The sequence below is a fragment of the Ruminococcus sp. genome, from assembly GCF_024684275.1.
The window spans coordinates 1-51,388 of record NZ_JAIKXF010000082.1 but is presented as its reverse complement, the minus strand read 5'-3'; the positions used below and the strand labels follow the sequence as shown (position 1 = coordinate 51,388).

The 51,388-nt window shown below is 43.2% G+C and carries 33 protein-coding genes and 1 pseudogene; 16 read left to right on the top strand and 18 right to left on the bottom strand.

All coding sequences use genetic code 11. From position 1 onward, the window contains the following. Positions 1–921 precede the first annotated feature (921 nt). The 3 genes from K5677_RS08690 (at position 922) to K5677_RS08680 (ending at position 8,506) form a co-directional block, all read left to right on the top strand. Entirely contained in the window at positions 922–1,089 is a 168-nt protein-coding gene (locus tag K5677_RS08690; protein WP_296726909.1) for a hypothetical protein, read from the top strand. 111 nt (positions 1,090–1,200) lie between these two features. Then, positions 1,201–5,358, top strand: coding sequence for a Calx-beta domain-containing protein (locus K5677_RS08685; protein WP_296726906.1), 4,158 nt, complete (start codon positions 1,201–1,203; stop codon positions 5,356–5,358). Then, complete coding sequence (locus tag K5677_RS08680; protein ID WP_296726905.1) at positions 5,288–8,506, top strand: hypothetical protein; 3,219 nt, start codon at positions 5,288–5,290, stop codon at positions 8,504–8,506. Before K5677_RS08685 ends, K5677_RS08680 begins: the two co-directional genes overlap by 71 nt. A gap of 841 nt (positions 8,507–9,347) precedes the next feature. On the opposite strand, the gene K5677_RS08675 is transcribed toward K5677_RS08680, so the two are convergent. Together K5677_RS08675 and K5677_RS08670 are read right to left on the bottom strand one after the other, a co-directional pair. Next, positions 9,348–9,725 (bottom strand): hypothetical protein, encoded by a 378-nt coding sequence (locus K5677_RS08675; protein ID WP_296726903.1) that lies wholly within the window; start codon positions 9,723–9,725, stop codon positions 9,348–9,350. A gap of 20 nt (positions 9,726–9,745) precedes the next feature. Continuing rightward, positions 9,746–11,071: a hypothetical protein gene (locus tag K5677_RS08670; RefSeq protein ID WP_296726902.1), complete on the bottom strand. Its 1,326-nt coding sequence runs from the start codon at positions 11,069–11,071 to the stop codon at positions 9,746–9,748. A 446-nt stretch (positions 11,072–11,517) separates the two neighbouring features. Between K5677_RS08670 and K5677_RS08665 the strand changes: the two genes are divergently transcribed. The 3 genes from K5677_RS08665 to K5677_RS08655 all read left to right on the top strand — a co-directional run bounded on the left by K5677_RS08665 (position 11,518) and on the right by K5677_RS08655 (position 19,646). Next, positions 11,518–13,149: an alpha/beta hydrolase-fold protein gene (locus K5677_RS08665; protein ID WP_296726901.1), complete on the top strand. Its 1,632-nt coding sequence runs from the start codon at positions 11,518–11,520 to the stop codon at positions 13,147–13,149. A 298-nt stretch (positions 13,150–13,447) separates the two neighbouring features. Next, positions 13,448–16,540, top strand: coding sequence for a family 43 glycosylhydrolase (locus tag K5677_RS08660; RefSeq protein ID WP_296726899.1), 3,093 nt, complete (start codon positions 13,448–13,450; stop codon positions 16,538–16,540). Between the two features lie 229 nt (positions 16,541–16,769). Beyond that, positions 16,770–19,646: a carbohydrate-binding domain-containing protein gene (locus K5677_RS08655; protein ID WP_296726897.1), complete on the top strand. Its 2,877-nt coding sequence runs from the start codon at positions 16,770–16,772 to the stop codon at positions 19,644–19,646. Positions 19,647–19,749: 103 nt separating this feature from the next. On the opposite strand, the gene K5677_RS08650 is transcribed toward K5677_RS08655, so the two are convergent. From K5677_RS08650 to K5677_RS08620, 7 genes are all read right to left on the bottom strand, one after another. Beyond that, entirely contained in the window at positions 19,750–20,382 is a 633-nt protein-coding gene (locus tag K5677_RS08650) for a sortase (protein WP_296726895.1), read from the bottom strand. Beyond that, positions 20,372–21,382 (bottom strand): Cna B-type domain-containing protein, encoded by a 1,011-nt coding sequence (locus K5677_RS08645; RefSeq protein WP_296726893.1) that lies wholly within the window; start codon positions 21,380–21,382, stop codon positions 20,372–20,374. Before K5677_RS08645 ends, K5677_RS08650 begins: the two co-directional genes overlap by 11 nt. A gap of 27 nt (positions 21,383–21,409) precedes the next feature. After that, positions 21,410–22,243, bottom strand: a complete 834-nt coding sequence (locus tag K5677_RS08640; protein ID WP_296726892.1) for a class C sortase — start codon at positions 22,241–22,243, stop codon at positions 21,410–21,412. 72 nt (positions 22,244–22,315) lie between these two features. Next, entirely contained in the window at positions 22,316–24,049 is a 1,734-nt protein-coding gene (locus tag K5677_RS08635) for an isopeptide-forming domain-containing fimbrial protein (protein WP_296726890.1), read from the bottom strand. Positions 24,050–24,100: 51 nt separating this feature from the next. Then, positions 24,101–26,671 carry an LPXTG cell wall anchor domain-containing protein gene (locus K5677_RS08630; RefSeq protein WP_296726888.1) on the bottom strand — a complete coding sequence of 857 codons (2,571 nt, stop codon included), beginning with the start codon at positions 26,669–26,671 and terminating at the stop codon, positions 24,101–24,103. 38 nt (positions 26,672–26,709) lie between these two features. Continuing rightward, entirely contained in the window at positions 26,710–27,345 is a 636-nt protein-coding gene (gene lepB, locus K5677_RS08625) for a signal peptidase I (protein WP_296726885.1), read from the bottom strand. 353 nt (positions 27,346–27,698) lie between these two features. Beyond that, positions 27,699–29,348, bottom strand: a complete 1,650-nt coding sequence (locus tag K5677_RS08620; RefSeq protein ID WP_296726883.1) for a sugar ABC transporter substrate-binding protein — start codon at positions 29,346–29,348, stop codon at positions 27,699–27,701. A 301-nt stretch (positions 29,349–29,649) separates the two neighbouring features. Between K5677_RS08620 and K5677_RS08615 the strand changes: the two genes are divergently transcribed. Next, entirely contained in the window at positions 29,650–30,180 is a 531-nt protein-coding gene (locus K5677_RS08615) for a 4'-phosphopantetheinyl transferase superfamily protein (protein ID WP_296726880.1), read from the top strand. A gap of 326 nt (positions 30,181–30,506) precedes the next feature. Then, positions 30,507–30,752: an IreB family regulatory phosphoprotein gene (locus tag K5677_RS08610; RefSeq protein WP_024860721.1), complete on the top strand. Its 246-nt coding sequence runs from the start codon at positions 30,507–30,509 to the stop codon at positions 30,750–30,752. Positions 30,753–30,802: 50 nt separating this feature from the next. Here the strand turns inward: K5677_RS08610 and K5677_RS08605 are convergent, their stop codons facing one another. After that, on the bottom strand, positions 30,803–31,786 hold the full coding sequence (locus K5677_RS08605) for a glycoside hydrolase family 25 protein (protein WP_296726875.1): 984 nt from the start codon (positions 31,784–31,786) through the stop codon (positions 30,803–30,805). A 198-nt stretch (positions 31,787–31,984) separates the two neighbouring features. Between K5677_RS08605 and K5677_RS08600 the strand changes: the two genes are divergently transcribed. After that, on the top strand, positions 31,985–32,239 hold the full coding sequence (locus tag K5677_RS08600) for a TIGR03905 family TSCPD domain-containing protein (protein ID WP_296726873.1): 255 nt from the start codon (positions 31,985–31,987) through the stop codon (positions 32,237–32,239). A gap of 119 nt (positions 32,240–32,358) precedes the next feature. Here K5677_RS08600 and K5677_RS08595 read toward each other — a convergent pair whose 3' ends face one another. Then, positions 32,359–33,093 (bottom strand): N-acetylmuramoyl-L-alanine amidase, encoded by a 735-nt coding sequence (locus tag K5677_RS08595; protein WP_296726871.1) that lies wholly within the window; start codon positions 33,091–33,093, stop codon positions 32,359–32,361. Between the two features lie 283 nt (positions 33,094–33,376). Between K5677_RS08595 and K5677_RS08590 the strand changes: the two genes are divergently transcribed. Together K5677_RS08590 and K5677_RS08585 are read left to right on the top strand one after the other, a co-directional pair. Further along, on the top strand, positions 33,377–33,943 hold the full coding sequence (locus K5677_RS08590) for a sigma-70 family RNA polymerase sigma factor (RefSeq protein WP_296726868.1): 567 nt from the start codon (positions 33,377–33,379) through the stop codon (positions 33,941–33,943). Positions 33,944–33,954: 11 nt separating this feature from the next. Continuing rightward, a complete protein-coding gene (locus tag K5677_RS08585) occupies positions 33,955–35,010 on the top strand; it encodes a hypothetical protein (RefSeq protein ID WP_296726867.1) in 1,056 nt (351 codons plus the stop codon). Between the two features lie 78 nt (positions 35,011–35,088). On the opposite strand, the gene K5677_RS08580 is transcribed toward K5677_RS08585, so the two are convergent. The 6 genes from K5677_RS08580 to K5677_RS08555 all read right to left on the bottom strand — a co-directional run bounded on the left by K5677_RS08580 (position 35,089) and on the right by K5677_RS08555 (position 40,678). Continuing rightward, entirely contained in the window at positions 35,089–36,822 is a 1,734-nt protein-coding gene (locus tag K5677_RS08580) for a hypothetical protein (protein ID WP_296726865.1), read from the bottom strand. Next, positions 36,819–37,400: a sigma-70 family RNA polymerase sigma factor gene (locus tag K5677_RS08575; protein WP_296726863.1), complete on the bottom strand. Its 582-nt coding sequence runs from the start codon at positions 37,398–37,400 to the stop codon at positions 36,819–36,821. The genes K5677_RS08580 and K5677_RS08575 overlap by 4 nt, the downstream gene beginning before the upstream one ends. An 858-nt stretch (positions 37,401–38,258) precedes the next feature. Beyond that, positions 38,259–38,489, bottom strand: coding sequence for a DUF1858 domain-containing protein (locus K5677_RS08570; protein WP_296726861.1), 231 nt, complete (start codon positions 38,487–38,489; stop codon positions 38,259–38,261). A gap of 8 nt (positions 38,490–38,497) precedes the next feature. Next, positions 38,498–39,343, bottom strand: coding sequence for a nitrogenase iron protein (gene nifH / locus K5677_RS08565; RefSeq protein ID WP_366849180.1), 846 nt, complete (start codon positions 39,341–39,343; stop codon positions 38,498–38,500). A gap of 118 nt (positions 39,344–39,461) precedes the next feature. Next, positions 39,462–40,337 (bottom strand): radical SAM protein, encoded by an 876-nt coding sequence (locus tag K5677_RS08560; protein WP_296726856.1) that lies wholly within the window; start codon positions 40,335–40,337, stop codon positions 39,462–39,464. Next, a complete protein-coding gene (locus tag K5677_RS08555) occupies positions 40,313–40,678 on the bottom strand; it encodes a NifB/NifX family molybdenum-iron cluster-binding protein (RefSeq protein WP_296726854.1) in 366 nt (121 codons plus the stop codon). Before K5677_RS08555 ends, K5677_RS08560 begins: the two co-directional genes overlap by 25 nt. Before the next feature lie 281 nt (positions 40,679–40,959). On the opposite strand from K5677_RS08555, the gene K5677_RS08550 reads away from it, so the two are divergent. From K5677_RS08550 to K5677_RS08535, 4 genes are read left to right on the top strand one after another with little or no spacing between them, the layout of a single operon-like run. Further along, entirely contained in the window at positions 40,960–42,024 is a 1,065-nt protein-coding gene (locus K5677_RS08550; RefSeq protein WP_296726852.1) for an ABC transporter substrate-binding protein, read from the top strand. Next, positions 42,024–42,944, top strand: coding sequence for an ABC transporter permease subunit (locus tag K5677_RS08545; RefSeq protein WP_296726851.1), 921 nt, complete (start codon positions 42,024–42,026; stop codon positions 42,942–42,944). Before K5677_RS08550 ends, K5677_RS08545 begins: the two co-directional genes overlap by 1 nt. 26 nt (positions 42,945–42,970) lie before the next feature. After that, on the top strand, positions 42,971–44,536 hold the full coding sequence (locus K5677_RS08540) for a nitrogenase component 1 (RefSeq protein ID WP_296726849.1): 1,566 nt from the start codon (positions 42,971–42,973) through the stop codon (positions 44,534–44,536). Next, positions 44,536–45,873 (top strand): nitrogenase component 1, encoded by a 1,338-nt coding sequence (locus K5677_RS08535; RefSeq protein ID WP_296726847.1) that lies wholly within the window; start codon positions 44,536–44,538, stop codon positions 45,871–45,873. Before K5677_RS08540 ends, K5677_RS08535 begins: the two co-directional genes overlap by 1 nt. A 177-nt stretch (positions 45,874–46,050) precedes the next feature. Here the strand turns inward: K5677_RS08535 and K5677_RS08530 are convergent, their stop codons facing one another. After that, positions 46,051–50,448, bottom strand: a complete 4,398-nt coding sequence (locus K5677_RS08530; protein WP_296726845.1) for a leucine-rich repeat protein — start codon at positions 50,446–50,448, stop codon at positions 46,051–46,053. A gap of 548 nt (positions 50,449–50,996) precedes the next feature. Between K5677_RS08530 and K5677_RS08525 the strand changes: the two are divergent. After that, positions 50,997–51,388: pseudogene (locus K5677_RS08525) on the top strand (hypothetical protein); the annotation flags it as partial.

The window sequence follows — 51,388 nt, the reverse complement described above, 5'->3', positions numbered from 1 at the left end:
TGTTAATGGCAAGACTACAAAGATCAACGGAAATAAGCAGTACACATGGGGCGGTCCGGACGCAGAGCTTGGCTATTATCAGGATACAACAGGTGACCTTGATGTTTCTATAAGCGGAAGCGGCAGCTTCACTATATGGGGCATAGGTCTCATCAAGTAAAGCTTATATTAAAAGGCTCCGACCTTGTGTCGGAGCCTCAGATTGTCAAAAAAATATATTATACCCATGAATGGGAATCTAAAGGGACTTTGTTCCTTTTGTCAGGTCAATGGTGACACTCTGTGGTACAGGGAGATGTCAGCAAAGCTGACAGAGGGCGCCGGATCCGATAAGGTCGCCTTGCAACGTAAGATTTCCTTATCAAAGAATAACAAACCTAATAGAAAAAGCCGATATATAATGTATCGGCTTTAATTATATTATTATGGCAAATAAATATTGGTAAAAACAGGATGTTTTTTTTAATCACAGCACGGATCTGTAATTCGTCCTTATCTTTTCCATTTCTATATGACTTATGGATTGCTTCAAATCATGATTTAGCTATTCATTGTATTGTATTCGGGATAATACGGCGGAAGATAGAACAGCGCAATTAGCTGTTCGTGTTCATCAATGGAAGTGAATTACCGTAAGCCCTCAGGAACGCTCTGTATGCGTTTCTGAGGGCTTTTTTCAGCAGGTAAGCTTACACTCTATATTCAAAAAATGCGCGTGTTAAAATGATTAATTTGCAAGTGAAAACTGATGATATAATTAACGTTATTGTAAACTGGAAATATAATTTATGTACATAATATTAATGAATTTAATGTTACGGTATATTATAATAATATATATAAAGGTGAAAATAGTTGAATTAATTTAGCTGTGATTACCAAAATGATATTAACAAGGTGATTTTTAAGGAGGTAAAATGTATGTTGGATAAGAACAATAACAAGAATAAGAATGAGCTCCGCGAATCTAAAGAGGATTCAGTTCTTGATCTGAATGAGCTGGAGAACGTGACAGGTGGTAATATGCAAAGTGAGACAGTAAAAAATGACACAACAAATGTCTCGCCGGATACACTAAATAATATATAACGATTTGTTGTATTAAAAATGCAAGAACTTGAAATAGAGGGACTGCAAAGGCGGTCCCTCTATTTTTTATTTACATGATCATTTTTGATACGACCAAAATGAGGTGATGTTATGGAGAAAAAGATTTGGACTCGATTGCTTTCCGGCGTCGTGACTTCAGCAGTAATGGTACAGACTTTGCCTATTATGTCAATTGGACAGATATATGCGGAGGACAGAGCCGCAGAGGAAGCCCTTCGCAATGAGCTGCTGTCCTACACTGAGGATTATCCCGAGGGAGCAATTGCATTTTATGAGGAAAGCACTACTATTAAAGAGGGCGATTCTGATAAGGAAGTAACTATCGTGCGTCTGGGTGATCCGTCTGAGGCGATGAGCGTTGATGTCAAGGCATATGACGTGACTGCACAGTACGGCGCCGATTACACATTGTACACAAAGATCAAAAGAAAAAAGAACTATGCCGACGATTCGCAGGTCGCAGCACCAAAGGTGCAGGCTGCAATGGAGGACGGCACTTTTAAGGATATGCTGGAACAGGATGGAGAAGCAGCGAACACGGATTCTGTGACCGGTGAGCCTGTAGCTCCTACGGAGGAGCTGCCCCCTGTTGAAACACCTGCTGAAGAAACGGCAGAGGACGATTCTGAGTACGAAATTGTGGAAGCACAAGCCGCAGAGCAGGCAGAGACAGAGCAGAGCTCCGGCGAGAAAGCGGAAGATAGTATGCGCGGTGCTTTCCGTCAGCAGACAGGAAAGGACACAGTCAATACCAACTGGCGAGGCGAATATGAGCAGGAGCAGCTCGAAAGGGCTGCTATGGAAGCCGACAATGAGGTAGTAGATTCATTTGACGGCGCATTCTTAACGCTCGATTTTGAGCCAGGTGAGTATAAGAAAACTGTTTACGTACATATCGAGGACGACGATAAGGGCGAGATAACCGAGAGCACCGCGCTTGTTCTCGGAAACGCAACCTTGGGCGTTATCGGTGTAAATATGCAGTACACCGTCAACATCGAGGACAATGAGCCCGATGAGCCCGTTACCTTTGCGATGAAGGAAGCCGAGATCGTCACCGACAGAAGTGCGTCCTATGCCGAGGTAACGGTTGAGCGCGTCACAGGTATGGATTATTATGCGAGCCTGAACTGGCGCACAGCTTCGGGTACAGCAGAGTCTATGGACGCATATATCCCCGTTGACAACGGAAATGTCAGCTTTGCACCGGGGCAGACCGAGGCGACTGTCAGAGTTGAACTGACAGAGGCTGCACAGGTAGGCACATATTTTACGGTGCTTATCGACGAGGACAAGAACATCACCGAGGAGAAACGTAAAAGTACTAAAGTATGGATCGGCAGCACGAAAGCAAATGAGGCAGATGTGCTGGAGGAGCCAGATATGTTCCCACAGCCGCAGCCGCAGCCGCTTCCGAAGCCGTCGCTGCCGGCAGCAGTTTCGGCACCGATCGTAAATGCGTCATCGGGCAATAATAAAAATGTCGTATATTCCGTACCGTCATCGGTGCTGTCTACTCCGAAGTATACTTCTCAGGGACAAAATTTTAATATTCCCGAGCTCAAGGGTGCACGCTTTGTCAGAGTTGAAGTGAAAGCCAGCTATATAAACCGTACGAGTGCGCTTGATGTGTATGCGGGAAACGAACTTATCGGCTGGAAGGTAGTCGATAAGCCGAGATATTCGTTTGAAGAAGTGAACGTTTCAGGATTGTTTGCACTCAAAAGCACTGACTGTACATCATTGAGACTTACAGCTGACTTTTGGTATGAGGTGACTGCGATACAGATATACTATCCGTCTGAATACACTTTTATTACCTTGAACGAGGATCAGAAGCTGACAGGCAAAAAATACACTTCGCTCGACGAGTCTACTGAAATTAAGGTTCCTGCCATTCCCAACTGGAAGTCGAGCTTTGCCAATGAGCCTGTCACGGTTTCTAAGACCACACCGAAGAAGCAGCTCCAGAATTTCAGTTCGCGACTACAAAACGGAGTAAAGGTAGAATCTGCGGAAGCCTACATTGGAAAACCCGAGGAGCATGAATATATCAAAGACATCAAGATTTTCTATGTTTACCACGTCTCCTGGGAAGATGAAATGAAAATTATGCATGGAGAATATACTTATGAGGGATATTCTATCGTATCAAATTGGGAGATGACATATTATGATGTAATGATCGGTATCAAAACTACTAAAAACCCCTCTGAGGCGATAAAAGATATTCATGTCTTTACCGGTTTAAGGGATTACGGTTATGCTTCATATTCATACGAAAAAGTTATTAGGGCTGGCGATAAGATCACTTATCTGAATCGTAACTATGAGCCTGTTCCGACGAACAAAGATCAACAGAACACGGATACAAGGTTTGGTAAAATCTCAAATCCAATTTCTACTGCAGACGCACTTTTTCTGTATTATACAAGAGAGGATGACGGAAGCGGATATAGTCTCAGTACCCTCAAAAGATGGGAGGAAAAAGATTCCTCATACGTGCCTGTGGCTGAAATAGACGAACGTAATTATATTTTTGATTCACGTGCCCATGAACCATTTAAAGAGCTTTCATTCACAAAGTTCCGTTCTAATTATCTTGGCACTATCACGGGCATCAAGGACGGATATCTCGACTATAATTCAATGAGCATGATCTGTTCCAATGCAGCCCAGATGGATGCGCTGAATGCAAATAATAACACGATCTATCTGATACCAAAGTACACGACTATGGACGCCGAGGTCAGCTTCAAGGCAGAGGATGCAACAGCTGTCTCATTCAACGGCAACAAGGGAGAAAAAGGTTTCAAGAACGGCGATGTCCTTAAATGCAAGATGATAGATCAGGTCACGATGACGGCGGTCGATGTGACTAAGAATCAGAAAATAAATCCCGCCAATATTCGCCGCGAGAGTTATTACGGTGTGAATAACAGGTCAAAGACAACAAAGAACGTATTTGCAGTCAACTCTACCACTTCGTCACGTCTGTCCACAACCGTAGATGTGGACTATCCTAAGGAAGAGTTTACAGCAGTTTACAACAGACCAACACTGACTATACAATACGATGCTGATGAGAATGCTGAATCAAAGCCATCACGCAAATTTGGTGATGTTATGTTGTCGGCATTTAATGAGCCGTCTAAAATTCTCGGACATTCAAACTATCTCGAGCCGTTCACTTACAAAGCACCCGATCTGTCGATGCTGCATTCTTCGTATCTTTTATCGGCACAGATCGATGACAGTAAAATGCACCAGATCCTGTATGATAAAGCTGGACAGGAATACCAGATGTCCACGCGAACGACCTGGACTTTCCGCGATAAGAAAACAGGGGAGGATAAGACCCTGACAGGTAATTCGATGGTTTTTAAGCCTTATTATGGAACCGAAACAGTTGAATACTTTTTCGAGCAGAGGGAAGATAATGCAAAGCCTGTCGGTATCAGCGGCAAGGTATACACATATGAAACACCACTCTTCGCTGTGGAGGGGACTGAGGCAGAGAAGAAAGCAGCAGTCGGTGTAACTCTGAATATCGGCGGATATAATACCTATACCGATGCAAAGGGTCAATACTCTATCGGTCAGTTCTTCAACAAGGGCGACCATGTCGCAGGCTATGCTCAGTATAACAGCATCTCTGAAGTCATGGACATCGGCATCTCTAAGGATACGGTGTATGACTTTGATCTTGACATCAATGGACTGGACGGAATAAGGGTTAAGAGCAGCTCAATGCAGAAAAAGGCTGTGGTCAACAAAGGCTCACTGCCCTTTGGCATAGCATCAGGCGCTAATCAGTACACCTATGCTGTTCAGGATGAAAGCATAATGACGCAGGAGGATGCCGAATACTATCTGCACCTGAGTGTAGAAAGCGATGCGGGAATCGTACCTGATTATGCTGAGTTCCGCGTTTACTCCAAAAACGGTGATCTGCGTCCGGACCTGACTAAGCAGGTGGACTTTGTTGGCGATTCCCTGACATATACGCTTAACCCGATGTCGATGAGCGAATCAAAGAAACTCGAGGTCGGCGATACCTTCACCGTAACACTCTACGACAAAAAAGGCAATAAGTACTATGAGCATCATACCGATATTCTCGTAGCAGAAGCGCTCAACGGTATGTATATGTTTAACTACAAGGGAAAAGAGCACGATGACAATGACACTTTCCTCAATGCAATGGGTAATATCTCTATTGCTTATACTGTTCAACAAAACCTCTGACAGAGAGATAGTGAACTACAATGAAATATACGGAAACAGATCAGGATGGGGCGGCAACAGATTCCTGCAATATGCACCCGGAAATCCCGGTTCTACTGATGAGATCACCGAAAAGATCCTTCAAGACGGTTTCTATAGTGATACGGATATTCATGTCGAGGAGCTCGGCAACGGTAAATATCTGGCGACATTTATTGATATTGTTCCTGGGCGTGAAACACCTGATGCATTTGGTGCTTACTATTCTGTATATAACGGCACGACATGGTCTGTTCCGCAGCTTCTTGAGGACGACGGTACAGCAGACGATGTTCCGACAGTATGTAATGCAGGCAGCAAGGGCTGGCTGATTGTATGGTCAGATTCCTCAAGACTGCTTGATGAAAATGAAAATGTTGGCGATATCCTCAATACATATGACCTTACTGGACGTTTCTTTGATCCTGAGACAAATAAACTTGGTGATGTAATGGAAATCACGAAGACAGGTGGAACTGACTCAGTATGTGACAGTCAACCTGAGATTTCCTATTACGAGGAGAACGGTCAGGAATTCATGAAGCTCTATTTCACCAAGAGCGAGTATGAGGTATCCTCTGAGGAAGAAGGCGAGGTCGTTGGCGACCTGCTTAATCCATATGTTCTCAAGGCAGTTCGCAATTATGACTTTGAAAATGACACTTGGGCAGAAGATTACTATGGCTCTGTTAAGGAAAAGCTCGTGAATACTCTTGGCAATAACTATGACTCTTACGTTAAAAAATGGTACGGTCAGGAATTCCTTGATCTTGCACCTGCACTTGCAGTAACAGAGCAGGTAGATGAGCTTGGATATTGGAAAGCCGACACTACTGCAGAAGTAAAGGAAGCTGATCTGTCACAGGCAATGGCTAAGGATAGTGCAGTTATCACATACAATCATCTGAGCCTTCAGGCTTACACGCTCGACAAGGGCGGTATGGCGCAGAAGGATCACGATGAGAATCTGTATATGCAGATCTACAACTATCACGATGATGAGTACCATCACCCGATACTGATCTCCGGCAGCGACGCCGATATATCCGATCTTCAATTTATCAGAATGCCTGTTATGACAGATGATGGCATCACCGAAGCAACCTACCTTTACTGGCTTGAGGATTCATTTGTTAAGCGTATCAATGTCAGCAACCTCGTAAAGAACAGCCTTTCAGAGGGAAAGACGAAAGCCGGGCAGAATTACTATTATATCAACAAATCATATGGATCTTCGTTTATGCCGGCGGAAATCATAGCATCACCGACATTCTCTGTTGATGATTACGGCAATGAAAGCATGGAACGCTGCATAACCTCGTTCAAGGTGAAACAGAACGGTGATTATATTTATATTCTCTGGACAGAATTCATTCACCCTGATGAGGAAGGCGAAATCCAAAATCGAGAGCAGCAGCTTTATTCGATGCGCGAGAATACTAAAACAGGGGAACAGACATATCCTGTACAGATAACTGACAAAGCAAATCAAAATATTCACAGGTTTGACTTTATCGTTGATGATAATGGCGAACTGGATATTCTGGCAAACAGAATGATGTTTGACGAGAACGGCGATGCTGACATGAGTACATCTGAATTGGTAGCATTCCACTTCAAGCCTAAAAATAAGCTCGTGATCTCAGATATATCAGATGCAAGTATCTCGACGAATGATGATGGTGGACTCGCAGCGAAGATGAATGTGACGCTTGAAAATAAGAGCTTCAATGCTCAACAGAATATTATTATAGACGTACTTGATGGAGAAGGAAATGTTGTTTATACAAGCAATAAGCCAATAATGTCTTATACTGGTTCTGAAACGGTACTGGATGATGACAGCATTGTATTTGACCAGCTGACCGGAACAGAATTTCAGATGAATCAGACTATGAAGGGCGGTCAGGTTCTTCCGGTTATGATCAAGATACCGATGGAGCAGGACGGAAGCTATGACGGCAAGATTGTTCTTTACGTAGACGGCGACGAAATCGAGACTATAGAGCAATCTGGAACACTTGCTCCGGAACTGACAGCAGAATCTTTCAACGCGACAGCAACAGACCGCAATGAGGTGACGTTGAAGGCAACTGTAAAGAACAATAATTACCTTCCAAGCGGCAATGAGACTGTTACATATGGCTATGTAGATGCTGATGGGAACAAGACAGCACTTGGAACTACAAGTCTAAGCGCTTTGCGTTTCGACCAGGAAACAACGTTCTCAGTAACAGAACAGATAGATTTCAACACATTTATCAGCAAACTTGAGGAAGACGGCTCACTGACAGATTCAATAGAATTCTATATGGAGTGTGATAATTTCGCGACTTCCTATTGTACACTTAAACTGACGGCGAGTGCAAGTGAATATGAGCTCATGAAAGGTCTGAAGGAATTTGACGCAAAACCTTCAATTTATAACAAGGATGGCAGTCTTTCAGTACCTGAGACATTCAAGCCGGGCGATAAGGCGTATATGAACCTTTGGATCAATGATGATTTTGCTCAGAATCAGGAGGATTATACAAATAGGACAAAGATTGTATGGACAGAAAGCTCTAATAATGTAGCATCTGTTACAAGAGACGGTATCGTTAGCGCTGATGGCACAGGTACAGCAACGCTCAAGGGCTTTATCGTTCCCAGTGATACTGAAATGATCCTATATAGTGACGGTACTTCACAGACAATCGACAACTATATCTACAAACCGTCAGCAGTTGTTATCCCCATCTCGGCTAATATTACTGTCGGAGACGGTTCAACTACGCAAACAGGCAATATTGCAACAGATGAAGAAATCCTCTCATGGGCAGCGTCTGATTATATGACCAAGAATAAAAAGACAGTATCAGTAAAAACGCTGAACGTCAGTGATGAAGGCAAGTATGAGATTACGCTGTTTGACGAAAATGATGAAGTGCTTGATAAGTACGTCATTGATCCTAAGACAGGAACAGGCGTTAATTCAGCAAATGAAGAGGTGAATCTGCCTCAGACAGGTATGAATTCTATCGTTGAAATGCTTATAGTCATTACTTCAATGCTTATGATAGGAATCGGATTGATCGCAGTAATGTATTCAAGAAAAAAACGCGAAGAAGAAATTGACTTGAAAGAATAATTTGTTCTAAGAAAATCGTTATAAACTAAATAGTTTAAACACAATTAAGGTGAACCCTCTGCTTTGCGGAGGGTTTGCTTTTTCTGTTTAATTGTAAGTTACATCAGCACAAAAATAGAACCGATTTTTTACACGTCTCTGACATATAAAATATATTTCATATATTCTGATGTGATTAATGATACGTATTGTTGTTCAGATGTTCAAAAAGAATTGCCTGACACGTCTTCCATTCAACCAAATACTTCCAATAACGATCCGACGGTGTAAACATCTCACCACAGTAATTGCTGAGTGGGGACTTTTTATGATAAATATTGCTAATCGACAGAGTTACATTTGACTTAGTCCAGAGACATATGGAAGGACGTAAACGTGCTGACAAGCGCGGAGATATGGACAAGTATGCGGGCTATCTCTACTGTGAAGACTGAGGCTCCGACCTTGTGTCGGAGCCTTTTTGCTGTCGTTAAAATAAGCCCCGAAGGAGGGAATCCTCGGGGCTTATAAACTTTGCTCCGAATGGGGAAGTTCGGAACGTAGTTTTTAAAATAGTATAGTCAGTTGACTGCCTTTCATAAATAATAATCGAAGACAATAACCAAAGTGTTACATATTTTGGAAAAAATTTTTAGGTCTTTGCGCATTACATTTTTTTATGTCGGACAAAACAGCAGACATAAAAAACGCAGCTAAAGGCTGCTCCTATTAGCGAAAGATATGGTTACCGAGCCTGAAATTACAGTCTCGTAAATATAACCTGCGATTCGCCAGAGGTGGCTCCCCTTGCTGCGGCTTTTTGTGTTTCAATTCAGAATCTGCAAATATCAATACATTACTCTCAATCAACGGGAATTATCGGCAGATCAATTGAACCGTCAGGATTTGCCCTTGCACTGTCGGGCTCAGATGCTGCATTTTCTTCGGTCAGCTCAGCTGTTTCCGCAGTTTGTGTATCTATGTTATCCTGTTTTTCCTGCTGAGATGTGTGTGTATCGGTTTCTTGTGGCTGCTCTTCATTATTTATGACAGGCAGCTCAGCTTCTGCTGTGACCGCTTCTGTCTTATCAGTGGCTTTTTCTGCTGTTATCGCTGATGAGACAGCCGCAGTGACTGCCGCTGTTGAAGCTGTTTCGCTGTCGGCTGTAATGCTGTTTCCCTCGGTACAGCCCGTCAGAAGCAGAGAGGCTGCAAGAATAGTATATATTGTTTTTTTCATAGCTATCATCGTCCGTTTATTTATTCAACATAATCTGTTGCAGCAATAAAATACTCATAAAGAGCGTTTGCCATTGCGATGTCCTTTTTATCGGCATCTTCCTTGCTCATGATTCGGAAAGCCCATGACATAGGCGAGAATAAGTAATCAGTGCCCTGATAATTAACATTGAACGTAGTACCGAGCTGTGTAGGCGTGATACCGGGAACTTCAAAGCAGAACTTTCCGTTTGCGCCCTCAAATGCGTATATCTCTGCAAACGGCGAGATCACAAGCTTATTGTCCTCATCAAATGTCCACATATCAAATGCGGCAATATTGTGCTGTGATTCCTCATATTTAGCTGTATACAGGCGAACAGCAAGCTTTGAATCAAGTACAAGTGACATAAGAGCTGCATTTGAATCGAACATAGGCTGATATTTGTTGAATGAATACTCACCGAATACAGTTACTGCATTGAGGATATCATCTGAATGATCGGCTACAGCAGGCAGAGTGCTGCCGCTGAAATACGCTTCGGAAACCTTTCCGAACTGTCTTGTTGCTTTTACAAGAGCGTTAAGCTTTGCATTGTCTGAGCTGTCAATGGCGTCAAGATAGTCATTAGCTGAAAAAGCAAGAGTATCAACAATAGTTTTACTGTCACTGTAATAAAGCTCGGCAGTTATCTTGCTGTCCATATTGTTTGCGGAGATATTTGCGGTCACACAGTAAACATCTTTTCCGCCGATAGTCTTTAGCTCAAGACTGTGGAGCGCATTGTCTGCTTCGGCACAGTCGCCTGATAATTTCACCTTAAAACTGTCAGCGTTTTCTTCATTTACCTCACTGACTATGAAATTCATGCCGATACCGTCGCTGAGAGTAATGTTTTTGCCGCTGAACTTGGGAACGGAAAGACCGATAATAAAAGGCTCGTTCTCTGTACCCTTGCCGCCTGTTATATAGAAGCCCTCTGGAGTCACAGACGGATCTTTGCGTGTTATGTAAAAGCCGTTATGCACCTCTGTGAACATAGTATCGCCTGTTTTCCATATATACTGATTATCTGTATCAGAGCTTTCGTATGCGGTTATTGCAATATCGCTGCTGATCTTTGCTGACGGAAAGCCCGAATTAGGATCATCATCTATAACAAACCATGTGTCGCCTGTTACAGAAATAGTATCACCGACTTTGTAAAATACACCTGCTGCCGGTGTCTTTTTTTCTGATGCTGCATCAGCGGTGATACCACTGCTGACATTGAACAAGCCTCCTGCATTCACAGGCATTGCTCCTGCTATAAGAGCCGTTGACATTAAGAAAGCGGTCATTTTTTTTAAGCTGAAGTGTTTTTTCATTATTACGTCCTCCTGTTTGATTGATACAAGCGGGTTTTTGAGATGCCCAAGTGTCATATTACTGATCTGACGGCTGAACCACGGGATATAAGGCGCGACGTTCTTTACAGAAGTTTTCAAGCCTTTACAAAACAAATTATACAATTCGTCAAATCTGCGCTTCTATATACTTAAAGTCATTAGAATTATAGCATAGCTATTTATGAATGTCAATACTATAATTGCCGTTTTTCGACTTTTTCTGCCCAAATATCAATAATTAAGGCTCCGGGCGTATCGTGGGCACTCTTGCGTATTGTTTATGCACTTATCTTGTGCTTTGTCACAAATATCAACCAACTGATTTGTGTATTCTTACAAAGTGAAAAAAATAATCGTCTTTTTTATGCTTTTAAATCACTTGTTATTAAAAGAACGCAAAGTTCATAATATCAGGAGGCTACATAATGAAAAGATCATTAGCATTTTTACTTTCACTTACACTATTATTCAGCGCAGGTTCTTGCAGTACATGGGAAAACAGCCCCGAAACAGACAGTCAGACAGTTTCGGGGGAGATCCCGTCAGAAAAAATACAGCTTACAAATCATATGACGGAAAATGAGCGCTCAAAGGTAAAGGTCGGGGAGCTCACGGTATTCGATCATATGCAGAATGAGCAGAAAAACGAAGCGTCTATCCCCGAAGATGGCGTATACATCGAGTTATGGTCGGAAGATGACTATATAGCTGATTTGAAGAAGCGGTATGAGAAGGATCCATCTATACTGGCAGGCGACAGTATTGAGAATGCTATTGAGCTCAGCAGACCTTATTTTAATGAGGTATATAATGTATTCGTCAATGGGAGCAGCTTGCCCTTATCCGATCTGTTTCCTATAATAGGCTATGACGGCGGAGAGCTCAAATTAAGAGAGCCTTGTCCTATCTATTGCTGTACAGACGAAAAAGGCGAATTTTACCACGTTGATGAGAACAATAACAGGATACCCGAAGATGAGGTCCAGGAGAAGTATGACGAATTCTATGCGAAGGACAGCTATGTCACATTTGCGGATTTTGAGGAGTTCAAGCCTTACCTCAGAGAAAAAATAGAGCGGATGAGCCATGTATATGATACTCAGGGAGATGAGGAGAGCATAAAGGAATATATTGAGCAAATGTATGAGAATACCATTGCCGCATGGGAAGCAGTCATAAATAATACATATAAGACGCTTCCCGTGGGAACCTCTGAAAAAATCTTTGAAGCTATGGATTCTGACACAACTGACACATGGGAGATCGACCGAGAGAAGATAGAAGCGATTGCGCCATATGTTAAGGAGTACAGCATATATGACGAGCAGCTTGATACTGATTTCATTGTTCATGTGACTCTTCCGCCCGAATATGACAAGGATAAGACATATCCTGTGTACGTTCTTACGGACGGAGTATGGCGGTTTAATAACTCTGCTGACCTTAGAAAATCAATGGAGGAGGGCAAGGCTTCTGACGTCATCATAGTAAGCATAGGCTATGATTATTCTATTGACGGCACCAATGACACATACCGTATCAAGTATTTCTGTGACCGCTGCGAGGAATTCCTCGCATTTATCACTGATGACCTCATGCCATATCTCGGTGAGGAATATAATATCGACTTTGGCGATTCTACTCTTTACGGACATTCTCTCGGAGGTACATTTGCGCATTATGCGGTATTCAATTCTGATAAATATGAAAATCAGCCATTCAAAAATTATATCATCGGAAGTCCTACATTCTGGTCTCCGGGATTTCTGCCGTACACTGACGGTGATAAATTCAAGCATGAATACGGCTACTTTGAGCGGAATAAAGGCATTGACAAAACTATCTTTGTTTGCGGCGGTGCCGATGAGGACCCTGTATATGAGGAATATTACAAGGGCAATGACTCTACACTTGAGGGAATACAGCACCTTATGGAAAGACTGAACGAGTACGGCGTTACAACGGCAGAGTGCAAGATATATCCGAACTCTGAGCATTATCAGTTTATACCCGAAATGCTTGTTGAGATGCTGGAGAAGTACTATCCTGCTATATAAAAATGTCCATTTAAGATTATACATTCAAAACTTTTAAAAATTATAATTCCAGCTCAGTTAAGGAGCTGGTTTTCTTTTTTAGTTGTGTTTTCAGAGCTGATATATGGAAATTATCCTGAATGTTTAAAAAAACTCTGCGTTTTGTCCACTTAATATGCAAGAATGTGGATTGAAATTATCGAAATATTATGCTAATATTACATTAAATATATATAAATTGTAAACTGACTGCTGAAAGAGGTCGCAGTCAGACTCAAAAGGTTAAAACGGGATATTAAAATTAAGAAGGAGAATTGGTATGAAAAAGTATTTTTCGGCAATCGCCATGGCTGCATTGTCAGCCGTAACTCTGTGCGCGGCAGTTCCCGCTGTTACGCACGCAGAAAATCCAATAGTGCAGACATCATTCAACCCCGATCCTGCTCCGGTAGTATTCGGTGACGAACTCTATGTATTTACCGGCTGTGACCGCGATGGCAAAAACGACTATTACTACATGACGGGCTGGCAGTGCTTCTCAACGAAGGACATGAAGAACTGGACAGACCACGGCAGGATCCTCGAGGATACCAGCTTCAGCTGGTGCAACAAGAACGATGCATGGGCTTCACAGTGTATCGAGCGCAACGGCAAGTACTACTTCTACTTCACCACCACAAACAAGAGCGGCGGCGGAAGAGCTATCGGTGTTGCAGTTGCAGATTCGCCTGAGGGGCCGTACCGCGATCCCAACGGCAAGCCGCTTTGCGGTCCGAACTGGGATTACATCGATCCTACTGTTTTCATTGACGACGACGGTCAGGCATGGCTCATGTTCGGAAATCCGAAATGCTACTATGTCAAGCTGAAAGAGGACATGGTAACTCTGGACGGACAGATCAAGAACTTTGATATGAATAAAAATGCGTTCGGTACAGGCAAAAACGGAACTGCCTATGGTGAAGGTCCGTGGATAACAAAGCATGGTGATAAGTACTATCTTGTATATGCGGGATTCCATGGCTCTGACGGCGGTGAAAGCATCTGTTACTCATATGGTCCGACTGTAACAGGTCCGTGGACTTTTGGCGGAAAGATCACAGATCAGAGTAATTGTTTTACCACGCATGGCGGTACTATTGATTACAAGGATCACTCATATCTTTTCTATCATATGAACGGACTTAAAGGCGGCGGTACTTTTAACCGCAGTGCTGCTGTAGAAGAGTTTACATATAATCCTGACGGGACTATTCCTACTGTAAAATCAACTAAAAACGGTCCAAGCCAGCTTGAGCCCCTCAACCCGTTTGAGCGTGTTGAAGCAGAAACTATCTGCTGGAGCGAGGGCGTCAAGACCGAAAAGGACGAAAATAACTCCGTATGTATAGGAAATATCCAGAAGGGAAGCTATATAAAGGTCGCAGGTGTGGATTTCGGCGAGGGTGCCGATAAATTTACAGCTTGTGTGGCTTCTGCCGAGAGCGGCGGAAATATCGAGCTCCACCTTGACAGCAAGACAGGACCTGTTGTCGGAAACCTCAAGGTCGGCGGTACAGGCGGCTGGCATAACTGGGAGGAGGTATCGTGCGATGTTGCAGGTGCTGACGGCGAGCATGATCTCTATCTCGTATTCAACGGCGGTGACGGTTTCCTGATGAACGTTGACTGGTGGAAGTTTGAGGGAGCAGGCTCGGCTTCTTCTGATACAGACCAGACATATATCTTCAGGAGTACATTTGAGGGCAAGCTTGACGGCTGCTCAGACAGAGGCGGTGCTGCTGTTGCTGTAAGCAAGGACGAGGCATATGAGGGCGAAGGCTCGGTATACTGCTCAGACCGTTCAGCTTCATGGAAGGGCGTCGGCAGGAACCTTAACTATAAGTTCAAGGCAGGGGAGAGCTACAGCTTCTCAGCTATTGTAAAGTACAATGAGGGCGCACCTTCAACAAAATTCCACCTCACGCTGCAATATGACGGCGCAGACGGTGAGGTGCATTATGATAAGATCGACACAAAGGACGTTAAGCTGGGTGAGTGGACACAGCTTGCAAACACAAGCTTCAAGATACCCACAGGTGCTAAGAATCCGCTTATGTATGTAGAAACTGAGGGGGATTCTGATGATGAAACTCCTGCTACAAACTTCTATGTTGACAATTTCTTTGCGGCAGCAGACGGTACTGTCATAGACGGTCCTAAGACTGAGGATACACCTCCGGCTACAACTCCTCCTGCACAGGACCTGAAGGATATACTTGATGCTCAGGTTACAAAGTGGGGCGATGCTAACGGCGACAATCAGGTGGATATGAGCGACGTTGTTCTTATAATGCAGTCTCTTGCTAATCCTGATAAGTATAAGCTTGCAGAGCCCGGCGTTTACAATGCGGACGTATGCGAAGCAGGCGGCGGTATTACCTCAAACGACGCTCTTTCAATACAGAAGTTCCTCTTAGGCTTGAATACAAAGCTCCCCGAGAGCTATTCAGAGAATATCAAGACAGTTACCGCACCTGTTACAACAACTGTAACAACTACTAAGGCGACAACTGTTACAACTACGACTTTGACGACAACAACAACTAAAGCTGCTGAACATCTCTCAATGAAGGACTTTACTGCTAAGGTAGCGTCAAGTATAGTTGAAAAGGAGCCTAATTCCGCAAATCAGGCACAAAATGGCGTGACCTACGGTCAGATTCAGAAAAAGAGCTACTATTCAACGACCTGCAACAGACAGAAGGACGTGAATATACTTCTTCCTCCGAATTATGATCCTAACAAGAAGTATCCTGTTATGTACATAATGCATGGTTACTATGAGGGCATTGACAGAATGCTTACAAAGGGCAATGCTGAGATGCATACCCGTGAGATGATAGGAAATGCTATCGCTGAGGGTGCAGCTAAGGAAATGATATGCGTATTCCCCGATGTATTCTCAAGTCCTACTCTCAAGTCCTGTACAGGTATGGACGAGACTAACAATCAGGCTTATGATAACTTCATAAACGATCTTACAAAGGATCTTATGCCGTATATGGAGAAGAATTACAGCATAAAGACAGGCAAGGAGAATACTGCTATCACAGGCTTCTCAATGGGAGGACGTGAGGCTCTTCTCATCGGTATGAAGAAACCTGATATGTTTGGCTATATCGGAGCTATCTGCCCTGCTCCGGGAGTTTCCGGCTCCTTCAAGTGGGACAGCGGCAATGAGCCATATTTCCTGATGATAACAGGCGGAAGCAACGACACAGTTGTTTACGATAATCCAAAGAATTATCACACTAACTTTGAGAAAAATGGTGTTCCTCATGTATGGCACTATGTAAACGGCGGCTATCATGGCGATAACTGTATCAGAGCTCACCTTTACAACTTCTTCCGCATAGCCTTCCAGAACTAAAGTATATTACGAAAGCTCCGGCCTTATGGTCGGAGCTTTTTTATACCCCAAAACAGGGGGACAGGTGGAGAATTTGCGGATTTTGTGTTTAAAAATGAAGACTTTTTATTTTGATAAAACGATTTTTCAAAGTTTTAAGAATATTTTAAGAATATTTTAAGAATGATTAGTTATGATTTATGCACATATATTTATATTGTTTTTTTATAATTTTAGGAGGATGATAAAAATGAAGAAAAAAACAATGCTTGCAGGCTTACTTTCTGCCTGTGTCGTTGGCTCGGTCTCAGTCCTGTCTCTCACAGGCTCCGCAGCCGACAAAGTGTACGGTGACGCCAACCTCGACGGCTCAGTCGATATGTCAGACTGCGTACTCATTATGCAGTCACTGGCTAATCCCTCAAAGTTCGGTACGACCGGTACAAATGAAAGACACCTCACTGTTGACGGCGCAGACCTTGCTGACGTTTCTGAGCGCGGCAATGGTATCACTGCCAACGATGCCCTCTCAATACAGCGCTACCTTCTCGGCACTATAAAAAGTCTGCCTGAGAGCTTTGCTGACGGACAGGGCGGCGACAGCACTTCACAGGATGAGGTGAATACAAAGATACACCTCGGTGATAATGCGATCACTGTTGAAGGACAGTATGCTTCTGCCGACGGCTCAAAGGTGACTATTTCTCACTCGGGAAGCTTCACTATTGACGGTACTCTCTCAGACGGTCAGATATATGTTGATATTCCTGACATTCAGGCTGATAACGGCACAGTTAAGCTTATTTTCAGCGGTGTCAATATCACAGGCAAGAGCGCTCCTGCTTTATTTATCAATAATGCAGACAAGACCTCTGTCACAATTGCTGACGGAACGGAAAATACTGTTTCCGACGGTACTGATGCATATACAGGCGACAATGAGGGCAATGCAGTTATTGAAGCTAAGGACGACCTTACTATCAAGGGCGGCGATAAGGGCACAGGTGTACTGACTATAACCGCAAATACACAGACTGCTGTCGTATGCAACAACGATATCAAGTTCACAGGCGGTATCACCAATATCGAAACTCTCAATACAGAGCTGGCAAATGACGCTGTAAAGGGTAAGTCATCAGTTACAGTCAAGGGCGGAAAGCTCAGTATCAGGTCAGAGGGCGACGGTATCAAGTCCACAAAGGGCAATGTCGACCTTTCAGACGGTGAGGTAGTCATCAAGTGCGGAAACGACGCTGTACAGGCTGAAACCGCTATAAATATCAGCGGCGGCGATATATCCGCATTCGGCGACAGGGGACTTACGAGCGCAGGTACTATCAGTATCACAGGCGGCGAGCTTATCGCAACAGCTACCGACTGTCAGTGCGAGAACCTCACATCTACAGAGCAGAATACTATTATGTTCGATTTTGTCAAGGAGTGGGGCAAGAATAATCCTATAGCGCTTACAGATGCTTCCAACAAGGAGCTGTTTGACAAGAATACCGCAAAGAAGTTCAGATATGCTGTTATCTCATCTGCTGAGATAGGAAGCGATGAATATAAGCTTTTCACAGGCGGTATCAAGATGAAGCACAGTGCAGGAAGCACATTCAAAGCCGGCAAGCCTGCTTCATACAAGGAAGTCAACAACGACATGGAAAATGAGGAGCAGCTTTACAGCGGACTTTTCAGTCAGGATATGATACATAAGATAAACGTTAAAATGGACGAAGCCCAGTGGGATAATCTCATTGCTAACGCCAGCAAGGAGGAGTGGACTCCGTGTGATATAGTTATTGACGGTGAGGAGCTGAAAAATGTCGGTATCCGCACTAAGGGCAACAGCTCACTTATGATGGCTAAGAACGGCAAGTACAGCTTCCGTATCAAGACCGACAAGTTCGATAAGGATGTAAACTATCACGGACTTACAGAGCTGTGCATGAACAATATGCTCATGGATGCTTCTTGCCTCAGAGATATTCTCTGCTACAATGCTATGTATGAGATCGACGGCGTTGCACCTCATGCCGCACATACGGATATGTATCTCAACGGCGAGCTTTACAGCTTTTATCTCCTTGCCGAGCAGCCGGGAACTACTGTTGCTGAGCGCTATGCCGTAGATGACGATTCCGTGCTTTACAAGGCTACTGAAAGCAACGGCGCAGAAGGCGGCTGGGGCGGCTTCGGCGGCGACAGCTACTGCTCATTCACTGAGAATATGCCTCTTGACAGATTTGCTGTTAAATTCGGCACTGATGACGAGTTCAAGCATATTCAGGATATAAAGACAGCTATCAACAAGCTTACACCTACAGATTACAAGTTTATTGAGGACGTTATCGATGTACCAAGCTTCCTCAAGGGCTTTGCAGTAAACTCGATATTCTGCAATTACGACAGCTATAACGGCTCTCTTGCACATAACTACTACCTCATGTTCTCGGGCGGAAAGGCTTACTTTGTAGGCTGGGACTATAACCTCTGTCTCGGAAACTTCACAGGCGGCGCAAGCTCTGTTACATCTGATATTACAACAAGTCTCTATCAGTCTACCATAGAGGATCGTCCTCTTGCAAAGCTTTTACAGGTGCCTGAGTATTATGATATGTATGTTGATATAGTAAATCAGGTAATGGATTACTACAGCGATCCAGAGTCGTATGTTTCAGAATATGCAAAGAAGATACGCTCACACGTTATAGCTGATCCGCGTGCTTCATTCACTGCTGACGAATTTGATGTTAATACCTCAAAGAGTGCTGAGGGACTTCAGTACAGCGAAGAGGACACAGGTATGAACTGGGGCAACTGGAATATGGACGGAAACGCTGAAGGCGGCGCATGGCAGGGCTTCGGCAACGGCGAGAACGGAGACGCATGGCAGGGCTTCGGCAACGGTGAGAACGGCGGCGCATGGCAGGGCTTTGGCAACGGTGATGCAAGCTTCGACTGGGCTAACGTAGACTGGGAGAACATGGACTGGGGCGAAATGGGCTTCGGTGATATGGACTTCGGTAATATGGACTGGGGCAATGGAATGTTCGGCGGCGGTCAGACTTCAGTCGTTGACTTCCTTATCAAGAGATTCGAGATAATCCGTGAGGCTCTCAAAAAATAACTTTCCTTTTTAATATAAGCATTACAGATGAAAGGGAAATATATATCAAAAGCTCCGATCGTATGGTCGGAGCTTTTGTCATTATCAGATATTATATATTTCTTTATTCTGCCAGCTTTGCCCTGACGGCTATCCTGCTTTTTCCGCTGAGAGTACAGGTGAAAAGCGTCAGATCCCACGGTGTATTGTTCTTGCTGAGCATTTCCTCGGGAGCGCCGCCGTTTATCTCTTCGATGCTGATGATATGATAGCTTTGCGCATATCTGTCACAGCCGAAAAAGATTATCTCAGAGCCGATGGACAGCTTGTCAAGCCTTCCGAAATGACTGCTGAAGTTGTGGGCAGCGATGATGAGATCATTTGTGTCTGCACTGCCGCTGTATCTGCATGGTGCAGTATCAAGTGCAGCATAGCTGAAATCGTTTATTACGGGCAGCTCAAGACCAAGCTCGGATATTCTGATATATCCGCAGTAGCCTGTATTATCAATGACTACAGTAGGCATTTCTTCTTCGGCAGGCTCTTCATATTCCGAAAAAAGGTCGTTTTCCTTACTTGTGTCCTCAGGGGACTGTGCAGGCTTTTCTCCTATGAGTGATCTTAACTCGGAAAGTGAAGCCCGTGAACGTTCTTCTGCATTCCTGTCCTCAGATATGTTGTATAAACAGAGGCAGAGAGCAGTGAGGATAAGTGCAGAGCCTAAGATTATGCATAGCTTGTGCAGTTTATTTCTCATCTTCTTTGTTTTTCTTCCTTGAAAGAATACCTATGCAGATGAGTGTAATGCCGCCGAGTGCTAATGGGAGTACAGGCCACCACAGCTGTCCAGTCTGCGGCAGTTTCGGACCTGTAGTTGATACAGCAGCAGATGTTGTTGTTGTGGGGATTGTTGAGGTGACGGCAGGGGCAGTAGTTGTCTGTGTGTATTCTCCGCCGTCAATGAAAATATCGGGAGCATAGGAGTTCTTGATAATGAACTGCTTTGAGCTGTAATCCACAAGAACTGCATATTTTACAGGGATATTTCGCTCTACTACACGCCATTCTGAGCCGTTGTCAAGAGTATTCCAGCGGTACTGCCAGTTTGACTTTTCGTCAAGGACTACCGTATCGTACAGCTCGCCGTCCCTGAACAGGTCAACGGTGACATTTACGGGCCGTGCCATGTAGGAATCATCATTGTCAGCCCATATCTTTCTTACTGTGTAGCTGCTGGCTTCTCCCTGAAGGGTGATAACGCTGTATATCTTCGGGAAGGCTTCTTCAGCTGAGCCGTCCTCTTTTATTTCAAAGAGAAGGGGAGTTGCAAGATATGTCAGGTGTTCTTTCTGGACTTTTTTAGCGACTGCGAGATAAAGTCCCTTATCAAGGCCGTTGAATACCGCTGCACCACTGCTGTCAGTGATACCTTCTGCGTCAGCTTTTATGCGGTCGCCAATGATAAAGCTTTCTATAGCCTGGGCGATACCGCGGACATTGTCCTCAGAAAGCTCGCTCATATCAACGGGATACTTTCTGTATTCTCCTGTCAGTGAAAAGCTGCCGCTGCGGCGTTCTCCGACCTTGTATATTTTCCAGTTCATGTCTGAGACCTTGACGCTGTCCTGTGCACATATAAGAGTAACAGATGATCCTGCCTCAGCTGAATGGCTGTATGGCATTGCGTAGGAGAGAAGCATGACTATGCATAGCATACTCAGCAGAACTGAACATATTTTGTTTTTCTTTTCAGACATTAATATCACCCTGCTTTCTGTTTTGTATTATTTCTTTGGCTTTTTTCTCCGTCGTTTATCACTGATGAATATCAGTGTGAATGTTATAATAAGCAGCGGTACGGCTGCTATCGGAGCTACTATCAGAGGATCTATCCTAAAAGCCTCGTTCCTTACAAATACACCGACTTTTTTCTCCTCTGTATTTCCGGTCCGTACTCCTCTGACAAGCAGCCTGTGGGTATTGATACCGTAGGGAGTGCAGGTCAGGAGAGTGCAGTAGTCTTTGCCTTCAACGATGCGAAGGTCTTCAAATTCCTCGGGGAGAACTGTTTTTATCTGGTCAATTTCATATGTGAAGCGGCGGTCAAGTACGGTAATGGTAAATGTATCGCCTACACCAAGTTCGTCAAGATCAGTGAAAAGCTTTGCGCTGGGGAGTCCTCTGTGTCCTGAGAGTACACAGTGAGTCGATTCGCCGCCTACAGGCAGACTTGTGCCTGAAAGGTGACCTACTCCGACCTGAAGGACTTCCTTTTTGATACCGTGGTATATGGGCAGCTCAACATTGATCTTGTCAATGTCAATATATCCCATTATGCCTGCCCCGGTAATATCAAGAGTATCATCGTAGCCGCTTACAAGAGACGGCTCAAAAAATGCAGATGGCTCGTCATGAAGCCTTTTGTTGTAATCCTCTGCCTTTTTAAACACAGCCTCGATCTCTTCTTCCGATGAAACGCTGAGCCTGTCGTTATATTCTGAGATGACCTTTGAGGCGTGTTTTGAGTTAAGATAATCACTTATTGCTGGATATAGCAGTACGGACAATCCGACGATAAACATTATTAAAATTGCAATGCTGAAAAAATGCTTTTTCATCGGATCCTCCCTGCTGCAATACCTGCGGCGGAGGTCATAGCCTTACCGCCGCAATACTGCAAAATTAGGAAATTACTTTTCGTTAATGCTCATTCTCTTTTTTACAACAAGAAGAATCAGTGCTCCTGCAACCAGAAGTCCGCCGATGATATAGAATAATTTTGTGCCCATGCCGCCAGTGCTCGGAAGAGTTACACCCTTGTTGTTTTCAACTGTGAATTCGTATATGCCTGTGGGTTTTGTAAGTGCCTCTCCGTCCTTTGTTACTGTCCAGTTAGGACCTTCCAGTGTCGGAGCAGCTGTGATACTGATATTTATCGGGTTAGCAAGCTTATTGTAGCCTGAAGGAGCTTCGGTCTCAGTTAGAGTATATGTGCCTGAGCCGAGTCCTGCAAATGTAAGCTTGCCCATGTCATCAGTTATAGCTTCAACATATGAATCCTCTCCGCTTCCGCTGTGCGAAGTTGATTTTTCATCAAGTATGTACTTGGTTTCTGTGCTCTCGTATTGAGCAGATGTTTCAGCTGTAGGTGCTGTCAGTGTGAATGTGCCGTCTTTAAGCTTATAATATGTTCCTGCGGCATCAGCCTTGAAGCTTTCAGCATTTGCGATTATTACCTTGTTGACGCCTGAGCCCTTTAATTCAAACTTTGCTCCTGCGAGAGCTGATTTGTCAGCGCCGTCTATCTTGTTGAGCATAAGGCTTGTGGTGTAGGTCTTAGTGTTTGAATCAGGAGTCTTGCCGGTAACATCTCCGTCACCCGGAGTTGTGCTGGGCTCATTTTCGCCCTTGTACTCATGGTTAGGATTGTTGGAATATGTAAGGTTTACCTTGTTTTCATTGCCTTTTTCAGTTCTGTCGGCTTTATCGTTGAGTTCTGCGGAATAAGTCACCTTTATGGCTTTGCCTGTCTGATTGCCGTAGTTTCCCTTGAAATCCTTCATTACTATCTGGAATGAATAGCCATCAGCAGCAGCCCCTGTTTGTACTTCATAGTTAGAGGAGTTTATCGGAGTGGTCATATCGTCGATATAGACCTTTACGGTTGAAGGCTTGAAATCAAGTCCGCTGCCCATTGTATCGTTGATAACATAGAAATACTTGTTATAAGCGCTCATGTCAGGGACCTTTGAATCAAGCTGGAAATCAACAGAATCTCCGATGCTTGCTGTATTTGCCTCTTTAAGTCCGTCGCTCTCAATTATCTTCTTTGTGATAGCGGGAACGTCTTCCTTTGCCTCTATTGTAACAGAATCAACTACCTTGAGGATATAATCGGTATATGCACCAAGCTCTGAGTTGTCCAGTGTGCCGTCCTTGTCTTTGATGAAGTAATATCCGGGAGCGTTCATTGTAAGCTTGTTGTTGCCGGCTGTACCTGATACTGTTGGTGAGGCGGAAAGATTTGCTGCAGCTATGTCTGCAAACTTCTGGAGCATTTTTGTATCGTCGCTCCACTGGTCTATGACCTCAGCTACCTTTTGTGCGCTGTCGCAGGAAGCGAATGCGTTTGGCGTGCCAAATTCCGATGACGCCTTCAATGCATCAAGCAGAGCTGAGCCGTTTACTCCGGAGCCCCATACAACATTTGAAAGAACAGCGTCATCGCCCGTTCCGTGGAGGTCGCCTGCGAATACCTGATAAGCCTCATATGTATGTGTGGCGTTATCATTTGAATCATCAGCCTTGTTTATAGTTACTGTGTAGTCTTCTGCATAAGAAGCAGGGATAGCGGACATTCCGAGTGAAGCAGCCATAGCTGCTGAAAAAAGAGCTGCTGTAAAGCGTTTGAATGTTTTTTTCATAATATCACCTTTCGTAAATAGATTTTGTTTTTGTTGCGTTATAAGGAGGTATCATTTATCCTCCTTTCTTTTTCGCAGCAGAAGTGCTGCAAAAGAGAGTATGATAATGCATGAACCTGCTGCCATAAATGGCACTGTTCCGCCTCCGCCTGTTGACGGGAGCCTGTAGATAGGAAGTGTTTCGTTAAGTACTTCATTGAGAGAAGCCTTTATCGTAAAATCAAGACCTGTGTGTGTCGGACACTTGTTCAGAGCGTCGATAACGCTTTGATGATCCATTTCAAAATTAACACTGTCAAGGAATATGTTATCTCTGGAAGATATATCATCTGATGATGAAGAGATGACATTGCCGCTTGCATTGTATTTAGTTACTGTTTCGGTTTTGGGAACGAGAAGAAGCTGAATATCAAACAGAGCTGTATCCGTATTATAGAGCGAGAAGTTTTTGTCATTTCTCAGATAAACGTAATCTCCGTTTTTTATCTTCATAGCATTTGGATTTGCGTTCTGATCTTCACATTTGATATAGTTAGAAGTAAGCTCATACTGAGTATCTCCCGGATTTCCGTGGCGGTAATAATCGTCAGTAAAGAAAGTTTGTATCGTAGAGCCATTTGAATCAAGTATATCACATCTGTTGACATTTGCAACATATGCTTCATATTCAGTAATAGTCTCGATATAGCTTCCGTCGGGGGCAGATACTTTTTTAGTTGCTTTATACGTTCCGCCTTCTGCTATTTCAATATCTGCATGAGTAAGGTTGACATTTGCGTCTCTGACCTTGATATATATTGTTTTGTATTCACCGTCACAGTATATCGCTACGCTCTGAACATTATCGCCTGTATTGTCAAATGCTTTCAGAGTTGCATATTTATAGTTCCCGTCGGCACTGCTTTCAAGAGTCATCCACCTTGACGTATTATTATCCGTCGGGAAATAGAACCATGCATCCTGATTTACTCGAGATCTCGGTATCTTTAATCTTATAGTATCTCCTGTTTCGATCACTATCGGATTATTTTGATTATTATGTGTTCCATATATACTTAAAAAATCATAATCAATAAGCTTTTCTTCAAGTACTCTTACATAAAATTCCTTTATATCGTTTTGGGAGAATTGGTATTTTATGACGACGTCGCCTGCTTTATTGGCTGTATATTTTCTGACCTTTTTGTAGTAGGTATTTCCGTCACTGCCTGTAACAGAAATATTCTGAGATTCGTCATAATTACCGGGGATCAGGATATTTTTATATTCATTTTCCCGATTTGTATCATAATAAAACCATTTGTCGGGGAGCCGTGAATATCCTGCAATAGAAATTGTATCTCCCTTTTGGATAATATACGGGTAATATGGAGAATTATGAACGTATCCGTTGTCATTCGGCAGCCATGTCAGCTCCTCCAGCGATTCATGGAGCTTGTCTTTTTCGACTTCACCGAGAGCGGTTACTACATATATGGAAAAGCTTTCTGCTTCAAAAACAGCACTGCTTTCAGACACTTCGGCATTTTCAACTATTTCAGCACCGCCGCTGTCATCAAAATGGAGCAGGCTGAATTCCTTGCCGCTGAGCTTTTGTTCTTCGGGAAGACCTATCTCAACGTGTACCGCAGAGCTGTCGGCAGGTTCAAGCTCAATGCCCTCGGGAGAGAGGAATGAGATATCAACGGCAACTGCCTTGATGTCATTTGTCCCTGTTCCAAGAGCTCCTGCTGCTTTTTCAAGAACTGTATCATCGGAAACATCTGCGGCGAGCATTTTTGTTCCGTCTGGGAATATACCCTTTTCAGCCGAAGCAAATACAGTTATTCCCGAGCCGCTTTCTGCCGAAAACTCTATAAGAGATGCATTTTCTGTTTCGGGCGTTTCCACAGGTACATATCCTGCGATATGCTCATCTTCGGGAGACCAGCTGCATTCTGCTACAGCTCCGCTGACCTGTCCCTCAATGGTGGTGATACATGGCTCAGCGGTATCGGAGGATATTTCGGAAATGATTCCCGAGCGGTCTGCCTTACCATCAAGGTCTGTATCAAACAGAAGAACATCTCCTCGTTTGGGCGAGCCTTTATTAAAAGGTGAGAGCACTCCTTTTTCGCTCAGCTTCATCGACCATGCCCAACAGCCTGAGCTGAAAGGTATGTCTGTTTCCTTTACACCTGCATAATACAGGCAGAAACAGGTGAACATCGTATTCCAGTCACCGTACGGATTTCCGAACCAAGCGCCGTAGCGGCTGTAATTCTTATGTGTACAGCCGTCTTCGCCGACAATATAATTCTGAGTGTTTTCGGTATAGCCTAACTGCGAAGCTGCTATAAGAGCGGTATTTTCCGCAAGCTCATCTGTGAGCTCGGGAAGTGTCGATACCCATATCTTATCAGTTTCGCATAATGAGGCATCGGGAGCTGACAGTGCAGCTGCTGTGCCATTTTCAGTATTATCAAGCGTATTATCTGTCATTGCGGTTCCTATACCGCGAAGCTGCCAGAAAACGCCTGTAGAAACAAATACCGACATGGCTGTTATAAATGATGCCAGCCGTCGTTTTTGTTTCTTTTCCAAGTGAAGCTCATTAAGATATTTCTTCAAGGAGTTTTTCAAATGCATCCCCCCTTTCATATTGAAATGTAATATAATGATCAGTCAGCAGACCATATCCTGAAGAGGTATCTGCCGACCATCTGGTCGTAATCTACACAGCCTACAGCGGTGCTGCGGCTGTCAATAGAGGTCTCGCGCTGATCTCCCATAACAAAAAGCTTCCCTTCGGGGACGGTATAGGGAAGATCTATATCGCATTCACCCAGAGCCTTATTTGTTACATAGGGCTCGTCAAGAAGCTTTCCGTTAAGATATACATTTCCTTTTTCGTCGATGTCGATATTGTCACCGGGAAGTCCTATGACACGTTTGAGCAGAAGCTTGTTCTGCCATGAAACGCAGCATAGCTCACCTGTAGAAAAATGTTTAGTTTTTACAAGTAGTATAATATCTCCGTTGCTCAGAGTAGGCTGCATACTGTCTCCCGATACCTGAATTACAGGCAGGAAGAGCATAGAGATCAGAACTGCGGCAGCAGCGACTACAAGGAGCGTGGAAACAGTGCTTTTGATGATGCGTCGGAATTTTGCCTTGCGATCAAGTCTTGCACGTTCTGCCGCAACCTGTTCAACAGGCGGAAATTCTGAGCTTTTTTCGTCTGTGGTATTCACCATTGAATAAACGAGGTCAACGAGTTCTCGTTTGTTCAGGTTTCCAAATTCCTTTTTTGACATTTTTTATCCCGCCTTTGTCAAAAATGAATTACAATATGTATTAATTATAACACACGTTTATATTTTTATCAATAAAATCATAGAAAAAATTTCAACAAAAATAAACTGTGCCAATTGTTGATTTTGCAAGAAATGCCATGCTTTAAAGGCTGATTCAAAAAGAAAAAATAAAGTGTTTAAAGCGGCTATTGTGCATATATTCGCCTGAACTTCAAGATTTAATATTTACATCAATAATTTCAGAAAAAGACAGGCGAAACCAATACAGGTATCGCCTTTATTACCATTTGGTTTTAACTTTTTCTTTGAAAGGCGGATCATCTATTTGCGAAAAGTCACTTTTTGCGTATATGTCATTTATTCATGCTTGTGGCTATACCGCATCTTCTGTGTACCTCGTTCGTAAGGGCGTCAAAGTATATCTGAGGATTGACTTTGTTGTATTCGGTATTGTATTCCTCCCATGTTTTCTCAAAATCATTGCTCATTACCATAAGAGGCATATATTTCCGCTTCAGATCACTTATCAGGCTTGCTACCTTTCCGTAATCGGTTTCCTTTGTAACTGAGCTTTCAAATGACCACATAGGGTACCAATCAGGATTATCCAGCGGGGGATTGAGAAAATCGGTGTAGGTCTGCTTTCCGTAAGCGTCGAAGCACTTCTTGATAGCCGGAGCAAGGTGATCGTGGAAGATATTGGGCTGATTGCCCGGAGTATAGGCGTTCTTTCCGTCAGGTGCCATACCGCCGTAATGTGGCATATAGCTGTACTCACATTTGTGCTTTAACGAGTAAGCGTCGTCGCGCCAGTTGTTGTACTGCTCCTCGGTCTGGTCAAAATAGCCGTTTTTATTGATAAAATAATCTGTTCCCTCAACTCCCCAGTAACGGAGATTGAGTATCTCAGGCTCGATGAGCTTGCTCATGAATTCAACGGCGCCGTCGGGGTTAGAGCAGCTGATGCTGACTCCTACACCTGTTGAAGCGTTGAAAGCAGGATTGTCACGATACCGCTCTGTAAGAGTTCCGTCGATAGTAAGTCCGAATGGGATATATGTACATTCGGCAGGGAGCAGACGTTCTGTGCTTCCAAAATTCCAGTGCTGGTCAACCATTCCCAGAACCCTGCCTGTAGCAAGCTTATCGTAATAATCAGCGGTCTCCATAAAGAAGCAGTCGTGGTCTATTATGCCTTTGCGGTATTCCTCATTAAGCTTGCTGAACCACTTTTTTGCCGTGGGCAGGAGGTTGTAGTCCTTTGCTTCCAGAGTATCCGGATCAACGAAGCAGCAGCCGTCATTGGGATGACCGTCAAGAAACATAGGCGGATTGTCCAGTGCAAACATACGGACATCAGTTGCCTGTATCTCATAGCCTATATAGGGTTCGCCGTTTTCATCAACAGGATTGGCGGCGATATAAGCTTCGATAAGGTCAAAATAGTCGTCCAGCGTTTTTAGCTGAGGGTAATTTGCCCATTCAAGCACCTTGACCTGTATCCAGAATGCTTCGCCGTCGTGAACATTGCCTGTCACCTGCTTATTTACCGCAGAAAACAGCGGTATATAGTAGATATGGCCGTCCTCGGCTCGAAGTGTTTCCCATTCTGCGTCTGTATACAATGCTTTAAGATTTGGGTATGTGTCCCAGTAATTATCAAGCGGAATAAAAGCGCCTTCCTTGATAAGACGCTGACAGTTCGGACCGTCAGGTGAGATAAAATCGGGATATTTTCTTGATATTATCATATCACTGAATATCTTGTCAATATCGGCTTGGTCCTCCATCCATTCTTCATAAAGGATATAGCCTGTTTTTTCAGCTATGATATTTCTGATCTCGTTATCTTCGTCCAATTTGGCGTCGCTGCGCGCACAGTACAAGCCTGTGAACTTCTGTATCTCGGGCTTTTGATCCTTGTTTTTTCCGAATGAACAGCCAACGGAGGAGAATAATACAGTTCCAGTGAAAAATGCTGAAAATATTTGCTTTTTGGTCATGATACCGCCTCCCTTCGATAGTTTTTTTGTTAGGAACAGGCTCAATCTGCAAGCTAAAAAACTAAACATATATTATATGTATATTATATCATATTATCATTGCTCTCGTCAATTTATACCAATAAAAGTTGATATAAAATTAACATTTTTGCAACATTTGTGAGTGGCTGTTTGCTTTTAGCAATTACGGCGTAAAAAAGTCGGAAAATACGCTGTTTGGCAAAAAGGAAAACGGCTCTTTCCATATGATCTCATTGACTAAACAGGCATTTTATGCTAAAATAAGCAAGGGTGATAATATATGCTTATGATCTCAATGATAGATCTGGACAAACGTGAATTTCACAGCCATGCACATAAAATGCTCAGAGAGTGTCTGCGTAAAAAATGCATTGAATACGGCGAGGATACGCCGATCATCAAAGGCAGACTTGGCAAGCCGTCTATTGCAGATCACCCTGATATACATTATAATCTTTCCCATGCCGACGGTATAGCCGCCTGTATGGTTTCGGACTGCGAATGCGGCATAGACTGTGAGAATGTCCGCGATTTCCGTCCGAATGTGATGAAGCGGGCTTTTTCCGAAAATGAGCGTGAAATGGTCGAAAAAGCTCCCGAAGGTGAGAAAGATCTGCTGTTTTTCCGCCTGTGGACTTTGAAAGAAGCCTATGTAAAGGCGCTTGGCATAGGTATTTCCTATCCTATGGACACGGCTGAGTTCAGCTTTGACGGCGAAAAAATCGTTACCGACATCAAGGACTGCCGTTTCCGTCAGCATATACTCAAGGATGGCAGATTTGTGGTATCAATATGTGAAATACTTGTTTAAAGGGTTTTCGTATCTTTGTGGAACATCGGAGCAATAGGACTTTTTTCGCGGTGCTGTGGCTGTGCAAAATTCCTAAAATCAACGGGGAATTTCGTTCAAATCAGGAAAATTTCCTCTCCGCCCTTGCATTGCCGCTGATTTTAGGGTATAATATTATTATAATGAACGTCAAAAATTTGACGTTCATTATAATAAAAAGATTAAAAATGCCTCGCACATTCGCAAACTTACGTTTGCTCCGTGCGTATCGGCAAATAGCAAACGCCAAATCCTTTTTTGTCGTTTGCTATATGTAAATGTATTCCAAGCAGCGGGAGGCTGATATTATGTTCGATAAAACCATGACTTTCTCCGTAAATGAGGACAAAGAAGCTGAACTCAAGAAGAATCTCACTATCATCTACGATGCACTCACAGAAAAGGGCTATAACCCCGTAAATCAGATAGTAGGCTATATCCTCTCGGAGGATCCTACATACATCACGACCTACAACAACGCAAGAAGTCTTATCCGTCATATTGACCGCGATGAGCTTTTGCAGGTTCTGGTAAGGTCTTATCTTAACGCATAAAATAAAGGACGGTCAGTGACCGTCCTTTTTTAGTTCTTAACTATCAGCTCTTAATTCTGCTCGGTGCTTTTCTCGGTTTCCTTTATTTTGCCGTCATATGGCCTGAAACAGATATTCAGGTCTACATCTCCCTCGATACCGGGGACTCTTCCCGTGTTGGAGTACTGCCATATCTTGAAATCATAGTAGAATGATGGCTTTTCTGCATACTCTGCAAGCCAGAAGTCATAGTCCTTTATTCTCGGCAGGTCAAGCTTATGCATTGCAGTTCCTGTGTTCTGATATACCATAGGAGTATATCCCGAGTCCTTAACTCTCTCGCAGAACGCCACACAGCAGTCTGCAAGAGCTTCAACGCTGACATTGTCTGTTCTTGCCGCGTCGTGAACTATCTCCCAGTCGTAAACCACGGGATATGTTATCTTATAATCAGCAAGAGCGTCGATAACTGCGTCAGCCTCTGCTACAGCCTCGTCAGCGTCTGTAGCCTGAGAATAGAAGTATACTCCCACCTTTATGCCTGCGTCAAGAGCCCCCTCGATATTACGCTGAAATGCCGAATCATAGGTAACTATTCCGTCACCGTATGTACGATAGCCCACACGTATGAACGCGAAATCAATATCTGCCTGCTTTACCTGCTCCCAGTCTATCTCGCCCTGAAACTCGGATACATCGATACCTGTAGTAGATACCACCTCGCCGTTTTCCTTGTAGTAAGCATAGCCGTTGCGCATGGTGAGCTCATTAAGATCAATTGTGCTTGCCGGAACGTCTGCATAAACAGGAACGAAAACTTCGCCGTATGTACCGTCGTTCATGAGTATCTTCTTACCGTCAAGCTGATAGAAGGTCTCTTCTTTTTCTATTACCGCTCTCCTGCGTATCTCCTTTGTGCTTGCATTTGCAGGGACAGCCTCGTTTTTGCCGCGGATAAATGCTGCCCATATCAGCAGGATGGTAAGTATCAGGATTATAACAGCTTCGACAAGCGCAATGCTTTTGAAGCGGATACGTCTTTTGTTGTCTGCCATTGTTTTCTCCTTTACAGGTTTTATTTGTCTGTAAGTATATAATACCACATTTTTCGCAGTTTGTAAACCTCAAATTTCTTACAATTTCGTCACTATATGGCGTTTTCACTGAAAATTCATCTTATTTCCATTGACAAGCCCTGACTTATAGTATAAAATTATTATTGCAATATCTATTTTATTACAGGAGAGATCAATATGGAGTACAAGTATAGGACAAAAATGGTCTGTGCTCAGGAGATAAGCTTCAATATCGACGGAGACGTTATTACCAATATCGCTTTTCGCGGCGGCTGCAACGGCAACCTCAAGGCACTGTCAAAGGTCCTTGACGGCTGGACTGTTGAGCAGATAGAGGCAAAGCTCAAGGGCAATACCTGCGGTCAGCGCCCCACTTCATGCGCAGATCAGCTCTGTCTGGCTGTGAGAGAGGCTTATGAGGCACAGGAGTAATAAGAGCTAAGAGCTTAGAACTTAGATCTGAGAATGTAGGGGCTGCCACAGGCAGCCCTGAATCTTACTTGATATATATTTAAATTATGCTAAAAATGGCAGCCTAAGCTGCCATTTTTTCATTTTTTTCGGTTCACAAAGTCACTTATGCCTGTGTACAGCGTGAAAGCTACCTTTTCGCGGTATTCCTCGGTATTGAGCAGAGCCGCCTCCTCGGGGTTAGAGAGAAAACCGCACTCAGCCATTACCGTGGGGTTCTCGCTGTAGTAGCACAGGAAAAGCTCCTTTCCGCAGAGCTTTATCTCACGGCTGTTTTCGGGCTGCAAAAGCTCCTTGAATCGGCTCTGGAGCGCACGTGCAAGGGCTTCGCTGTTCTTATTGCTGTTCGAGTAGAACATCTGGGCACCGCTGTATTTGGCGTCCGTAAACTGGTTCTGGTGTATGGAAATGCACACGGCGCTGTCTGTTTCGTTGAACAGCTTCAGCCTGTTGTCCATGTCAGAGCTTTTCTGCTCCGCGATGCCTGCTATCCCATCATCGTGGATAGACCTGTCAGTGTCACGCGTTACCTTGACCTCATATCCGTTTATTTCCAGCAAGTCACGAAGCCTGAGCAGTATATCAAGGTTTATGCCCTTCTCAGGCACCCCCTCCGCCGATGTACAGCCCCCATCAATACCGCCATGCCCTGCATCAAGCACGATTATGGGCTTTTCATTGTCAAGGTCTGTCAGTGCTGTCGGCAGAGCTCCTTTCTCTGCCCTTTCGGCGATACGCGAAGCTCCGTACAGCGTGAACAGCGCACAGCCGCACAGCAGTGCTCCACTGACTATCTTTCTGTGTGTTTTTCTCATATCTTGTTCTCCTTTAAAGAAATTAGTCACTGAATTATATGGAAAAAACACATTATATATGCAAAATCTGCGATCATATGGTCGGAAATTTTCATGCCTTAGCAAAGCTTTTGATAAGATTTAAAAGGTATTTCCGGATAAGCCAAAATATGTATAACAAGGTATTGAAAGCTTTTTAAAAAAGTGATAAAATATTTTTTGGAAAAAATGTCCTACTTGTTGTCACAAGTACGAGTGTATATAATGAAAGCGATCGCTGAACAGAATAGAAGGAGGAATGCATATGACAGATCAGGAGCTCAAGGAACACATGAAACGATCTCCGGAAGAGTGCATGAGAGCAATTTTCGATGAATACTGCAATTATGTATATATTATAGCTGCAAATAAACTTAAAAGCTGCGGTACTAAGGAAGATATAGAGGAATGTGTGAGTGATGTTTTTACAGAGGTGTTCAAAAAGATAAATTTTATTGGTGAGCGTGAAGGAGACCTGAAAGGATTTATCGGAGTAATTGCCAAGCGCAAAGCAATAGATATGTACAGAAAACTAAATGTAAAAGCTGATAGAACGATTTCTACTGACGATGAAGGCTTCATAGAAATATCGTCAGGCGAAAACATAATTGAATCTGCTGAGATGTCAGAGCGTAATTCCATCTTACTTAATAAAATAAAAGAATTAGGCGAACCTGACACAACGATAATAATAAAACAGTACTACTATAATATGACAGTAACTGAAATAGGAAAAGCAATCTCAATGACAGCAGCCGCAGTACAGAAACGAAGCGTCCGTGCAAGACAAAAGCTGAAAAAGCTGCTTTGTGAAGTCGGCATTAATTATTAAGGAGGGATATTATGAATAAGAAAGACGAAATGTTCAATGAGTTTGAAATTGATCTTGAAACTGCAAACAGAATTGCGAAAGAGTATCCGTCCCTGTCAGATTCAGCCAGAGAAAGGATGTTTAATATGACTAAGAAAAAAATGAATATATCAGATTATACTGATGAGGAAAACAATAACAGCGTATATGGTGTAGAAAGATACAATCGTCCAAGATGGATAAAATTTGTAAGTATGGCAGCGACATTTGCTATAATCGCAGGCGGCATCGGAGGCGGAGGCTATCTGCTCCACAATATGAAGATGTCAGCTCCGCCTGTAAGCTCATCATCAGAGACAGAAGTTACTACCACATCTTCTGTGACAACAAATGTTACCACAACTACAGCAGTTGCTGAGACAACTACAGCGACAACTGAGGCAAAGAGACTGACTCCTGAAGAGGCAGCGCATAAGCTTACAGATAGTTATTGGGATTATGAGTGCTTCTTTGATAGTGTTGCACATACAAAGGCTGATTATGATGCTGAAAGTTTAAAGTTCAATTATACTATGCAGTATGCTGGATATACACCTGATATTGAGCTTACTTATTACAAAACTATTGATGAAAGACTTACAGAGAAAACTATGGACGGTCTGAAGAAGATATACAATACTTATTTCAGCAAAAACTACGATCCATTCTATTCTGTAAATGCTGAATATACCAATAACAATGAATTATTCGGACCTTCATTTACAGCAGATACTCTTCCTGCTGACGGCAAATTGGATCGTGCATATACCTACATCATGTATGAGGGTGAATTATACCAGTATTGTCCGGGTAAAGGCTATTTTGGCGGTTATTATTGGACAGATGAGCAGATAGATATATCTGATGTTACAGAAGGCTCCTTTACATTGAATAGAAAATTTAAAAATGATGGAAATGAGGTATATGAGCCATCAAAGGGCGAAGTAACATTCAGAATAGCATTCGATGAAGATGCTCAGGATTGGAGAATCGAGCAGAAAGATGTTGAATATGAATACCATGATACTTCTTCAGCAGCCGCAGAATGATCCTATAGCTGTGGGATAGGCTGAACATAGAAACCGCCCGAACCTGATGAAAGTTCGGGCGGTTTTTTATATATCATATCAATATGGGTGAGTAAATTCAGTATCAGGCAATGGCTTTGCGTTTTCATTGAAGGCTATCTCGGAATATCCGGTTGCGAATACAGCCTCGCCGTTCTCATTCAGGAAAAGCTGTTTAAGCACGACGCCTGTTTCCTTATCTACCAGCATTTCAGTATAGTCTACAAGCGACATAGGATTATATATAAAATCTCCTGTTTCATCATGGACACCGTCCGAGTAGCTTTCCTGAGAATAGGTCAGAGGAGCTTTGTATCTATCAGGTATATCCGCTCTGAGAAGAAGGCATTCTCTGCCCATATAAGTTTTGCCGTCCTCAACCTTCATAGATGAGATGTCTATTGAACAAAGCTGACTAAGTGCACTGAACGGAGCTCCCTTATATACGCAGTCATTTCTTATTAAAGTATTATATATCGTTGAGTTTTTATACTTCTTTTCAAAATCATCTTCTGAAAGCGTTGTTTTGTCCTTGTTATATTCAATGAATTCATCAGCCTTGAAGTAGCATGAATCACGGTCAAATTTGTAATTTCTGAGCCCCGACATATTCGTATTGCCCGGGAATTCCTCGCCGTAAAGCGCACTGTCGGTGTTTGAGTACAGGGCCTTCCCTTCAAACAAATAGTTGATATTGGAGCGGTAACCATTGGATGAGAGATACGGCTCGCCTATTTCGTACCAGTTTTCGTCCATGATATCATTGGATATGATGTTTACATGGAATGGTTCCTGAGTCCAGAATCCGGTGTCCGCACTGATGTCGAACTGGAATGAGGTGATAGAGTCAGGAGCAATGAGCTCTCCGCTTATTTTGTCGCAGTAATGGAAATTGTTGAGCATTCTGCCGACAATCCCCTCTGTATCGGTCATATCATAGCTTGTAAGATCAACTTCATCTGCGGAATAACTCATATGAGGGACTGATTCATAGGTCTCGGTATAATCCCAGACCTTGTGGATCATGTCATCGAATGGTTCTTCAACTTCGATATAGTTGTTGCTATATATATCTAAAGTATAGATCAGCTCGAATGCTTTCTTCGCGGTGTTGTCGCCCTTGAAAAGCTTTTTCATCTCGCCGTTGTCAAACATGATATAAAAATCGCTGTTTTCAAGCCAACCTTCACTTGTATAGTCCTCGCCTATGAGGTACATATCAAGTCTGAACGGCGTTCCCTGATTATAGATGAACAAACTAACAGGAGAAATATCGAGCTTTGTATCATCGGGCATTTCGTTCCACTGACCGCTTTTTAAAGCCTCTCCCGTTTTCTGCGCTATATCCTCCGGTATTTCATAGATCATCGCATAATCAGGAAAAGGCGTACAGCGCATTCTGTCCCATGAAACAGCGTCGAATATGCTGCCTTCCTCGCCGAGAGACGCAGGCTCTGAGGCAGAAGAGCTGTGCTCGTTCTTGTTGTTAGGGGTTCTGTCTTTCATCAGGTATACGCTGCCTGCGATACCGCCGATAAGTACAGTACAGGCAGCGGCAGCAGACAATACCTTCCACAGAGTTCGCGGACGGTAAGGCTCAGAGCCGCTTACATATTCCTCATGGAGCTCTGAATTGTCTTTTTTTCTTATATCATATTTTTTTCTGCTCATTTCCAGTATCTTTTTCTTTTCATCATCGCTGACAGGCTGGACCTTTTCGGAAAGAGAAGCTAATTCCTTTATATCAGCATTTTCCATAATACCGAAATCTATTTCTTTGCTGCTGTTTTTCATAATTCTGCCTCCTTTAATGTTATATTCACATCGATCAGTTTGTCCTTTAGCTTTTTTATGGCACGGGAACATCTTACTCTGACAGCGGCAGGCGCAAGAGAAACATTTTTCGCTATTTCATTTGATTTCATACCATAGTAGTATTTTTGTATGATAATAGATGAATCAGGCTCGCCCAGTTCCTCTACTAGCCGCAGAAGTGTCCTGCGGAGATCGGCTCTTTCGGCATTGTCAGCAATATTCTCGCTGTCTGTTATACTGTCTGCTCCGCTTTCCTCCAGTGAAAAGGTCCTGCCGTTTCTGCTGCTGAGGCTGTGGAACATATTGATCGCCTTTCTTATCGCAACTGTGCTTATAAATTCTTTGATATTGCTTTCGCCCTCAGAAATGTTGTCAAAGTATTCAAATACATCTGCAAAAACATCGCTGACGCATTCTTCGATGTCCTCCTTGACAGCACAGCTTCGCAGTTTATTGAAAACTATAGTGTAAACATAGCTGAAGTATTCCTCAAACAGCGTATCCTGTGCTTCTCTGGGAGATTTGTTGAATAGAATGTGGTATTCCTTGTCTGTCATGACAGTTCTCCCTCCTTTATTTGAAAAGTAGTTATGCGCATTTCTGCTTTCATTATATATACTCAAAGTGACATCAAAAAGTGTAACAGAATGATCTGTGTCTGTTTTGACATTTACCTTCTAAAAAATTATTAATAAAAATATTATAGAATAAATAAAAATCGTTGTCAACTGATTTTGCGTTCAATAATGCTCTAACATTCGACGAAGCTGCTAAGTATCGGAGGATCGAGCAGACTGATCCTATAGCTGTGGGATAAGCTGAACATAAAAACCGCCCGAACCTGATAAAAGTTCGGGCGGTTTCTTATTTTTCTTCGGTATCAGTCATGATGTCATCTTTGGAAACTGTTTGGGGATGAAACACTACAGTCCCTGTTTCTGTACTAATGAAATACATATCGTTTTCAAACAGTTTTTTCAGCAAGCTAATGGAACTCTTTATCATCATGATCAACACCTTTTTATATTTCTTATGGCACATATTATTACGGAAGGTCATTTAAGAACGTTCAGTTCAACATCGTCCTGCTTTCCACATCCGCTCTGTACAAATGAGCACTGAGCGGAAAATGTGCTGTATGGAATACTTACTTGTTACCATTTGTACAGCTCCTTTCCTGTGTGGTATGTATATATGATGTACCAACTAAATCTTGAATCTGATACTTGACAAAAATGAAATTTCTCTGCGTTGCAAAAGCTTGAAATACGGAAGTATTCCTGCACTTTTGTGCCTTGATAAATTCCATTTTTGTCTTCGTCTGAACTTCAAGATTTAATTGTCATATCAATATTATAACCCGTATTTTATATTTTGTCCAATCCGAATGATTTATCGGAAGCTATAAAAACAGGCTATATATTATCAGAGCTTATTATAGTATTAAGCTGTGCAACGAGGTTTTCTGCATCAAGTCCGTGAACATCTGCCGCATCGCTGATAGTCTCAACACCCGACGAGGGACAGCCCAAACAGTGCAGACCGATACTGAAAAGCAGCTCCGCAGTTTCGGGGTGAAAGAGTACAAGATCACCAATATTTGTATCAGCAGTTACTGTTTCAACTCTGTCTATATCTATTTTCATGGTACACCTCAGATGTGATAGTTTGGTTCCTTGATAGAGTCAAAAAGACCGTATTCAAAGAGTATTTCCTCAAGGCGCTCCTGAGAAAGGGGCTTAGGGATAACGAACTGTGTATTTTCTTCTATCTTCCTTGCAAGCTCGCGGTACTCGTCAGCCTGCTTTGCATCGGGCTTGTGGTCGATGACAGTCTTTTTGTGTATCTCTGCACGCTGAACCTCATTGTCACGGGGAACAAAATGTATAAGCTGAGTTCCCAGTTCTTTTGCAAATGCTGCAACAAGCTCGCGCTCACGGTCAACATTACGGCTGTTGCAGATGATACCGCCGAGACGTACACCGCCCTGTTTAGCATAGCGAGCGATACCCTTTGAAATGTTGTTTGCCGCATAGAGCGCCATCATCTCGCCGCTTGCAACGATGTATATCTCCTTAGCCTTGCCCTCACGTATCGGCATTGCAAAGCCTCCGCACACAACGTCGCCGAGAACGTCATAGAATACATAATCAAGGTCATCTGTATATGCGCCGAGACGTTCAAGAAGTCCGATAGATGTGATGATTCCGCGTCCTGCACAGCCTACACCCGGTTCGGGACCGCCTGATTCTACGCATCGTGTGCCGCCGTAGCCTTCCTTGAGAATATCCTCAAGTTCAATGTCCTCACCATTTTCACGGAGAGTATCAAGAACCGTTCTCTGAGCAAGTCCGCCGAGCAGCAGTCGTGTGGAGTCAGCCTTCGGATCACAGCCAACTACCATGACCTTGTTTCCTCTTTCAACAAGTCCTGCTGTGAGATTCTGAGTTGTAGTGGATTTACCGATACCTCCTTTTCCGTAAATTGCGATCTGTCTTATTTCCTTAGCCATTTTTATTCACCTTTCATTCTTGTATTTTTTAGGATAAACTGTACCGCTGCGAGCAGAGAGATGCAGCGGCACAGTACAGGATAAAGTTCCTGCGGACATGAAACTGTCAGCCGTGTGAGAATGTATCCTTATGCGCGATACGCTTCAGATATATCTGGTCGCCGTAGTCCTTTTCGCCGGGAACTCCTATAGCGTCTGCACGGCACCTCTGACAATGCCTGAATACATCTATGTATTTTGAAGCCTTAGCCCTGACTGCCTCTATCTGAGCGCAGGTGGGCTCGGGATAGTCCTTCAGCTCATTCTGAGGTATCAGCGGGATAATATTGTAGATCGAAGCGCCTGCTTCTTTCACAGTTTTCGCTATCTCCTCGATATGCTCATCATTTATGCCGATAACAAGCACTGTATTCACCTTTATGGTAATGCCTGCCGCACTGACTTTTCTTATGCCTTCAAGCTGATTTTTAATGAGTATCTCAACTGCTTCGACTCCTGTGTAATGCTTGCCGTGCCAGAGTATTCCACGGTTCAGTTTAGCCTCTATTTCGGGGGCAACTGCATTGACTGTGACCGTCAGTGAATCTATATCGGCTGCGATTATTTCGTCTGCCTTTTCAGCAAGGAGAAGTCCGTTTGTGCTCATACACTTGATCAAATCGGGAAACTCCTTTTTAATAAGCCGAAATGTTTCAAGAGCATAGTCAGAAGCCAATGTATCTCCCGGACCTGCAATTCCTGCAACTTTTATTGCAGGGCAAAGTTCCAGTGATTTTTTGATGACGTCTATTGCTTCTTCGGGTTTTATCACCGTTGACGCAACTCCGGGACGCTTTTCGTAGTCGTTGATGCGCCTGTCACAGAAGCGGCACTCAATATTACAGGTGGGACTTATGGGAAGATGTATTCTTCCAGTTGAACCTTTCTTTCCTCGTGCGTAGCATGGGTGCTTGTCGGTCAGTTCTTCGTAGGAGATCGCCATTCGTCCACCTCCCACAGCCTGTCGGCTATTATTTTTTCAATAAGCGGCTCAATAGGGAACGGTGCTTCGTAGACTGTAAGTCCGCGGCTTTCGAGCTGCTGTGAAGCGCCTGAGCCTATCTTTGCCACAAGCACCGCATGAACATCGCTGAGTACATCTATCACCTTGTCAAATGACGAGTCATTGTGATAATGTCCCTGACAGACACGCTCAACCTCTCTTGTGCCGATGAAATTATAATTATTATCATCGATTTCGATTATATGAAATCTCTCTGCATGACCAAAATGCTGATTTACGACGATACCGTCGGTTGAAGCGACAGCTATTCTGTACGCCATATTTTTCCTCCTTTGCTTTAGGGTATGTGATTATTATACATGGACAAATCAGCTCTGTCCAATACTTGTTACTGAGACTTGATTATTGGGAAAACCGATACCCACTCTTTTATACATTTAAATACAACGGAATTATCGCAAGCTTTATCCTGCTGTATCCCGATATCGATTTTTCTGAGAATCAATGCTCAAAAATAACAATTGGACAGATATAGGATTATGTGATAGACTAATAAACGTAGTAAACAGATGTGCTAACTATGAAAGGATTGAAAAGAATTATGAAAAGAACAAAAGCTTTATTTGCAGCAATACTGCTGTTTGCTTCGGCAGCAGCAGGCTGTGCGGAAAGAAGCACTTCGGTGAGTGACTCGCAGGTACAAGGTACTTCGCTGAAGGTAGGGTATCTGCCGTCACCCGGACATCTTCTCTATTTTGTAGCTCAGGAGGAGGGCTTGTTCAAAGATGAAGGACTGAACACAGAGCTTGTCATGTTCGGTGAAAACAACAGTGAGCTTGCAGCTCTTGAATCCGGAAAAATCGACGTCGGCGCATTCGGTTCAAGTGAGCTTATTACATTTCTGGCTGACGGACATGACATAACAGTATTCGGCGGTGCTATGATCGCCGGTCATGGACTTATTGTCAAGCCCGAGCTTGTTAAGGGAATACCGCAGGAAGACTGGTCTCTGGAATTGCTTAAAGGCAAGAACATAGGCGTTGAGGGTGTGGATTCGGGACATATCGTTTATCGTTCCGCAGCGAAAAAGCTCGGACTTGAGGATTCGATACACTTCAATGTATTTGCCGACGGCGCAGATGCTTACAACTCGCTGAAAAATGATGATATAGACGCAGCGGTGCTTTATGCACCTTATCGTATCCTTGCTGAGGACGAGGGCTATGTCATTCTTTCAAACAGCGGTAAAGTCTCAGGCTTTGAAAATCATGTATGCTGCCGTCAGGCTTCACTTACCTCCTCACTTGAGAAAGATCCCGATACTTACGAGGCATTTCTTCGGGCGCTTATACGTGCTTATCGGTTTTATATGACAGAACCCGATAAAACTATAAAAGACGTTCAGAAATATGTTGATGTTGAAGAAGGATCGCTAAAAAAGGATACTTATGAATATGATTCGCAGATCGCAAATCCCGATCCTGATATCACAGGCATGAAGAATTTTTATGATGCGCTTGTAGATACGGGATTTGTGGAAGAATTCGATATATCGCAGGGATTATCCGCTGAGCTTTATGATAAGGCATTGAAAGCCGTTGCAGCTGAATTACCTGATGATGAGGTATATAAGTATCTTCTTGAATATCATAAGGAGAGAGACTGATGGAAAGGCTTAAAAGGCTGATCTCAACGGCGCATCTTCTGTTTGCTGCGGCAGTTCTTGTGCAGTTCCTTCCGACAAAAACAAAAAAGCTCGGTGATCCGATATATGCTGTAAAGCTATTACTGCTGCTTGAAGTATTGTTTATTGTTCTTACATTAGTAAAGCCTGCTCAGAAAGATCATAAGACACAGAACGGTGTATTCGGCGTTATTTTCGCTTTTCTTGGTATCTGGACGCTGCTTACTGCTAAACTGGTCATTATTCCGCAGGATATTTTCAAAGCACCTGATATTGTTGCAGAGCAATTTGTAAAGGACCTTCCGCGGTTGATGAATGATCTGGCTGCAAGTATGATAACTATTACTATAGGGTATGTCCTTGCGCTTGCAACTGCAATACCCATAGGTCTTTTTCTCGGCTGGAATTCTCAGATCGGTAAAGTAAGTGAACAGGTTGCGAATTTTTTAGGATCAATTCCGCCTATCGTATTTATTCCGTATTCACTTGCATTGCTTCCGACCTTCAAAAGCTGTTCTGTCTTTGTCATTTTCATTACAGCTTTTTTTCCGATACTGTCAGGAAGTATGAGCGGTGTACAGAATATAAGTGAGCAGACTGTCAACAGTGCAAAGGCGCTTTGTGTATCAAAACCCACTATGCTGTTCAGGATACTTTTGCCTGCTTCACTGCCGCAGATATTTGACGGCTGTAATATGGGACTGCTGCTCTCGTTCATACTTCTTACCTCCGCAGAGATGATAGGCGGAAACAGCGGTATCGGATTTTATATACAGTATTATACTAATTTCGGGAATTTTACACGAATAATGGTTGGGATCGTATTCCTCGGAACGGTAGTAACATTAGTTACCAATCTGGTGAAAACTATAGAAGCGTATCTGCTGCGCTGGAAAAAATAACAGAAATAAACTGAAAGGAAATAAATATGGCAAAAAATATACAACTTGATCTTGAAACAGTTGAGAACCGTGAAATGCGTCTTGGTTCGATAATATCATGGGACGGAAAAGCTTCAGAGCTTGTGGAGCTGTCACGTTATGAGGAACGTGCACTCAAACATAAGGGCTGTCCCGGTGCAGGAAAAAACGGCGAGGGCTGCCGCTTGTGCGAGCTTAATATGCCTTTTAATCAGCAGAGTATGTGCGCGAATTCCATTGCAGCCTGTCAGGCAGGTAATATCCGTGACTGCGTACTTATACAGCATTCGCCTGTAGGCTGTACAGCGAGAAATCCGGAATTCAATCTGGCATTCCGCAACGGTCTTGAACGCCGTGGCATAGAGCCTCGTAATATCAATATAATGACCACGAATCTGCTTGAAAATGATATGGTGTTCGGTGCATCGGAAAAGCTGAAAAAAGCCGCAAGAGAAGCTTTTGAACGCTATGCTCCCAAAGCTATCTTCTTTTCGATGAGCTGTTCTACGGCTATAATCGGCGAAGACCTGAGCAGTATCGCATCTGAAATGGAAGATGAACTGGGAATACCTGTTGCACCTATGCAGTGCGAGGGCTTCCGTTCAAAGCACTGGTCAACAGGCTTTGATATTTCACAGCACGCTGTTCTGAGGCATATCGTAAACAAGCACCCCAAAAAGCAGCCTAATCTCATAAATATCGTTGCACTTTGGGGTACTGATTACTTTACTGATATGCTGAAGCCTCTTGGTCTGAGGGTGAATTATATCATGGATATAGCAAGCTTTGACGAGCTTGCACAAACCTCAGAAGCAGCTTGTACTTCAACATTCTGTCATACTCTTGGTTCTTATTTTGCTACTGCTCTGGAGGAAGTATATGGTGTGCCTCAGATAAGAGCGCCTCAGCCATATGGTTTTGCAGGAACTGATGCGTGGCTCCGTGCTATCGCCAAGCAGGTAGGAAAAGAGAAGGAAGCGGAGGAATTCATTGCAGCCGAGCATGAGCGTGTCAAGCCTAAAATAGAAGCGCTGAGAGAAAAGCTGAAGGGCGTAAACGGATTTGTGCTTACAGGCTCGTCCTATGCGCACGGTCTTATATCGGTTTTACGTGATCTTGGAGTTACAGTTGACGGCTCAGTAGTATTCCACCACGATCCTGTTTATGACGGGGGATATGAGGAGCAGAACACGCTGAAGACTCTCGTGGACAACTACGGTGATATTCCGAATTTTACTGTCAGCAAATGTCAGCCATTCCAGCTTCCTGCACTGCTTAGCCGTGTGAAAGCGGATTTCATTATCATTCGTCACAATGGACTTGCTCCCAATGCTGCAAGAATGGGTATACCGTCTTTTGCTATAGGCGATGAACATTTCCCTGTAGGATATGACGGCATGATACGTGTAGGAGAAGCAGTTCTTGAAGTCCTTGCGCGTAAAAAAATGAATCAGGTGCTGAAACGTCACGTTGAACTGCCGTACAGTGACTGGTGGCTCAGTCAGAAGGATCCGTTTATTCTGGCTAAGCACCCTGAGGTGCTTGACGAAACAACTAAGGAGGTGAAGGACTAATGGCTAAGAAAAAGCATACAACGATAACTCATCCTCATTATGCGTGTGCCATTGGTGCAGCGTATACAGTATCGGCTATCCCGGGAGCAGTTCCCATAATCAACTGTGGTCCCGGCTGCGTGGATCAGCAGTATTTTACCATGTCATTCTGCAACGGCTTTCAGGGCTCTGCAGGTGCAGGCGGAGACGATATACCAAGTACTAATTCGGGTGAAAACGAGATAGTCTTCGGCGGTGCAAAGAAACTGGACGGAGTTATCAAGTCAGCACTTAAAATTATGAAAGGCGAGCTGTTCGTGGTGCTGTCGGGCTGTTCTCCGCAGCTTGTGGGAGATGATGTGGCATCAGTAATAAAGCCGTACCGTGAACAGGGCTATCCGATCGTCCATGCCGAGGTCCCCGGATTCAAGGGAAACAATCTATGGGGACATGAGGAAGTTGTTCTTGCAATAATAGATCAGTTTGTAGGAGAGGCAAAGAGAGTTCACCGCCGCAGGAAGCTTATCAATCTATGGATGGGAGCTCCATACTTCAATACATTCTGGCGTGGGGATATGATAGAGATAAAACGTATTCTCGAAGCGGCAGGCTTTGAAGTAAACGTATTTTTCGGAAGCGAAAGTGCCGGCGTTTCTGAGTGGAAGAGTATTCCGAAAGCGGCGTTCAATCTTGTGCTTTCTCCGTGGCTGAACCTGAGAGTGGCAAAGCACCTTGAGGAAAAATACGGTCAGCCCTATCTGCATATACCTGTTATCCCTGTCGGCGAGGAGGCAACGACTGCTTTTCTGCGTCAGGTCGTGGAATTTGCAGGTGTAGACAACACAAAAGCCGAAAAATTCATAGAAAAGGAAGCTAAAAGATACTATTATTTCTTCGACCATTTTGCAGACTTTTTTGCAGAATACTGGTTCGGATTCCCCTCAAAGTTCACTATTGTCGGCGATGCAGCATATAATGTCGCGCTCTCTAAATTTCTCGCAGATCAGATAGGACTGATACCTGTCGGACAGATAATTTCTGATAATACGCCTGTAAAATACCGCGAGGAGGTTGCTGCTCTTTATGACGAGCTCTCCGAAGGCGTTTACGGAAATGTAGAGTTTATCGAGGACGGTTATCTCATTGAGCAGAAAATATCCGAATATGATTTCGGCAGCAGTACACCGCTTATACTCGGTTCGTCATGGGAACAGGATGTAGCAAAGGAAAAAGGGGCTGTGCTTGTGGAAGTCGGTACGATAGCTACTGAAGAAGTAGTCCTTAACCGTACATATATTGGGTATACCGGAGCGCTGCAATTTATTGAAAAAATATACTCCGCAGCGGTAGGCGGTTGATCCTTCCGATAATTTGCAGCATCTTCCGCGCTGTGTGGAGTTACCCTCGGCGTTCCGCAATATTATTTGACAGTCTCAGTCGGCTATTGATTTTAAAATGATCAGTCACTGAACTATATTGGAAAAATATACTGTATATGAAAAAATCTCCGACCATATGGCCGGAGATTTTCATGTTTAATCAAAGCTTTTGATAAGCCCTAAAAGATATTTCTGTATGCGAAGAGCATCATTGACTGTCAAGCCGTTTCCGTCGGTATCAGCGGATTTGAAGCCGGCAGAGGTGATATGTGTCGGACTTGTTCCGGTGACTCCGTATTTATTCGGATTTGCAAGTGCCTGCATGATCAGAACGGCATCTGACATATCTAACTCGCCGTCACCGTTTGCATCGCCGCGAACAGTTACTGCTGCCGGTGTTGATGAAGTGGTTGTGGAAGTTTTAGGAGCAGTGGTCGTTGATGTCTTAGATGTAGTAGTTGTTGTTGTAGTTGTCTTAGTTGTTGTAACAGTTGTGGTTACCGTAGTGGTTCCTGTTACTGCCTTTTCAGCAGTAATATGCTCGATCTTATAATCATCAGAGCCGTATTCAACGAATTTTATATTGTTTTTTGTTGCATATTCCTCAGCGTAGCTGCCTTTCTTACCATAAATAGTAAGGTTTGTACCTCTGAATACACTGCCGCTGATCTCTGTAACACTTTCAGGGATATACAGCTTTTTAAGACCTGAACAATACCAGAAATCATAATAGTTGATAGACTTTATTCCTTCAGGCAGAATGATCTCGTCAAGGAATGAGCATTCTGCAAATCCTACCTCAGGAACGATGTCTCCGCCTGTCAGTTCAACTCTCTTGAAGTTAAACGGAATAGCTGCTATACAACCGCCATAGTCGTTATCCGGATCGTTTCTGTTATAGCCGTGATGAATGAATCTGTCCTCATATTGAGCAGGGAATTTACCGCCCTGATTTGCGCCTTCATAATCAAATAATGAATAAATGAAGTTTGCTTTTTTCAGACCTGGTTCACTGCCTATAAACGGTATTGAAAGCTCTTCAAGGCTCTCACACTTATTTATGATCGTGTGACCGATCTTTTCTACAGATGTAGGGATAACAAGCTTCTTAATGCTGTGACACTCCTGGAAAGCACGTGTGCCAATGCTCTTAATGCCGTTTTCTATTTCAAAGTGCTGAAGTGATACACAGCCAATGAAAGCAGTATCTCCTATACCCTGGACAGTTCCGGGGATCTTTATGTTGTCAAGTGAAGAACAGTAAGCGAACGTTCTTCCGTTGATAGTTTCAAGATTTTTGGAGATGTGTAAGGTTTTAAGCTTTGAGCACTCTCTGAATGCACCGTTTCCTATTGTTTTGATATTGTCTGTAAGATTAAGCTCTGTGATATTATTGCAGCCGAAAAATGCGTTTACACCGATGTTTTCAATAGAATCAGACAGAGTGATCTTATCAAGGAATGAGCAGTATGCAAATGCGTTTTCAGGGATAGTATCACCGCCTGTGATCTCTATCTCTTTAAGCTCAAACGGAATTGCACTTACATGATTTGGTGCCCATATACTCTCGTTAGTATCATCGGGACCCATTGAGCAGAAGCCGTGGTGAATGAATTTGTCCTCGTATTCACTGTCGAATTTGCCTCCAAGTCCTGCGCCTTCGATATTGAAGAGCTGGTAGATAAGAGTACCTGCCGCAGTGTCTCTTGTAGCTCCTGCAAATGGCAGACTAAGCTTTTTGAGATTCATACACTTGTTGAATGCACCTGAGCCGATCTTTTCAACAGACTGAGGCAGAGTGCATGATGTCAGCTGGTGGCACTGACCGAATGCATATGCACCAACTTCAGTAACTCCGTCATGTACCTTATAATCACCGAAAGGCAGTGAGCGGCAGTTTTCAAAGGCGCTGTCTCCGATCTTTGTGATCGTTGGAGGAATATCAACTGCTACCTTTCCTTCGTTGGGCGAGCCCTCATATGTAATAGATTTAAGGTTTGTACAGTTTTTGAAAAGTCCGTTTCCTATGCTTGTGAATATGATATCTTTTTCAGCTACGTCCTTTGTTGTGCGTTCACCTGTGTCAAGATCGAATGTATCAGGCACACATGGCTCAAAGATGACCTGTGTAACCTTATCAATGGCATTTTTTGCTGCGCCTGCTGTTAAAGAATCGTCCATGTCGCCGTAACCTGTAATGAGCATAGTGCCATCGCCATATACATGGTATCCGATATGCTCTCCCAGAGCTCCGCTTGCAAGAACCTTGTACTGTGGATTTACAGGCAATGTTGAAGTAACATACGGCTTTGTTGTTATTACATATGTAGTAGTAACAATAGGTGTACCACTGTCAATACTTGTTTTGTTATGAGAATATTTAATATTTCCGTCATCGTCCTTGGTCTCTTTAAGGTTTTCTTCAATTGTTTGAGGAGCATTTTCTACATTGACAGTTCCGCTGGCAACTTTTTCTGAGTATGCTGTTATTGTATACGGGTGTGAACCATTGTCACAGAATACAGAAGCATAACCGTTACCGTCAGTAGAAACTGTAATTCCATCAACATCAATTTTGGCGTCTACAAGAGGATACCCCGACTCGCCGATAACGTGGAAGGTCGTTTTATACTTGTAATAATTACAGCCTCCTGCTTCCATGCCACAGTGATCCGATATATGGAATGAAGCTATTCCAAATTTGCGAGTTATAACAGGCAGTTCAAAATCAAAGCCTATTATAGTTGCAGTACAAGACAGTCCGCATACAAGTGCAAGCCTGTATGTAAGACAAACATTACAGCCATGCAGTTTTTCCTCATCAGATTCATATATAAATACGGTTTGTGCATCATTGCTTGATGCTCTGCTCCACTTTGAATCAGTATAATTGCCGTCCTCGTCTTCATTTCCCAAAGTAAGCTCAAGACCGAGAGAAGCTTTCAATCCAATACTCGCAATTTTTTTGTGGATCAGATTCATTTTTGGATCAAATACAAATCTAATAGCGACCTTTCCTTCTCCTTGGATCGAAGGTTTGCTTACTGACTCTGAATCATCACCTATCGACCTGATATGTCGGCCATTATCAAATTTTTCTTTGTTGTCTAATTCAAATCCGTAAGTATGTGAGAATTCTATTGAAATAGTGATCGAACCGCTAAGTTCAAATTCGATTCTTGGATCAGTGCTTATAAGCACACCTGGAATAGGCGTCGTGAAAGAGAGGTGTAAAAGCTTGATCTCTTTATTAATGCAATCTTCTGCTTTCCTCTCGTGCGCTTCTATTATTCTATTAGCAAGCTCTCCTGGCTTTGCATCATAAATGGATTTGTCTGTTTTTGCACCAAATGTGAAAGATGCAGATAATACAACTTTAGGTGTGATAGAGAAAGTAACATTTATATGAGTGAACTTTTTATAGAAATTCAGTTTTATCTCAAATCCTATCGTACCTGACAGATCAGCATTTCCAAGTTTATCATCAAGATTATCTACAAGTTTTCCAATAATGCCTTTACCGATATCCAAACTTGGATTTGAACTGTATTCATATGAAGCATTGTATCTTTTTCTGCCATTTCTGAAAGCGATTTCAGCATCAGCAGGCAAAGTAAACTCAGTTTCATCTTCATGACCGACAACTTCAAAATCTTCGTCCATATCAGATGTGTCAACATTCATCTGCGCTTCATCTTCGGTTTGCTCTATCTTGATGAAATCAAACATGTCATCGATATCCTGATCGAGACCTGTAACGGTGGTGATATTTCCGTCCGTTTCAACAGAATCGACGGCTACAGCGATTATATCGTCTTCATTCGGCTGTATGTACAGATACTGACCGTATTCTATTGATACTATTTCAGGATCGGCATTCTCAAAAACGAAAACATTTGAATCATAATCAGCTGAAACGAGGATGTTTTCATCTTCTGTGGTCTCAGCCTTGACGGTATCTTCGTTGAGAACTATGAAGTTTGTCTCTTCGGATTCGTCAAAATTGATGACCTGTGCTTCAGGGAAATCATGGATATCTGCCGTGAGGATCTCCTGCATTTCCTTTGTGTATTTGTTTAGGACAAATTCGTTTGATATTTTTTTGCCCTTTTTATCGCTTAAATATGCCTTTACAATAAAATACTCAGGAAGCTTTACGTTTTCGAGTTTTTCATTTGTTGCAACATATTCGCCTCTGGCAACAGGAAATGCTTTTGTGTAAGCTGTTTCACCGCTGATCTCATCTGTAATGATCACATTGATATTACAATCGGTGGTTTGTGAAGAACATATAGAGATATCGCCTGTTTCAGCATTGAAATCAAGAGATGAAACAGAATAAAGAGCTGTATCTGCTTTAATGTCAGCTAAATTCTGCTGTTGGTTCGACATTTGGGTGAGATACTTACCGAGTGAGTTGGAACCTGTCAATTCATAGTCAGATTTTGTGATCTCATTTTTAGCGCTGTTTGTTCCGCTGCTTGTACCTAAAGAGGTGACAAGGGAAGAACATATTGCTAAGCTGAGAATTCCGGAAAAGACTTTTTTTAGCATACATCATTCTCCTTTTTTAATGTGATTTTTTTCATTTTTACCTCCTATAAATTTATTGATAAAACTATTATAAAAAATATTCAAAAGCTTGTCAACTTATAAATTGCTATTATACAATATTTCAGTTTTTTGCACAATTGGAAGAATCTCGACCTCACATCTGCCTGTTAATTTTGTGAACTATTTTCAGGTTCATCTAACACATAATAAAGTTAGAGACAGAATAGTTTCCTGATAGAAGCTTTACGCTTGATCAAAGCTTTGGGTAAATGCAAATTCAATATCAGCTTTATGGCTTAGATTACCTCCGAACCTTGCTCACTTAGTATTGTCCGAATATAAAACGTCAACTTTTTAACTATAAGCCGTTTTGTTTAAAAAGAATTTTTTTACTCTTTTTAATTACATCAAATATCTCGTTTTATCCACCTTTGTATCACTTTTTTGTGTTGACACCACCATTAAATAATATTACAATATTTACAGTTCCATAAACTTACGGGGATATTATTTGTGGAACGAATATTAAAATTTGGAGGAATTACTTAATGGGAATGCGAAGTAAACTCAAGACTGCATTATCAGCAGTCATGGCGGGAGCGATGCTGGCAGGCACAGTGTCATCGATCCCGGCACCTGTACCGATGGTGGCAGACGCTGCCAGTGCGTGCAGCATCAACACAAACAAAGAGTATCAGACGATCCGCGGCTTCGGCGGAATGAATCACCCGGAATGGCAGAGCTACAACGCTCAGAACGGAGCTCCGGGAGATATGACAGCCGCACAGGTGCAGACAGCGTTCGGAAATGGCGACAATGAGCTTGGTCTGACGATCCTGCGTATCTTCGTAAGCGATGACAAGAACGCATGGAAGAACGCTATCCCGACAGCTCAGAGAGCACAGAAGCTTGGAGCAACTGTGTTTGCAACACCGTGGAA

Coding starts and splice junctions, on each gene's coding strand:
- K5677_RS08690 (WP_296726909.1), top strand. CDS start 922: ATGTTGGATAAGAACAATAACAAGAATAAGAATGAGCTCCGCGAATCT.
- K5677_RS08685 (WP_296726906.1), top strand. CDS start 1,201: ATGGAGAAAAAGATTTGGACTCGATTGCTTTCCGGCGTCGTGACTTCA.
- K5677_RS08680 (WP_296726905.1), top strand. CDS start 5,288: ATGACAATGACACTTTCCTCAATGCAATGGGTAATATCTCTATTGCTT.
- K5677_RS08675 (WP_296726903.1), bottom strand. CDS start 9,725: ATGAAAAAAACAATATATACTATTCTTGCAGCCTCTCTGCTTCTGACG.
- K5677_RS08670 (WP_296726902.1), bottom strand. CDS start 11,071: ATGAAAAAACACTTCAGCTTAAAAAAAATGACCGCTTTCTTAATGTCA.
- K5677_RS08665 (WP_296726901.1), top strand. CDS start 11,518: ATGAAAAGATCATTAGCATTTTTACTTTCACTTACACTATTATTCAGC.
- K5677_RS08660 (WP_296726899.1), top strand. CDS start 13,448: ATGAAAAAGTATTTTTCGGCAATCGCCATGGCTGCATTGTCAGCCGTA.
- K5677_RS08655 (WP_296726897.1), top strand. CDS start 16,770: ATGAAGAAAAAAACAATGCTTGCAGGCTTACTTTCTGCCTGTGTCGTT.
- K5677_RS08650 (WP_296726895.1), bottom strand. CDS start 20,382: ATGAGAAATAAACTGCACAAGCTATGCATAATCTTAGGCTCTGCACTT.
- K5677_RS08645 (WP_296726893.1), bottom strand. CDS start 21,382: ATGTCTGAAAAGAAAAACAAAATATGTTCAGTTCTGCTGAGTATGCTA.
- K5677_RS08640 (WP_296726892.1), bottom strand. CDS start 22,243: ATGAAAAAGCATTTTTTCAGCATTGCAATTTTAATAATGTTTATCGTC.
- K5677_RS08635 (WP_296726890.1), bottom strand. CDS start 24,049: ATGAAAAAAACATTCAAACGCTTTACAGCAGCTCTTTTTTCAGCAGCT.
- lepB (WP_296726885.1), bottom strand. CDS start 27,345: ATGTCAAAAAAGGAATTTGGAAACCTGAACAAACGAGAACTCGTTGAC.
- K5677_RS08620 (WP_296726883.1), bottom strand. CDS start 29,348: ATGACCAAAAAGCAAATATTTTCAGCATTTTTCACTGGAACTGTATTA.
- K5677_RS08615 (WP_296726880.1), top strand. CDS start 29,650: ATGCTTATGATCTCAATGATAGATCTGGACAAACGTGAATTTCACAGC.
- K5677_RS08610 (WP_024860721.1), top strand. CDS start 30,507: ATGTTCGATAAAACCATGACTTTCTCCGTAAATGAGGACAAAGAAGCT.
- K5677_RS08605 (WP_296726875.1), bottom strand. CDS start 31,786: ATGGCAGACAACAAAAGACGTATCCGCTTCAAAAGCATTGCGCTTGTC.
- K5677_RS08600 (WP_296726873.1), top strand. CDS start 31,985: ATGGAGTACAAGTATAGGACAAAAATGGTCTGTGCTCAGGAGATAAGC.
- K5677_RS08595 (WP_296726871.1), bottom strand. CDS start 33,093: ATGAGAAAAACACACAGAAAGATAGTCAGTGGAGCACTGCTGTGCGGC.
- K5677_RS08590 (WP_296726868.1), top strand. CDS start 33,377: ATGACAGATCAGGAGCTCAAGGAACACATGAAACGATCTCCGGAAGAG.
- K5677_RS08585 (WP_296726867.1), top strand. CDS start 33,955: ATGAATAAGAAAGACGAAATGTTCAATGAGTTTGAAATTGATCTTGAA.
- K5677_RS08580 (WP_296726865.1), bottom strand. CDS start 36,822: ATGAAAAACAGCAGCAAAGAAATAGATTTCGGTATTATGGAAAATGCT.
- K5677_RS08575 (WP_296726863.1), bottom strand. CDS start 37,400: ATGACAGACAAGGAATACCACATTCTATTCAACAAATCTCCCAGAGAA.
- K5677_RS08570 (WP_296726861.1), bottom strand. CDS start 38,489: ATGAAAATAGATATAGACAGAGTTGAAACAGTAACTGCTGATACAAAT.
- K5677_RS08560 (WP_296726856.1), bottom strand. CDS start 40,337: ATGGCGATCTCCTACGAAGAACTGACCGACAAGCACCCATGCTACGCA.
- K5677_RS08555 (WP_296726854.1), bottom strand. CDS start 40,678: ATGGCGTACAGAATAGCTGTCGCTTCAACCGACGGTATCGTCGTAAAT.
- K5677_RS08550 (WP_296726852.1), top strand. CDS start 40,960: ATGAAAAGAACAAAAGCTTTATTTGCAGCAATACTGCTGTTTGCTTCG.
- K5677_RS08545 (WP_296726851.1), top strand. CDS start 42,024: ATGGAAAGGCTTAAAAGGCTGATCTCAACGGCGCATCTTCTGTTTGCT.
- K5677_RS08540 (WP_296726849.1), top strand. CDS start 42,971: ATGGCAAAAAATATACAACTTGATCTTGAAACAGTTGAGAACCGTGAA.
- K5677_RS08535 (WP_296726847.1), top strand. CDS start 44,536: ATGGCTAAGAAAAAGCATACAACGATAACTCATCCTCATTATGCGTGT.
- K5677_RS08530 (WP_296726845.1), bottom strand. CDS start 50,448: ATGCTAAAAAAAGTCTTTTCCGGAATTCTCAGCTTAGCAATATGTTCT.